Source organism: Cryobacterium sinapicolor (assembly GCF_004403465.1).
GTDB classification, from domain to species: Bacteria; Actinomycetota; Actinomycetes; order Actinomycetales; family Microbacteriaceae; genus Cryobacterium; species Cryobacterium sinapicolor.
The window spans coordinates 57,418-115,088 of sequence record NZ_SOGQ01000077.1 but is presented as its reverse complement, the minus strand read 5'-3'; the positions used below and the strand labels follow the sequence as shown (position 1 = coordinate 115,088).

The following is a 57,671-nucleotide window of genomic DNA, read 5'->3' as shown; positions in this document are numbered from 1 at the left end:
CGCGACGACTACCAGGACCAGCTCCGGGAACTGCTCGAGGCGAAGCTCGCCGCGGGCGACGCCGTCGACACCGATCTCACGTTCGGGCGGGAACCCGGAACGGACGTGGAGGGGGAGGGAGAGGTCCTCGACCTGATGGAGGCACTCCGGCGCAGCGTGGAACGCGGCCGCAGCCGCAGCCAGACGGAGCAGGACGCACCGGAGAGGCCCGACAAGCGCGCCGACAAGGCGCGAAAACGGGCATCGGGACAGTGATGGAGCCGCAATCCGGTTCGCCCGCCGCGTCGGTAGACTCGGGGATTGTGACAGGGGCAGAGGGAAGCGGCGTCAGCTCGAAAGTGATCACCCTGCCCAATCTGCTCAGCATGCTGCGCCTGGCGCTGGTGCCGGTCTTCCTGGTCCTGCTGGTTCGGGGAGAGGATGCCTGGGCGCTCCTGGTCCTGGCGGTCGCCAGCCTCACCGACTTCCTCGACGGCTACCTGGCCCGTCGGTTCCGCCAGATCACCCGTCTCGGCCAGCTCCTCGACCCGGCCGCCGACCGGCTGTACATTTTCGCGGCCCTGGTGGGACTGGCCTGGCGTGACCTGGTGCCCTGGTGGATCGTCCTGGTCATCGTGGGGCGGGACGTGTTCCTGCTCGGTCTCGGGGTCATCCTCGCGAACTTCGGATTCGGGCCGCTGCCCGTGCATCAGCTCGGCAAGGTCGCCACTTTCTGCCTGTTCTACGCCCTGCCGATGATCATGCTGGGGGAAGCCTTCCCCGCGGTGTCCTGGTGGTCGCTCCCGGTGGGCTGGGCCTTCGGCATCTGGGGAGCGTTTCTTTACTGGTGGGCGGGCATAATCTACGCCGTCGAGACAGCCAGGGTGATTCGCATTCCGCGGGCAATTCGACCCATTCCATCCGATACGCTGGAGAGGTAGGAGGTGCACGGTGATTGATTCCAAAAAGACGAATGAACCCCAGCGCAAAGCAGCGCCCGATAACTATTCCAACACCGACACGACGATGACGTTCGGGCAGGAATTCGCTGCCCAGCTGGCGTCGCTCGACGGCGATGTCACGGCCGAGGAGCAGGAAGCCATCGCGGCTCTCCCGTCCGGATCGGCTCTGCTCATTGTTCGGCGGGGCCCGAACTCCGGCGCCCGGTTCCTGTTGGACGCGGACGTCACGACGGTGGGTCGTCATCCCCATGCGGACATCTTCCTCGATGACGTCACGGTCTCCCGTCGGCACGCTGAGTTCCTGCGCCGCGGAACCAAGTTCGACGTGAAAGACCTGGTGTCCCTCAACGGAACCTATTTCGACGGGGTCCGTATCGATACCGCCATGCTTCACGACGGCGCCGAAGTCCAGGTCGGCAAGTTCCGGCTGACGTTCTACGCCTCGCGGCACGACCTCAAGCTTCTGGCGAGCGAGTAGTGCCCGCGTCCGCCGCCCAAGCCAGAGCGCCGGGCGCGACGTCACTGCTCAGCATCGGACAGGTGCTTGCCCGGCTCACGCCGGAGTTCCCGGACCTCACCCCCTCGAAGCTCCGGTTTCTGGAGGAACAGCGACTGGTGGCCCCGGCGCGCACGGAATCCGGCTACCGCAAGTTCTGCGCCGGCGACCTGGACCGGCTTCGCCTGGTTCTGTCCATGCAGCGCGATCACTACCTTCCACTGAAGGTCATCCGGGGCTACCTGGACGACCTCGACGCGGGCCTCTCGCCGACTCTGCCGGGCGGAGTGACGCCCGGACCGTCGATGCTGACGAACGCCCGCCGGCTGGACCGCGACGAGCTGCTGCGTGAAGCCGGTGCATCCGCGATGCTGCTGCACGACGCCGTCTCCGCGTCGATCATCCTGCCGGCCGATTTCTACGGCGACGATGCCCTCAGCGTGCTGCGGGCCCTGGTCGAGCTGCAGCGCAGCGGCATCGAGCCGCGCCACCTGCGCGGCTTCCGCGGCGCGGCCGAACGCGAGCTCGGCCTGATCGAGAGCGCCTTGGTGCCGCTCTCGCGTCGCAAAGACGCCTCGAGCCGGGCGAAGGCGGCCGAGATGGCGGTCGAGATCGCCGGCCAGCTCGAAGTGATCCGCGGCAGCCTGATCCGTTCGGCTCTGGGGCGCCTGACCAAGTAGACGTGTCCGACACGCCGATTTTCTCGACCGGATGTCGTTGATCAGAACGGTCCCCGTCGGTAGCGTAGACGGAGCGACCATCCGTATCGCAGATCCATCCCCCGAGAGGCCATCGTATGAGCGAGCTGAATCAGCGTGACGATGCCTCGCGCTACGGTCTCGGCCTTCTCTTCACCGACGGGATGCCCGAGCTCGACGACAACTCCGGCTACCGTGGCGCCGTGGCGGCCCGGGCCGCCGGGATCAGCTACCGTCAACTCGACTACTGGGCTCGCACCGAGCTGGTCCAGCCCACCGTTCGCGGCGCTGCCGGCTCCGGTTCCCAGCGTCTCTACGGTTTCCGAGACATCCTGGTTCTGAAACTGGTCAAGCGGCTCCTCGACACCGGCATCTCCCTGCAGCAGATCCGCACCGCCGTGAACCAGTTGCGTGAGTCGGGGGTCAGCGACCTTGCCCAGACCACTCTGATGAGCGACGGCGCCAGTGTCTACCTGTGCACCTCCGACGATGAGGTCATCGACCTCGTCAGCCGGGGTCAGGGAGTGTTCGGCATCGCCGTGGGCAAGGTGCTCCGCGAGGTGGAGACGAGCCTGGTCGAACTGGAAACCCTTCCGGTCGACCCGTCGGACGAGTTGTCCGTGCGCCGCGGAAACCGCAAGGTCTCCTAGGGGCTGCCGGCGTCCCGCCGTGAGCCGTCGTAGCTGTCAGCCGGCGCGCCTCTCGGCCGTCGGCTAGCGCTGTTCGGCGTACTCGCCGATGCGGGCCGTGCGAAGCACGCGTTCGAGAAGTTGGTCGAAATAGCGCGCCATCTCTTGGGCGCTGTCGCCGGGCCACGTGTGCAGGGGCTTCGCCGCGCCCTGCGCCTGCTGCAGGGAGGTGCGCTCCGGCAGCTGGGGGCTGAGGACGAGCGGCCCGAACATGTCGCGCAGCTCCTTGATCCGGAACTGGTGCTCGAGCGACGCCACTCGGGCACGGTTGACGATGATGCCGAGCGGCTGCAGCCGGGGGCTCAGTCCGCGGCGGATCTCCTCGATCGCCCGGAGCGCGCGGTCGGCCGCGGCGACGGAGAACAGGCCGGGTTCGGTGACCACGGCGACCCGGTCGCTGGCCGCCCACGCCGTGCGGGTGAGGGCGTTCAGGGACGGCGCGCAGTCGATCAGAACCAGGTCGTAGTCTTTTTCGACTGTCGAGAGCGCCTCTTCCAGCTTCCAGATGTCACGGATGCTGGGGTGCGGCCCGTCGAAATTGATGGCCGACGGGCTGCCGATCATCACGTCGATGGTGCCGGGGCGGCCGCGCGTCCAGCCGCTGGGAACGATGGCCGCGCGCACGACCTTCTCCTTGGGAGAGGCGAGCACATCGGCGATGTTGAGGTGGCCGGTGACCTCGATATCCATGCCGGTTGAAACATCCGACTGCGGATCAATGTCCACAACCAGGGTTCGCACGCCGCGGGCGAAGGCAGCAGACGCCAGACCCAGGGTCACTGTGGTCTTTCCTACTCCTCCCTTGAGGGAGCTAACGCTTAGTACGTGCACAAGTAGATACGTTACCTTCACTAGTCTTGGAGAACCTAACCGTCAGCTGCGCGCGGCGTCACGCTTGAAAGGTCTGCATGTTCAGGAAAATTCTTGTTGCCAACCGCGGGGAAATCGCGATTCGGGCTTTTCGGGCGGCCTATGAGCTGGGTGCCAAAACCGTGGCCGTGTTCCCCTTTGAGGACCGCAACTCCCTGCACCGCCTGAAGGCCGACGAGGCGTACCAGATCGGCGAGCCGGGACATCCGGTGCGTGCCTATCTCACCGTGAGCGAGATCATCCGGGTCGCCAAGGAGAGCGGGGCCGACGCCATCTACCCCGGTTACGGCTTCCTGTCGGAGAACCCTGAGCTGGCCCTGGCGGCCCGCCAGGCCGGCATCACCTTCATCGGCCCGGGCGAGCACGTGCTCGAAATGGCCGGCAACAAGGTCACCGCCAAGGAGCACGCCATCGCGGCGGGCGTTCCGGTGCTGGGGTCCAGCGCTCCGTCGCGCGACGTCGAGGAGCTGATCGCCGCGGCCGAAGGCATCGGGTTCCCGATCTTCGCCAAGGCCGTCGCCGGCGGCGGCGGACGCGGCATGCGCCGCGTGGCGCAGATGAGCGAATTGCGCGGCTCCCTCGAGGAAGCCATGCGCGAGGCAGACAGCGCCTTCGGCGACTCGACCATGTTCCTCGAGCAGGCCGTGCTGCGGCCCCGCCACATCGAGGTGCAGATCCTGGCCGACGCGTCCGGCGAGACCGTGCACCTGTTCGAGCGCGACTGCTCCGTGCAGCGCCGCCACCAGAAGGTGATCGAGATCGCCCCGGCGCCGAATCTCTCCGACGAGATCCGTCAGCGCCTCTACGCCGACGCCGTCGCGTTCGCGCGCTCGATTGGCTACGTCAACGCGGGCACGGTCGAGTTCCTACTCGACACGGTCGGCGAACGCGCCGGCCAGCACGTCTTCATCGAAATGAACCCGCGCATTCAGGTCGAGCACACCGTGACCGAAGAGGTGACGGATGTCGACCTCGTCCAGTCCCAGATCCGCATCGCCGCGGGTCAGACTCTCCGCGAGCTCGAACTCACGCAGGACAAGATCGTGTTGCGCGGGGCGGCCCTGCAGTGCCGGATCACCACCGAGGATCCGACCATGGGGTTCCGCCCGGACACCGGCAAGATCACCACCTACCGTTCGCCCGGCGGTGCCGGCATCCGGCTCGACGGCGGCACGATCAACCCCGGGGCCCAGATCAGCCCGCACTTCGACTCGATGCTCGCCAAGCTCACCTGCCGCGGTCGGGACTTCCCTGCCGCCGTGACCCGCTCCAAGCGCGCCCTGGCCGAGTTCCGTATTCGCGGCGTGTCCACGAACGTCTCGTTCCTGCAGGCCGTGCTGGACGACCCGGACTTCGTGTCCGGCAACCTGAGCACCTCCTTCATCGACGAGCGCCCGGAGCTGCTGCGCGGTCGGGCCTCGAAGGACCGTGGCACGAAGATCCTCAACTGGCTCGCCGATGTGACCGTCAACAAGCCCAACGGCGTGCCACTGACCCTGCTGAACCCGGCCGAGAAGCTGCCGAAGCTCGACCTGTCCGTGCCGGCCCCGGCCGGATCCCGCCAGCGGCTCCAACTGCTCGGCCCGGCCGGCTTCGCCGCCGACCTGCGCGCCCAGACCGCCCTGGCCGTGACGGACACCACTTTCCGCGACGCCCACCAGTCGCTGCTGGCGACCCGGGTGCGCACCCGCGACCTCGTCGCCGTGGCCCCATACGTGGCCCGGATGACCCCGGAGCTGCTCTCGATCGAGGCCTGGGGCGGCGCCACCTATGACGTGGCGCTGCGCTTCCTCGGCGAAGACCCGTGGGAGCGTCTGGCGTCGCTGCGGGAGGCCCTGCCGAACATCAACGTGCAGATGCTGCTCCGTGGCCGCAACACGGTCGGCTACACCCCGTACCCGACCGAGGTGACCGATGCGTTCGTGCGCGAGGCCGCCAAGACCGGCGTCGACATCTTCCGCATCTTCGACGCCCTCAACGACGTCTCGCAGATGCGACCGGCCATCGACGCCGTCCTGGCGACGGGGTCCTCCATCGCCGAGGTCGCACTCTGCTACACCGGTGACCTGCTCGATCCGGCCGAGGAGCTCTACACCCTCGACTATTACCTCCGGCTCGCCGAGCAGATCGTGGAATCCGGCGCGCACATCCTTGCGATCAAGGACATGGCCGGCCTACTGCGCCCCGCCGCGGCCGAGAAGCTCGTCACCGCCCTGCGGGAACGCTTCGACCTCCCGGTGCACGTGCACACGCACGACACCCCGGGCGGCCAGCTCGCGACGCTGCTGGCGGCCAGTCGGGCCGGTGCCGACGCGGTCGACGTGGCCAGTGCCCCGATGGCCGGCACCACCAGCCAGCCGTCAGCGTCGTCCCTCGTCGCCGCGCTCGCCCACACCGACCGCGACACGGGCATCTCCCTGCAGGCTGTCTGCGACCTCGAGCCCTACTGGGAAGACGTGCGCCGGGTCTACCACCCCTTCGAATCCGGCCTGCGCGCGCCCACCGGTCGCGTCTACAAGCACGAGATCCCCGGCGGTCAGCTGTCCAACCTGCGTACGCAGGCGGTCGCCCTCGGCCTCGCCGACGACTTCGAACTGATCGAGGACATGTACGCCGCGGCCAACGACATCCTCGGCCGGGTGCCGAAGGTGACGCCGTCCTCCAAGGTGGTCGGCGATCTCGCCCTCTACCTCGCCGCTGTGCGGGCCGACCCGGCCGACTTCGCCGAGAACCCGGGCAATTACGATGTGCCCGACTCCGTGATCGGGTTCATGGCGGGGGAGCTGGGCGACCTGCCCGGCGGCTGGCCCGAGCCCTTCCGCAGCAAGGTGCTCGCCGGGCGCACCGTGCGCGTCGGGATCACCGAGCTCACGCAAGAGGAACGCGTGGCCCTGGGCGGCGACAGCCTCACCTGCCGAATGATGCTGAACCAGCTGCTCTTCCCGGCGCCCACGCGCCAGTTCGAGCAGATCCGGGAACTCTTCGGCGACCTGTCCGTGCTCGACACGGTGGACTACCTCAACGGTCTGCAGCAGGGCATCGAGCACGCCGTCGAGATCGACAAGGGCGTGCGCCTGTACGTCGGGCTCGAGGCCATCGGCGAGGCCGACGAGAAGGGCATGCGCACCGTCATGACGACGTTGAACGGCCAGCTCCGGCCCGTTTTCGTGCGCGACCGCAGCATCACGGTCAGCACCAAGGTCGCCGAGAAAGCGGATGCGAACCTGCCGGGCCAGATCGCCGCGCCGTTCTCCGGGGTGGTCACCCTCAAGGTCGAGGAGGGTGACGCGGTCGAGGCCGGGCAGGCCGTCGCCTCGATCGAGGCCATGAAGATGGAGGCCGCGATCACCTCGCCCATCACAGGACACGTCGAACGGGTGGCGGTGCCGCGGACCCAGCAGGTCGACGCCGGCGATCTGCTCGTGGTGGTGCGCCCACGCTAGGCTTGGTGCGATCTATCGACGAAGGGATTGATCTTTTTGTCAGATGAGCGCACAGGCACCGATGCGACCGATCCGGACGCCTCCTCGGAGCCCCGCACCCAGCCGGGGGACGAGTACCACAGCGAACTGCCGCCGCACACGATTGTGAACCTGGCGGCGGCCCTGCCGGAGAACCTGAACCGCCCCGCCACGCACACGATCGAGATCAGCACCCCGGCCGTCTCCCGTCCCGATCGGTCGTTCACAAGCGGAACGGGGGCGGTCCGGGCTCCGACCGGTCCGGCCGCGAGCGAGGCCTCCCTGCAGTCCCGCCGGGAGAGGCTGCGCCCGGCTGGCGGTTCGGCGCCGGAGTCTGCCGCGATGCTCACCCCCGACCGTCTACTGGCCGTGAACCGCCGCACCAAGCCCCCGCCCCGCGGAGCCTGGAACAGTTTTGTCTTCGCGGCGACCCTGCACCTGGTCAACCTCGGCGACTCGGCCCAGGTTCGCGCCCACAAACACCTCGACGAGCGCATCCGTCAAGAGTTCGAGGGTGGGACCCGCTTCGTGCCGATCCTCACCCGCAAGGGCGGGGTCGGCAAGACCACGGTCACCGCGCTGCTCGGAATGGCACTGGCCGACGCCCGCGACGACCGCATCATCGCCGTCGACGCGAACCCCGACCGTGGCACCCTCTCCGAGCGGGTCACGAAGCAGACCCGGTCCACCGTGCGCGACGTCGTCACGAAAGCCGCCTCGATCGGCGGCTACACCGATTTCTCCACGCTGGTCTCCCGCGACGCCACCCGGCTCGACATCCTCGCCTCCGACACCGACCCGCTCCTGTCCGAGGCGTTCGACGAGGACGACTACAACGTCGTCGCCGACCTGGCCGCACGGTACTACTCGATCATGCTCACGGACTGCGGCACCGGAATCGTGCACTCAGTCATGCGCGCCACCCTGCAGCGTGCCGATTCGATCGTCATCGTCTCCGGGGGCAGCATCGACGAGGCCCGGTTGGCATCCGAGACGCTGACCTGGCTCGAAGCCAACGGCTACGGTGACCTGGTCCGCAACGCGGTCGTCGCGCTCAACACCGCAACGCAGGGCACGAACCTGGTGAAGCTGGAGGAGATCGAATCGCACTTCCGCTCGCGGGTGCGTGAGATCGTGCGCATTCCCTGGGACCCGCAGCTCGCCGCGGGCAGCGTCATCTCCTTCGACGATCTGAAGCCCATCACCCGGCTGGCGGCACGCACCCTTGCGGCCGTCGTCGTCGAGGGTCTGCCGGCCGACCGCGGCATCTGACCCGATCAGACACCTCACACCACCGCATCCATGACTTGGAGTCACCCTTGCCCGAGCGCCAGATCCGTCTCTTCGGAGATCCCGTCCTCAAAACCGTCTCCGACCCGATCGGCACCATCGACGCCCGGGTGAGGGGCCTGGTCGATGACCTGGTCGACAGCGTGCGCCTACCCGGCCGGGCCGGCGTCGCGGCCTCCCAGATCGGCGTGAACCTGCGGGCCTTCAGCTACAACGTCGATGGTGAGATCGGGTACATCCTCAACCCGGTGCTCGTGGAGGTATCGGGGGAGCCCGAGCTTGTCGACGAGGGGTGCCTGTCGGTGCCGGGACTCTGGTATCCCACCAAGCGGTATCCGTTCGCCCGGGTGACCGGGGTCGACCTCGACGGTGCGGCGGTCGAACTATCCGGCACCGGGATCATGGCTCAGGCCCTACAGCACGAGACCGACCACCTGGACGGCCTGCTCTACCTGGACCGCCTCGACAAGGAGAACCGGCGGGCGGCCATGAAAGAGGTTCGCGAGTCAACCTGGTTCTGACCAGATCGACCTGTTTCCGACCAAGGGAAGTCCTGACGGCAGCGGGCGGTGAGTCCCGGGCGAATTCGACGGAGATTGTGTCCAAAACGGGCCCAAACCGGCCGAAAACCGGCTTTGAGGCCACAATCTCCGTCGAATTGGTTGGACGCCGTCCCGGAACACCACCGCGGAACGGCGCGCATGAGCCCCCGGCGTCGCGTGGAGGCCGGGGGCAGGGCTGGTTTTCGCCGCGCTCTAGCTGGTGACCGGGTTCGTCCCCGTCACCGGGGCGCCCGCGTACATCGCCTCGATCTGATCGGCGAAGTCCTGCAGGATGACATCCCGCTTGATGCTCAGCTTCGGGGTCAGGTACCCGGCAGCCTCGGTCAGCTCGGTTGTCAGCACCGTGAACTTGCGGATCGACTCCGCCCGGGACACATGGTCGTTGGCGTGGTCGATGGCACGCTGCACCTCGGCGAGCACCTTGGGGTTGACGGATGCCTCGGCCAGCGTCATGCCCGCATCCTCACCGTTGTTGTTCAACCAGACCGCGAGCATGTCGGGGTCGAGCGTGACCAGCGCGGCGATGAACGGCTTGCGATCGCCGACGACGACCACCTGGCCGATCAGCGGGTTGGATCGGATCGGGTCTTCCAGCGCGGCTGGGGCGACGTTCTTGCCGCCGGCGGTGACGATGATCTCCTTCTTGCGCCCGGTGATGGTGAGGAAGCCATCGCCGTCCATGGCGCCGATGTCACCGGTGCGGAGCCAGCCGTCGTGGAAGGTGGCCGCGGTGGCCTCGGGATTCTTCCAATACTCCTTGAAGACGTTGACGCCCTTGACCTCGATCTCGCCGTCGTCGAGGACGCGCACCGAGACGCCGGGAAGAGGCGGACCCACGGTGCCGATCTTGAACTTGGTGGCCAGGCCGACGGTCGTCGGCGCGGTGGTCTCGGTGAGGCCGTAGCCTTCCAGGATCTTGATTCCCAGGCTGTGGTAGAAGTGGCCCAGGTGCATGCCGAGGGGAGCGGAACCGGAGACGGCGTACTTCACGTTTCCGCCCATTGCGGCCCGCAACTTGCTGTAGACCAGACGGTCGAAGAGTGTGAACTTGAGCTTGAGCATCAGCGGGACACTCTTGCCCTGATCGATCAGCATCGAGTGGTCGACGGCAACCTGGGCGGCCGTTTCGAAGATCTTGCCTCGACCGGCGGTCAGCGCCTTCTGCTCGGCGGAGTTGTAGACCTTCTCGAACACCCGCGGCACCGCGAGCAGGAAGGTGGGCTTGAAGGTGCCGAGCGATTCCAGCAGTTTGCGGGTGTCGGGCTGGTGTCCGACGCGCACTCCGGCGTGCACGCAGAGCACCGAGATGAACCGGGCGAAGACGTGCGCGGTGGTGATGAACAGCAGCGTGGACGCGCCGTTCGCATCGGTGAGGACCTCTGTCAAGGCAACTGCCGAGTTACGGGATGTCTCGACGAAGTTGGAGTGGGTGAGCACACAGCCCTTGGGTCGGCCGGTGGAACCCGAGGTGTAGATCAGGGTGGCGATGTCCGAACCCACGGCGAGGGAGCGGCGGCGCTCGATTTCGGCATCCGTCACGTCGGTGCCGGCGGCCGCGAGCTTGTCGAGGTCACCCAGATCGATCTGCCAGACCTTCTGCACGGTGCCGAGCTCGGGGTGCACCTCGTCGAAGCGTGAGAAATGCTCGGCGGTTTCGACGATGACCGCCGCTGCGTCGGAATCACCCAGGATCCACTGGATCTGGGTGGGCGAGCTGGTCTCGTAGACGGGGACGAGTACGCCACCGGCGAACCAGGTGGCGAAGTCGATCAGCGTCCACTCGTACCGGGTCTTGCACATCAGGCCGATCTTGTCGCCGGGCTGGATTCCAGCTGCGACGAGTCCCTTGGCCAGGGCGATGACCTGGGCGTGGAACTCCGTCGTGGTGACGGGGGACCAGACTCCGTTTCTCGGCAGTGAGAACAGCACGGAGTCGGGCGTCGCCGTCAGGCGTCCGACCAGGAGATCGGTGACATTGGCTTGCGGGTCTGCGGGAACGATTGCGGGCAGATCGTACTGTTTCACGGTAACTCCTCTGGTACCGGGCGGGCGATTTGCCCCACTCTATCCACGTCGGTTCGTGGAAGCAGCCGTTTCGCCTGGCCGTGTCTTGATTCACTACACTCTAGGGGGACGCACGGGCTTCGTTGTTTCGCCTCGCAGAGCGCTCCGCTTCATCCATCGACGAAAGAAGTCCGCTGTGCACGCCATTGGTATCGACATCGGCGGCACAAAAATCGCCGCGGCCCTGGTCGACGAGTCTGGAACGATCATCCGCTCGGATCGACGCCCGACCACCGCGAGCGATCCGCGCGGGATCGAAGACGCCGTGGTCGACATGATCACGGAACTCTCCGAGGGTGAGGATGTCGTGGCGGCCGGGATCGCCGCCGCCGGCTTCATCGACGCCGCGCAGTCCACCGTGTACTACGGGCCCAACGTCAACTGGCGTCACGAACCGCTTCGGGCCACCCTCGAGGCCCGCCTCGACCTTCCGATCCTGATCGAGAACGACGCGAACGCCGCCGGCTGGGCGGAGTTCACCTTCGGTGCCGGCCGCGGCTACACCGACATGGTCACCCTCACCATCGGCACCGGCGTGGGCGGGGCGATCGTCGCCGACAACCACCTCTTCCGCGGCGGCTTCGGCTGCGCCGCCGAGCTCGGGCACCTGCGCGTGGTGCCGGGCGGTCGGCTCTGCGGCTGCGGTGCGCACGGCTGCATCGAGCAGTACGGCTCGGGCCGCGCACTCCTCCGGATTGCCACCGAGCTGGCGGATGCCGGCGGAATCGGCCTCGGCCTCGCCGCCGCCCGTGATCGCAAGGGCAAGCTGACCGGTAAGGATGTCGGTCGACTGATCCAGGAGGGCGACAACGGCGCCCTGGCCGCCCTGAGGCAGCTGGGCGGCTCGCTCGGTCAGGCCTGCTCGAGTCTCGCGGCCGTGCTCGACCCGCAAATCTTCGTTTTCGGCGGGGGAGTCGCCGCCGCCGGCGAGCTGCTGCTCGAACCGATCCGCGCCGCCTACCTCGAAAACCTGCCCGCCAGGGGCTTTCACCCCGAGGCCGAATTCGCGATCGCGCAGCTCGTCAACGACGCCGGTGTGGTCGGCGCGGCCGACCTGGCGCGGAAACACGTTTTCGCACAGTAGGCTTTCCGGGTTACCGAGGGAGCAACGATGTTCTACTGGCTCATGAAAAACATTGTCATCGGCCCTCTGCTGCTGGCTGTCTTCCGGCCCTGGGTGGTCGGGCTCGAGAACATCCCCAAAGAGGGTGGTGTGATCCTTGCGAGCAACCACTTGTCGTTCATCGATTCGGTGTTCCTGCCGTTGGTCGTGTCGCGGCGGGTCGTCTTCCTCGCCAAGAGCGAGTACTTCACGGGCAAGGGCCTCAAGGGGTGGGCGACACGCCAGTTCTTCAAGGCCACCGGGCAACTGCCGATCGACCGGTCGGGTGGTAAGGCGTCCGAGGATTCCCTCAACACCGGCCTGCGGGTGCTGGGTTCCGGCGGCGTGCTCGGCATCTACCCTGAGGGCACCCGCAGCCCCGACGCGAAGATGTACCGGGGCCGCACGGGTGTGGCGCGCATGCTGCTCGAGGCGGAGGTCCCGGTCATCCCCGTGGCCATGATCGACACGGAGAAGGCCATGCCGACGGGTACCCGCATCCCGAAGGTGCGCCGGATCGGCATCGTGATTGGCAAACCCCTCGACTTCAGCCGGTTCGATGGCATGGAGGGCGACCGGTTCGTGCTTCGATCGGTGACCGACGAGCTGATGTACGAGCTGCAGGCGCTGAGCCGGCAGGAGTACGTGGACGTCTACGCGACCAGTGTGAAAGAAAAGCGGGCTAGCCTGATCCGATAGAATCAGACGGTTGCCCAGGAGCCGTCAGGTTCCCACAGAAACAGCCCGGCTTGCGGTGTTTTCCGCGCCGGACCAGAGAAAAAAGGAATAGTCCCGTGGTAGACCCCACCGAACCCGTCGTCCTCGCAGATCGATCTGTGGTTGCCGGCCTGGACTATTGGCGCACCCTTCCGATCAAGCAGCAGCCGACCTGGCCCGACGCGGATGCGGTGGCCGCCGCATCCGCCGAATTGTCGACGCAGCCTCCGCTCGTCTTCGCCGGTGAGGTCGATATTCTGCGGAACCGGCTCGCCGAGGCTGCCGGCGGCCACGCCTTCCTGCTGCAGGGCGGCGACTGCGCCGAAACCTTCAGCGGTGCCACCGCGGAGCAAATCCGGAACCGGGTCAAGACCGTGCTGCAGATGGCCGTCGTGCTGACCTACGGCGCGTCGATGCCCGTGATCAAGATGGGCCGGATGGCCGGCCAGTTCGCCAAGCCGCGCTCCAGCGACTTCGAGACCCGGGGCGGCGTCACCCTGCCGGCCTACCGCGGCGACATCGTCAACGGGTACGACTTCACCCCCGAATCGCGGGAGGCCGACCCGGCCCGCCTGGTCAAGGGATACCACACGGCAGCCTCCACCCTCAATCTCATCCGCGCCTTCACGCAGGGCGGCTTCGCCGACCTGCGTCAGGTGCACAGCTGGAACCAGGGCTTCGCGGCGAACCCGGCCAACCAGCGGTACGAGAAGGTGGCCAAGGAGATCGACCGCGCGATCAAGTTCATGATCGCCTGCGGGGCCGACTTCGAGGCCATGCGCCGCACGGAGTTCTACACCAGCCACGAGGGTCTGCTGATGGACTACGAGCGACCGATGACCCGGATCGACTCCCGCACGGGCACGCCGTACAACACGTCCGCGCACTTCATCTGGATCGGGGAGCGCACTCGCGACCTCGACGGCGCTCACGTCGACTTCCTCTCCCGGGTGCGCAACCCGATCGGGGTCAAGCTGGGCCCGACCACGTCCACCGATGACATGTTGCGCCTGGTCGACAAGCTCGACCCGAACCGCGAGCCGGGTCGGCTCACCTTCATCACCCGGATGGGTGCCGGCAAGGTGCGCGACGCCCTGCCCCCGCTGCTCGAGGTCATCAAGGCCAGCGAGGCCAAGCCGCTGTGGGTCACCGACCCGATGCACGGCAACGGCGTGACCACCCCCACCGGCTACAAGACTCGTCGTTTCGACGACGTCGTCGACGAGGTGCGCGGTTTCTTCGAGGCGCACCGCAGCGTCGGCACGCACCCGGGCGGCGTCCACGTCGAACTCACCGGTGACGACGTCACCGAGTGCCTGGGTGGATCGGAGCACATCGACGAGGCCGCACTGGCGACCCGGTACGAGTCGCTCTGTGACCCGCGCCTCAACCACATGCAGTCGCTCGAGCTGGCATTCCTGGTCGCCGAAGAACTCGCCGCCCGCTAGCCCGATCCGCAACACTGGCCGAACCCCAGACCCCGAACGCCGAACGCCTGACGTCTGACGCCTGAACCAAGACTCAGGTGCCCGTTGCGGTCGAGAGTGCCCGCTAAACCGGTCACTCTCGACCGGAACGGGCACTTTCGTGTGCCCGCACGCGGTTCGGCGCGGGGCCGCGGTGTTCCGGGCCCCTCCCGGTGGCGACCGACTAGCCGAACGGGTTGGTCGGCTTGAGGGTGACGGTGCTGTTCTTGGGCGCGTCGGTGCCGGCCGCGGGGGCCGTCGACGCGACGCTCAGGAGCGGCGCGATGGCATCCGCGCCGAGATTGTAGCTCAGCTTGAAGCCCAGGTCGGTGAGCACCTGCTTACCCTCGTTCCAGGGCAGGCCGACGATGTTCGGAACCGTGACCGGCTTCGGGCCGAGGGAGGTCGTGAGGGCATAGGTGTCGCCGGCCCGCACGGGCCCCTCGTTCACCGCCGCCGCGCTCACGACGTCTCCCTCCGCGATCGAGTCGCTGAAGACCTCGTCGCCGGTCGTGACGAGCAGCCCCCGGTCGCCCAGGATCGCCGTTGCGTCGTCGACGGATTCGCCGGACACGTCCGGCACGGAGCCGAGGGAGAGCACCAGGTTGACGTTCATGCCCTCGAAGTAGTCCCCGCCCTGGGAGACGTCTGCGCCGTCGAGTTCACGGGTGGCCGAGATGACCAGGCCGGATTCCACGGTGTCGTCGAAGATGGAATCGGTCGCGCCGATGCCGGCCTTCAGCTCGGTCACGGTGGCAGTCGCCGCGTCGGCCGTCAGCCCGGCCAGCGCGGGCAGGACGATGGGCTGCGGACCCTGGGAAACCCGGAGCGTGACCGTGCTGCCCTTCGCAACTCGGATGCCCGGATCCGGGTTGGTGCTGGACACGAGCCCGGCCGGTATGGTGCCGCTGAACTCGGTGCTGAGCGCCGCCTCCAAGCCGAGCTCGGTGAGCTGGGCGGTGGCGTCTTCGGGTGAGGCCGAGATGAGGGTGGGGATCGGGACGTCGGATCCGGGGCCGGTGCCGAAGAACCATCCGGTTCCGCCGGCGAGGGCCGCGAGCAGGAGCACCAACGCGAACAGGAAGTATCCGCGGTTCTTGCGCTTGCGGGACTTGTCGGTCAGGAGCGCGGCGGGGGTCGCGACCGCGGTTCCCACACCGGCAACTGCCGGGACGAGTGGGGCTCCGCCGAGGATCTGGGTGTCGGCGTCGGCGACCGCTGCGGCCACGCCGCCGGGCATCACCATGGTGGCGGATTGCCCGGTCGCCGGGGGAGCCGGGCGCACGAGCCTGTCGAGGTCGAGCAGTTGGTCGAGCATGACCCGGGCGTCCCGGGGGCGCTGCTCCGGATCGCGGGCGGTGGCCCAGAGCACCAGTTCGTCGAGCTCGTGCGGAATCGTGGGTATCCGCACGCTCGGCATGGGCACGGTGTCGTTCGCGTGCTGGTAGGCGATCTGCATGGGTGCCTCGCCCACATAGGGCTGTTCGCCGGTGAGCATCTCGTAGGTCATGATTCCGAGTGCATAGATGTCGCTGCGGGCATCCGCGATGCCCCGCGTGACGAGTTCGGGGGAGAGGTAGGCGATCGTGCCGAGCAAAGCCTGACCGGTGGCCGTGTTGTTGTTCACGGCGCGGGCCAGACCGAAGTCGCCGATCTTGATGCGCCCGTCGTCGGCCAGCAAAACGTTCTCCGGCTTGAGGTCCCGGTGCACGATTCCCGCCTTGTGCGCGGCGGCGAGACCGGCGAGCACCGCCTCAAGGATGTCCATCGTCTGCTCGCTGGTGAGACGGCCGTAGTCCTTGAGCAGATCGCGCAGGGTGATGCCGGGCAGGTACTCCATGACCAGGTAGGCCATGTCGGCGTCCTGGCCCTGGTCATAGACGTTCACGACGTTGGGGTGCGCGAGGCGGGCGGCCGAGCGGGCCTCCTGCACGAAGCGGGCCTTGAACGTGTTGTCGTCGGCGAGGTGCCCGTGCATGATTTTGATCGCGACCCGGCGCTCGAGTCGCAGGTCGGTCGCCAGATACACGGTGGCCATGCCACCGCGGGCGATCCGGGAGCGCACCTGATAGCGGCCGTCTATCAAACGGCCGACCATGGGATCGCTAGGGGTATCGCTCACTAGTCGAGTCTAGGGATTGTCACGCCGTTCCTCGCGCTGGAACACTCGCAAGTCAGAGTTTTCAGGGCTGACCGGATGCGAGCGGCAGGTCAGCCGAGTTCGGCCAACCACGCCCGGGCCGATGTCTCCCACTTGGCGTAGTGGTTCGGGTGGGCCGAGATCTGCACGGTCTGCGCGGCCTCGGTCACGGTCATCGCCTCCCACCCAGGGACGTCGAGCAGCCCGCGCGTGATGCCGGGGTTGGGGTTCACGGGGCCGCCGAAGAAGGCGAGGCTGGCTCGCACCGGGTCGAGGACCTGCTCGGGGGTTCCCCAGCCGGAGCTGGGCCGCTGCTGGAAGAGGCCGAGGGAATCGCGGTCGCCGTGTGTCACATTGCGCAGGCCGGATTCCTGGGCGGCGGCGGCCAACGCGATCACGATGCCGGCGTCGCCGGCGCCTGCCAGACGCCCGCTCTCGATGATGGTGGCCGCGTGCCGGCGCATGTCCTCGCTGAGGGGCGTAACCACATCGTGCGCCGCTGACGGCGCGGGGACGGCGGCCTCGATCAGGATCGCGGGTTCCATCGAAGGCACGGCGGGGGCCGACTCGGACGGGATGGCCAGGACCTGCCCGGGGTAGATGATGCTGGACCAGCCGAGGCCGTTGGCTTCGAGCACGGACTGCACCGAGACGCCCGCCGCGGACGCCACAGCGCCGATGGTCTCACCGGTGACGATCGTGTGCGTGCCAGGAGTGTTCTGGGGAGCGGAGGCCGTGTCGGTGGCCGCGGTCGGTTCGCTCGGGAGAGGGGACGCGCCGCCCCCCGGCGGCAGGACGACGGCCTGCCCGGGGAAGATGATGCTGCTCGCGTCGAGTCCGTTCGCACGGAGCAAGGCGTCGAGGGCGAGCCCGTGCGCCGCGGCGATGCCGGACAGGGTGTCCCCGCTCTGGATCAGGTAGCGCGTGATCTCCGCGGCGACGGGCGCGGGCGCCGGCGCAGACGGTTGCGCCTGGCCGGCCAGGGTCAGCATCTGGCCCGGGAAGATTATCGCGGACCAGCCGAGCCCATTGAGGGCGAGCACGGATGCGGTGGAGAGGCCGAAACGTCCGGCCACGCTGCTGACGGTGTCGCCTTCGACGACCTGGTACTGGGTCGGCGCCGTGGCGGTGGCGGCGCTCTGCCGGCCCAGATCCGAGGGCACGGCGGACGGCAGAATGCTCTTGCTCTTGAGCGGCTTCTTCGCGATGGCGGCGGCGTCCGCGGGCGACGCCAGGTTCAGGCTGATCGCGATCGTGCTGATCAGCACGAGCGGTACGGTGATCAAGATACCCAGACCCCGGCGCTCGGTTGACTGCCGGTGGCGGCCCTCACCCTGCGACGATGCGTTCCCGTTGGTGCTGTTGCTGGCTGGACTGTTCCTGCTGGCTGGTGCCGACATTCCGCTCCCGTCGATTGCGTGCGGCAGCGGTGCTGACACAGTTTCTCGACCAGTCAATCAGGCTGGCCCCCGTTCTGGGCGTCAACACGCGCTATCGCGTCAGGAGAGTTTGTCCACCTTGGCGAATCATGGGAGGCTGGATCCGTGACCGAAACGTTCTCAGATCAAGAGTGGCTGTCCATCCCCGACCTCGTCCGGGTGCTCGGCGTCAGCCAGAGCCGCGTGCGTCAGTTGGTCGACGACAAGCAGCTCCTCGCTGTTCGCCGTGACAACGGCCCCCTGCAAGTTCCCGCAGCGTTCATCAAGGACGGCGCCCCGCTCCCGGAGCTGCGCGGCACGTTGATCGTGCTCTCCGACGACGGCTTCACCGACGAGCAGGCGATGCGCTGGCTGCTCGAGGTCGACGACAGTCTCGGCGTTCCCCCCGTGCAGGCGCTGCTCGCCGGCCGTAAGGCCGAAGTGCGCCGCGTCGCCCAGGCGCTCGCCTGACCCTAGAACACGCGGCGGGTCACCGTCTCGGCCAGCTCCGTCAACCGCGTCGTGACGGCGCCGCTGATCGGCGATCCCTCGAGTGCGGCCAGGGCCTCGGCGACGTTCGAGGCGATCAGGGCCTCGATCCGCTCGACGGCGCCGCTATCGACGATGGTGCGTTGCAATACCCCGATCTGGTCTTCCGTCAGCAGCGGGTCGCCGAGACGGGCGTCCAGCTCCGATCGGGCCGGCTCCGACAGGCTCTCGCGCGCCAGGGCGATCAGAACGGTGCGCTTGCCCTCGCGCAGGTCGTCGCCGCTGGGCTTGCCGGTGACGGCGGTGTCGCCGAACACTCCGAGCAGGTCGTCCCGGAGCTGGAAGGCTATGCCGAGTGGCAGCCCGAAAGCACGCAGGGCGTGGAGGTGGTCCGGATCGGCGCCGGCCAGAGCCGCGCCGATCACGAGCGGCGCCTGGACGCTGTACTTGGCCGACTTGAAGACGATGACCCGCAGGGCCCGACCGAAGAGTTCCGATTCGGGTTGGATGAGCCAGGCACGTTCCTCGAGGATGTCGAGGTATTGGCCCACCGTGACCTCGGTGCGCATCCGGTTGAATTCGCTCCGCGCCCTGTCGGCAGCCGATGCGTCGGGGGCCGCGGCGAGACCCTCGTCGAGTAACTCGTCACTCCAGCCCAGGAGGAGGTCGCCGAGGAGAATTCCGGCCGCCCGGCCGAAGTCGACCTGGCTTCCCGCCCAGCCGCTCCGGCCGTGTATGCCCTCGAAGAGTTTGTGGGCGGAGGCCGCACCGCGGCGGGTGTCCGAGTTGTCGATGATGTCGTCGTGGACCAGCGCTGCCGCGTGGAAGATCTCTAGGGCCGCCGCCGCGGAGACGATCGGCGCCAGATCGGTCGGGGAGCGGTCGAAATCCCGGCCCGCACCAGCAGATTCACTTGTGGCGACGCTTTGCCAGCCCCAGTAGCAGAACAGGGCCCGGAAGCGCTTTCCACCGCTGAGAAACTGCCGTGAGAACTCCACCAGTGGCGTGAGATCGGGGCTGATGGTAGTCACAATTGGTTGACGGGTTTCGAGGAATTCGTCGATGCGAGAATGAACCAGATCGATCAGTTGATTGCTTTGCTCCACCTGCCTAGCCTAGCCATCACGGCGGGGTTAGAATCGGTGAAGCACAGCGCGATCCCAAACAGGAGGAATGAGATGCCGCTTTCGGAACAAGAGCAGCGACTCCTCGAAGAGATGGAGCGCGGCCTGTACCACAATGACGCCGACTTCGTTGCGACTGTCGGCGGCAGCAGCCTCCGACCCAACTACCGCTCGATCTCCATCGGGGTTCTGGCCGCGGTTGCCGGCATCGGTGGCCTCATTGCCGGCGTGGCGATCCAGCAGCTCTGGCTCGGTGTCCTCGGCTTCATGATCATGTTCGGCGGTGTCCTGATCGCCACCACGCCGAGCAAGTCCGCCCGACGGATGTCCGCATCCGCGCCGCGCTCGCGTCCGAACCAGCAGCAGTCCTCTTCCCAGCGCGGTTTCATGGATCGCATGAACGAACGCTGGGATCGTCGGCAGGACGGTCAGCAATAACTCTCCACCTTCCACCACCGCACCACGCAGACAGGGCCGATCATCCGATCGGCCCTTTTTTTGTGCCCGGAAACGGGACTGAACTGCCACGGTCGTGAAATTTCCCTCCACTCCGCTGTTCCCTGTAATCACGGGTCCCACTGTGGAGAAATTCACCTAAATACCCTCGTATTCCCAGTTTGGTGGATCAAAGTGGAGTAAAGTGGATCATGGTCGGATGAGAGGGGGATGAATGTTCTTAGGCACGTATGCCCCCAAGCTCGACGAAAAAGGACGCCTCATCCTTCCCGCGAAATTCCGGGACGAGCTGTCTCCCGGGATCGTCATGACCCGAGGCCAGGAGAACTGCCTCTACGTGTTCACCACCCGGGAGTTCGAGGCGTACTGCGCGAAGATCAACCAGGCGCCGCTCACGGCCCAGAGCGGGCGATCCTTCAGCCGCATGATGTTCTCCGGCGCGAGCGCCGAGCAGCCTGACAAACAGAACCGGGTGACCATCCCCGCCAACCTGCGCGCCTGGGCCGGGCTTGACCGGGACCTCACCGTGATCGGCGCCGGCAACCGGGTAGAGATCTGGGACACCGCCGCGTGGGACGCGTACCTCTCCGAACAGGAAGAACCATTCGCCAACATCACGGAGGAGGTGATTCCGGGACTCATCTAGCTCCTGACGCCTGACTCCCAGCCGTTCTGCCTGACACACTTCCCCGGTGCCAGAGACGAATGGATGGGGATCAGGAATCAGGAACCACCCGGGACTATGGCCATCAACGACATCCACACCCCAGTTCTGCTCGACCGGTGCGTCGACCTGCTCGCGCCGGCGTTGGAACGACCCGGCGCCGTCCTCGTCGACGCCACGCTCGGCATGGCCGGGCACGCCGAGGCGTTCCTGCAGCGGTTCCCCGGGCTCATCCTGGTCGGACTCGACCGAGACCTCGACGCCCTCGCGATCGCCGAGGAGCGGCTGAAACCGTTCCGCGACCGGGTGCACCTCGTGCACACCGTCTATGACGGCATCCAGGACGCCTTGGCCGGACTCGGCATCCCCGAGGTGTCCGGCGTGCTCTTCGACCTCGGTGTGTCCTCGCTGCAGCTGGACCGGGTCGAGCGCGGCTTCTCCTATTCCAAGGATGCGCCGCTGGACATGCGCATGGACAACACCAGCGACCTGACGGCCGAGCACATCCTGGCGACCTACAGCGAGCAGGAACTGCGCCGGATCTTCCACGAGTACGGCGAGGAGAAGCTGGCGGCACGCTACGCCAAGGCCATCGTCGAAGCCCGTGAGACCACCCCGTTCGTGCGGTCGGCCCAGCTGGTCGCGGTGATCACCGCCGTCACGCCCGTCGTCGTGCAGCGCGCCGGACACCCCGCCAAGCGGGTCTTCCAGGCGCTGCGCATCGAGGTCAACCAGGAACTCGCCGTGCTCGAGCGTGCCATCCCGGCGGCACTCGACTCGGTCGCCGTCGGCGGGCGCATCGTCGTCATGGCCTACCAGTCCCTCGAGGACCGGATCGTGAAGAAGATCCTGGCCAAGGCGTCCGGCTCCACAGCCCCGGCCGGACTGCCGATCGAACTTCCCGAACACAAACCACTGTTCAAACTCCTGATCCGAGGCGCCGAACTGGCCTCGGATGAGGAAAAGGCGAGAAACCCGCGCGCAACGCCGGTTCGCCTTCGCGCCGCCGAGCGACTGAGGAGAGCCGCATGAGTGACAATCTCGCACGCGTCCTACGACCCGACTGGGAGAGCACCCCCGACGCCGATCCGGTATCGGAGCCGCGCCACATCCAGATCGTGTCGCCGCGCAGCCAGCGACACGCGCGGCCGAAGATCGTCTACGCCCTGTCGGCCGTCACCGGCGTGGCGGTCATCGTGATCGCCCAGTTGCTGCTGAGCGTCGGGATCTCCCAGTCCGCCTACGAGGTGTCCCGACTGCAGGCCAGCCAGGTCGAACTCGGGCGCACGGCGGAGAGCGTGACCGAGGACCTCGTGCGGGTGTCCTCCCCGCAGAGCCTGGCCGCGAACGCGGAAGCGCTCGGCATGGTCACCAACTCCAATCCGTTGTTCCTGCAGCTCTCCGACGGCGCCGTGCTCGGCGCCCCGGCCTCCGCCAGCGGAAGCCAGGCCGGGACGGCGAGTCTGGTGCCGAACTCACTCCTGGCCGGCGTACCTTTGATCACGGAACTGCCGCAGAACACCGGTCAGGGAGCCAGCCTCGGCGGTTCACCGGCCGAGGCTCCCGCGGCGGTTGCCCCGGCTGCCCCGGCAGCCGAGTCCAACGGCCTGCCGACACCGACGACCCGCTAACCTACCCCTGAGCAGGTGCCCGCTCCCTGCGGCGCACCGCCCATCCTCCCGTTAGTCCGTTCGCACGACTTGCCCAACCCGCGGCCCCAGGCCGCAGTAAGGATTCGTAGGTGGCGAGCAGCACCCGGCCCAGCACCCGGTCCAGCAGGCGCCGCAGCGCCGCCACGGTTCTGTTCCTGTTCATCTTCGTGGCCGTGTTCGTGGTCAGGCTCGTCGACATCCAGGTCGTGCGCGCCGAGGCCCTGAGTGCCGATTCGCTGGGCAACCGGTCGGTCGAGCAGCCCGTCTACGGATCGCGCGGGGACATCGTCGACGGGAACGGGGTCGTCCTGGCCGGCACCGTCATGCGCTACAACATCACCCTGTCGCCGCGGAACGCCAAGGAATTCGACCGCACCACCGAGGCCGGGGACGTGACCGTGACGGTCGCGCAGGCGGCCGCGGAGGTAGGTGCCCTGACCGGGCAGACCGGCGACGAAATCCTTCAGATCATCTCCGGTTCCCTGGCCGCGAACAAGAACTCCGACTACGCGGTCGTCGTGCGGGCCGTCGACGTGTCGGTGTTTCGGGCCATCGATGCGCTCGACATTCCCTGGATGTACGCGGAGAAGAACCCGGGCCGGGTCTACCCGGACGGTGCCGTGGCCGGCAACCTGGTCGGTTTCGTCTCTTCCGGGGGAGAGGCCCAGGCCGGCATCGAACTCGGACAGGACGCCTGCCTGGCGAGCACCAACGGAACCGAGACCTATGAGAAAGGCGCGGACGGCGTGCGCCTGCCCGAGAGCACCGTCACCACCGCAAAGGCCAAGGACGGCGGAGACGTCGTCACGACCATCGACTCCGATCTGCAGTGGTTCGTGCAGCAGGTGCTGGCCGAACAGGCCGTCGCCACGGGCGCGGCCTGGGGCAACGTGGTGGTGCAGGAAGTGAAGACCGGAAAGCTCGTGGCGGTTGCCGACTACCCCTCGGTCGACCCCAACAACGTCAACGGCACCTCCGACGCCGCGGACCGCGGCTCCCGAGCCTTCACCGCCCCCTTCGAGCCAGGATCGACGTACAAAGCCCTGACCACGGCATCCGTTCTCGACGCCGGGGCGGCCACCCCGCTGAGCCGGGTCGTCGCTCCGTACCGGTATCTGCCGCCCAACGGCGCCAACGTGAACGACAGCTCCAATCACGCCGACCTGAACCTCACCCTCACGGGCGTGATGATCGAGTCCTCGAACACGGGCATGTCGAAGTTCGGCGAGCTGATCAGCGACCAGCAGCGCTACGACTACATGAAGAAGTTCGGCGTGGGCTCGGCGTCGGAGTCGGGCTTCCTCGCCGAGGAATCCGGCACCCTGCGCCCCTATGAGGACTGGGACAACCAGACCAAGTACGCGACCATGTTCGGCCAAGGGCTCACCACCACGGCCATCCAGGTCTCGAGCATCTACCAGACCCTGGCCAACAACGGCGTGCGGATGCCCGTGCAACTGGTCGCAGGGTGCCGTCACGCCGACGGCACCATGACCGACGTGCCCGAAGCGGTCGGCACCCCGGTCGTGTCTGCCGCCGCCGCGCGCGAGACCGCCGACATCCTCGAGATGGTCTACCAGAAGGCGTGGCTGGCCAAGACCTGGGAAATCCCGGGCTATCGGGTGGGCGCGAAGACCGGTACGGCGCAGATGCCCGACGGCCAGGGTGGATACACCAAGGGGTATCTGGTGTCGGTCTCCGGCTTCGCTCCGGCCGACGATCCCCAGTACGTCGTTTCGGTCAGCCTCGCTGATCCTGTTAAACTGAACTCTTCCGCCGCATCTGCTCCGATCTTCCAGGAGGTCATGAGTCAGGTGCTGAAGAAGTACCGGGCGGTCCCATCGGGCGCCACCGCGCCTGCCCTTCCCGGTACCTGGTAAGAAAGCGAGCCCCGTGACCGAATTGGCACCCTCGGCTCTCCGTCCTCAGCATCCGGTCCCCAGATCGTTGTCGGGACTGGTCGATGAATTCGAACTGTATGTGCATGGCGACGTCGATGGCCTCGAGGTCACCGGCGTGAGCCTGAGCTCCCGAACCGTTCAGCCCGGAGACCTCTATGTCGGCGTTCCCGGACGGGCCAGTCATGGCGCGTCCTACGCTGCCGGCGCCCGTGACTCCGGCGCGGTCGCGATCCTGACCGATGAGGCCGGCGCGTTACTGGCCGCCGAGAGCGGCCTCCCGGTCCTCGTGACCCCGGACGCGCGCGCGGCGCTCGGAGCCGTCGCCGCCTGGATCTACCGCACCGACGCGAACCCGGCCACGCTCTTCGGCGTGACGGGAACCAACGGCAAGACCAGCGTGGTGTACCTCCTCTTCGCCCTCCTCAACCAGCTGGGCGTCGTGTCCGGCCTCACTTCGACAGCCGAGCGCCGCATCGGCGACCTCGCCGTGGTGAGCTCGCTGACGACGCCGGAGGCCACCGAGCTGCACGCCCTCCTCTCGCGTATGCGGGAGGCCGAGGTGCGCGCCGTCGCCATCGAGGTGTCGGCCCAGGCGCTGACCCGTCACCGCGTGGACGGGCTCGTCTTCGACGTCGCCGGTTTCACCAATCTGAGCCACGACCACCTCGACGACTACGCGGGCCTCGACGAGTACTTCCAGGCCAAGCTCGAGCTGTTCCAGCCCGACCGGTCCAAGCGCGGGGTCATCACGGTCGACTCCGACTGGGGCCGCCGGATCGTCGACGAGTGCCGCATCCCGGTCACGACCCTGAGCAGCAAGCCCGACGTTGCCGCCGACTGGCACATGTCCATCGTCTCCGAGAGCGCGCTGTACACAGAGTTCTTGCTCGAGGGGCCGGAGGGACGCCGCCTGCAGACCCGGGTTCCCCTGGTGGGCTGGTTCATGGCGGCCAATGCGGCCCTGGCCATCCTGATGCTGGTCGAATCCGGCTACGACCTCGAGGCCATCGCCCACTCCCTCGACCGGGACGGCGGAATCGACGTCTATATCCCCGGGCGCGCCGAGCGCATCTCCGGTGACACGGGCCCGCTGGTCTACATCGACTACGGGCACAGCCCGGACGCGTTCCTGAACACCCTCGCCGCCATTCGCAAATTCACCCCCGGCCGCCTGATCATGGTCTTCGGCGCCGACGGCGACCGCGACACCACGAAACGGGCCGACATGGGAGCGATCGCGGCCCGCGGAGCGGATGTCGTCGTCGTGACCGACTTCCACCCTCGTTTCGAGGACCCCGCTGCCATCCGTGCCACTCTGCTCACCGCCGCCAGGGAGGCCGTGCCCGGCGGCGAGTTCCATGAGGTGCCTGACCCCCGGACGGCGTTCCGAACGGCGCTCTCCCTAGCGAAAGAAGGCGACGCGATCTTGTATGCGGGACCAGGCCATGAAAATTACCATGAGGTCGCCGGAGTGAAGATTCCCTATTCCGCCCGGGACGACTCCCGCCAGGCGCTGCGCGATGCGGGGTGGCTGTAGATGATCGCCCTGACCCTCGGCCAGATCGCCCTGGCTGTCGACGGTACGCTCCAGCTGAGCGGGACCACCTTGAACATCGATTCCGTCACCGACGGAATGGTGCACACCGACTCGCGCGACACCGTTCCCGGCTCCGTCTTCGTGGCCAAGCCCGGTGAGGTGACCGACGGTCACCTCTACGCGCCGGTCGCCGTCGAACGCGGCGCCACCCTGCTGATCGTCGAACGACTGCTCGACCTCCCCGTGGCCCAGATCGTCGTGCCGGACGTGGTGCTCGCCCTCGGCGCCCTCGCCACCTACGTCGTGGCCCGCGTGCGGGAGGCCGGCAACCTCAAGATCGTCGCCGTCACCGGTTCCAACGGCAAGACCACGACGAAGAACCTGCTCCGGGCCGTACTCGAACGCGTCGGCCCGACCGTCGCGGCCCGCGCCTCCTTCAACAACGAGGTCGGCGCGCCGCTGACCATGCTCGAACTGACCCACGACACCCGATTCCTGGTAGCAGAGATGGGCGCGAGCGCCGTCGGCGAAATCGCCCGTCTGGTCCGGATGGCCCGTCCCGACATCGGAATCGTGCTCAAGGTCGGTCTGGCCCACGCCGGTGAATTCGGCGGCATCGAGGCGACCGTCCGCGCGAAGACCGAGATGGTCACCGACCTGCTCGCGACGGATGTCGCCGTGTTGAACGCCGACGACCCGCGCGTCGCCGGCATGGCCGCGTCGACCGCAGCTCAGGTCGTCTGGTTCGGCCAGGACGGCGACGAGGGCGTGCGCGCCACCGCGGTGCACGCCTCCGGGTCCGGAACCACCTTCACGCTGCACCTGGCGTCGGGCCAGTCCCGGCCGGTGGCCTTCCAGGTGCTCGGGGAGCACCACGTGATGAACGCCCTTGCCGCTGCCGCCGCCGCCGAGATCCTCGGGGTCCCGATCGACGACATCGTCTCCGCCCTCGAGTCCGTGCAGACCGCCGAGCGCTGGCGCATGCAGGTCATGGGCGGGCGTGACGGCGTAACCGTCATCAACGACGCCTACAACGCCAGCCCGGACTCCATGACGGCGGCGCTCAAGACCCTCGCCCAGATCACGGTTCCCGGCCAGCGCACCTTCGCCGTGCTCGGCGAGATGAGCGAACTGGGAGAACTGGCCGGTGAAGAGCACGACCGCGTCGGGCTGCTCGCTGTGCGCCTCAACATCTCCCAGCTCGTCGTCGTCGGGCGCGGCGCCCGGCGCATGCACATCAGCACCATCAACGAGGGATCCTGGGACGGGGAGTCGGTGTTCGTCGAGAATTCCGACGAGGCCTTCGACCTGCTCTGCGCCACCGTGCAACCGGGGGACACCGTGCTCGTGAAATCATCCAATTCCGCCGGTCTGCGATTTCTAGGCGACCGTCTGGGAGAGTGGTTCTCGTGAGAGCCCTCCTGATGGCGGGAGCCTTCTCCCTCGTTTTCACCCTGACGCTGACGCCGCTGTTCATCCGGCTGTTCCACAAGCTGGGCTGGGGGCAGTTCATCCGCGACGACGGGCCGCAGAGCCACCACGCCAAACGCGGAACCGCCACCATGGGCGGCATCATCCTCATCGTCGGAACCGTGGTCAGCTATTTCTCGGCCATGTGGATCACCGGCACGCACATTCCGATTTCGCCGCTCCTGGTCCTGTTCATGATGGTCGGGCTCGGCCTGGTCGGTTTCATCGACGACTTCCTGAAGACCCGCAACCAGCGCAGTCTGGGGCTCGGCGGGTGGGCGAAGATCACCGGCCAGGTCCTCGTGGCCGGCACGTTCGCCGTCCTGGCCATCCAATTCCCGAACGCCAACGGCGTCACTCCGGCGTCCACCCAGATCTCCTTCCTGCGTGACCTTCCGCTGGACTTCATGGCGCTGGGCAGCATCATCGGTATCTCCCTCTTCGTGCTCTGGATCTGCCTGATCGTGACGGCCACCTCCAACGGCGTCAACGTCACCGACGGCCTCGACGGACTCGCCACCGGGTCCTCGATCCTCTCGATCGGCGCCTTCATCGTGATCGGCTTCTGGCAGTCCAACCAGGCCCGTTTCGGCGGAGCCGACGTGGCGGACCTCTACCGGGCCTACGACGTGCGCGACCCGCTCGATCTGGCCATCGTGTCCGCGGCCATCGTCGGCGGCCTGATCGGCTTCCTGTGGTGGAACACCTCCCCGGCGAAGATCTTCCTCGGCGACACCGGTTCGCTGGCCATCGGCGGCGCCCTCGCGGCGCTGGCCATCCTCAGCCGCACCGAACTGCTGCTCGTGCTGATCGGCGGCCTGTTCGTGATCGAGGCCGGATCCGTCATCGTGCAGCGGGCCTACTTCAAGGTGACGCGCGGCAAGCGCATCTTCCTGATGAGCCCCATCCACCACCACTTCGAGCTCAAGGGCTGGGCCGAGGTCACCGTGGTGGTGCGCTTCTGGATCATCGGCGGGCTGCTCGTGTCCGCCGGCGTCGGCACCTTCTACCTCGAATGGCTGACCGCCAAGTGACCGGTCGACACTCGGACGACGCCGAGCCCACTGCAGCGGATGCCGCACGCCTTGACGCCCTGACGAGCTGGCACGCCGACTGGTCCGGCCTGCGCGTGGCCGTGCTCGGTCTGGGCATCACGGGCTTCGCGGCCGCCGACACCCTCGTTGAACTGGGCGCCAATGTGCTTGTCGTGGCCGGGGACGCCCCCGCCACCACCGTCCGCCTGCTCGACGTGATCGGGGCCGGCCTGGTGCAGGCCGCACCGGGAGTCGTTCCGGACGAACTGACCCGGCACCGGCCGGAGGTTCTGATCGCCTCGCCCGGTTACCACCCCGACCACGCTCTGCTGCTTTGGGCAGCGCAGGCGGGGGTTCCGGTCTGGGGCGACATCGAACTGGCCTGGCGCCTGCGCGACAAGGTCGGCCCTGCGGCCGAGTGGATCCTCATCACCGGCACCAACGGCAAGACCACGACCGTGCAGCTGACGGCCACCATGCTCGCCGCCGCCGGCCTGCGCGTCGCCCCCTGCGGCAACATCGGTGTGCCCGTGCTCGATGCCGTGCGCGACCCGCAGGGCTGGGACGTTCTCGTGGTCGAGCTCTCCAGCTACCAGCTGCACCACCTGCCCCGCACCGGTCCCGGCGCCCTCGTGCCGTTTTCCAGCGTCTGCCTCAACATCGCCGACGACCACCTCGACTGGCACGGTTCGGCTGAGGCGTACCGCGACGCGAAAGCCACGGTCTACGCCAACACCAAGGTGGCCTGCGTCTACAACAAGGCGGATGCCGCGACCATGCGCATGGTCGAGGAAGCCGATGTGCAGGAGGGTTCCCGGGCGATCGGCTTCGGCCTCGGCGTGCCCGGCCCCAGCGACTTCGGCATTGTCGAGGGCATCCTCTGCGATCGCGCGTTCCACGAGGACCGGTTCGAGACCGCGATCGAGATCACGACCGCGCCGGAACTCCGGGCACGTGGTCTCAGCGCCCCTCACCTGCTGGCCGACATCCTCGCCGCCAGCGCCCTCGCCCGGTCGTTCGGAGTCGAGCCCGGCGTCATCCACGACGCCCTCGAGGGTTTCCGCCTCGACGCGCATCGCATCGAGATCGTGGCCGAGTCCGCCGGCATCCGCTGGATCGACGACTCGAAGGCCACCAACCCGCACGCGGCGGACGCCTCGCTCACCGCGTTCGAGACCGTCGTCTGGCTGGTCGGCGGTCTACTCAAGGGCGTGGACGTCGACCAGCTGGTGGAGCGGCACGTCGGCCACCTGCGCGGGGCCGTGATCATCGGCGTCGACCGCTCCGTGCTGCGGGACGCATTCGCGCGACACGCGCCGGAGCTTCCGGTGTTCGAGATCGACGCCGACGACACTGGACTGGTGATGCCCGGCGCGGTCCGGCTCGCAGCCGGGCTCGCCGAAACCGGTGACGTCGTGCTGTTGGCCCCGGCCGCAGCATCCATGGACCAGTTCACCGACTACGCCCAGCGGGGCCGGTTGTTTGCAGAAGCCGTACGGGATCATCTGGGAGGTGAGGAGGATGAAGACTCCGCCCCGGCCCCCGGCGCCTAGGCAGGTCGCGCCCACCGCCTCCGCATCCGTCCAGCCCGCCCAGCACAGTCCCACCCGAGCCGATGCCGCGGCCCAGGTCGCGTCCGCCCGGATCCACTTCGGCCGGGTGTTCAAGGCCGAGTCCGCGAGCTACTTCCTACTCCTCGGCACCACCCTGTTCCTCGTCGTGTTCGGTCTCGTCATGGTGCTGTCGTCCTCTTCGGTCGACTCCTACCTGGAGAACACGGGCTTCTTCGGCACCGTGCTGCGCCAGGGCGGCTTCGCGCTGATCGGCGTTCCCGTGATGCTCATGATCAGTCACCTGCCGCTGAAGTTCTGGCGGAGGGTGGCCTGGCCGATGCTCATCGTCGCCTGCCTCCTGCAGTGCCTGGTCGTGTTCACCCCCCTCGGCGTCGAGGTGGCCGACAACACCAACTGGCTGTCGATCGGCGGGATCCAGTTCCAGCCCTCCGAGGGGATCAAACTCTCCCTCGTCGTCTGGCTGGGGATGATCCTGTCGCAGAAGGAGAACCGGCTCGACGACTGGCGCCACGTGTACATCCCGGTCTTCGGCGTGGGCGGCGGCGCCGTGATGCTCGTGCTCATCGGCGGCGACCTCGGAACCGTTCTGATCATGGCCGGGATCCTGTTCGGAGCCCTGTTCTTCGCCGGGGTGCGACTGCGTCTCCTGGCGGTTCCCCTCGCCGCCGGGCTCGTGCTGGCCGCGCTGATGGCGTTGACGAGCTCGAACCGGATGACGCGCATCCTGAGCTTCATGGGAGCGGGCTGCGAGGAGGTCGACGGTCCCATCTCGGCTCCCTGCTGGCAGCCGCTACACGGCACCTGGGCCCTCGCCAACGGCGGCGTCTTCGGCGTCGGGCTCGGCAATTCCAAGGCCAAGTGGTCTTGGCTGCCCGCGGCCGACAACGACTACATCTTCGCCATTGTCGGCGAGGAACTCGGACTGATCGGGGCGGTCGTCGTCCTGTTCATGTTCATCCTGCTGGCCTTCGCGTTCCTGCGGATCATGCGCACCAGCACGAGTCTTCAAGCCCGTGTGTCGACGGCCGCCGTGCTGGTCTGGCTGATCGGTCAGGCTTTCGTCAACATCGGCGTGGTCCTGGGCGTATTCCCGGTGCTGGGCGTCCCCCTCCCGCTGGTGTCCGCGGGCGGTACCGCCCTGCTCACGACCCTCGGCGCGATCGGCATCGTGCTCTCATTCACCCGGGGCGACCATGCGGACCAACCGCGGCGCGCCGACACGTCAGGAGTCCCACAGTGACCACCTATCTGCTCGCCGGCGGCGGAACCGCCGGCCATGTGAACCCGCTCCTCGCCGTCGCCGACACCATCACCAGCCGGGAACCGGATGCGACGGTCATCGTTCTCGGAACCCGGGAGGGTCTCGAGGCCCGCCTGGTGCCGGATCGCGGCTACGAGCTGGTCTTCGTTCCCCGCCTGCCGTTCCCACGCCGTGCGAACCGGCAGGCACTGTCGTTCCTGCCGCGGTTGAACCGGGCCGTGGGCGACCTGGCGCTTCTGATCCGGTCCCGTCACGTCGACGTCGTCGTCGGGTTCGGCGGCTACGTCTCGACCCCGGCCTACTTCGCGGCGCGCCGGGCCGGCGTGCCCATCGTCATCCACGAGGCCAATTTTCGGGCCGGGTTGGCCAACCGGCTCGGGGCCTGGTTCACCCGCCACGTCGGGGTGGCCTTCCCCGGCACACGGATCCGCCACCCGCACGTCGTCGGGATGCCGCTGCGCCCCGAGATCGCCGGACTCGACCGGGAAAAGGCGCGCCCGGAGGCCCTGACCTTCTTCGGCCTCGACGCCGACCGCCCCACCCTGCTGGTGACCGGCGGATCGCTGGGCGCGCGGCGCCTGAACAACACCATCGTGTCCGCTGCCGCCGGCCTGATCGCGGCCGGCTGGCAGGTGCTGCACATCACCGGTGAGAAGTCTGACGTGACCGACCCGGGGCTGGACCACTACCGCCTGATCTCCTACTGCGACCGGATGGACCTGGCGCTGTCCGCCGCGGACTTCGCGGTGTCCCGGGCCGGCGCCGGAACCGTGTGCGAACTGAGCGCCCTCGGCATCCCTGCCGTCTACGTGCCGTACCCCGTCGGCAACGGGGAGCAGCGCTTCAATGCGGCCGACGTGGTGCGCGCCGGGGGCGGGATCCTCGTCGATGACGCGGACTTCCTGCCGGCCTGGGTGCAGCACGAGCTCGTTCCGGTGCTCGCCGACCGCGAGCGCGTGCGCCGGATGGGCGTCGCGGCGGCATCCGCCGGGGGACTCGACGGCTCGGCGCGCATGACCGACTTCATCCACGCGGCCCTCGCGTAGCCACACCGGCTAACGTTGTTCCAGCACCGGAACACCAGCACCCCAGCATTCGTCTCCAACTGAGAAGAGCCAGCAACCGTGATCAAGCCCGACCTGAACCTCACCATTCCCCGTGACCTCGGCACGGTGCATTTCGTGGGCATCGGCGGCTCCGGGATGAGCGGGATCGCACGGTTGTTCCTCGCCGCCGGGCACACCGTCACCGGCTCGGACGTGCGCGAGTCCGACAATGTGCTCGCCCTGCGCGCGCTGGGAGCCCGCATCTCGATCGGCCACGCCGCCGAGAACGTCGGTGACGCCGACAGCCTCGTCGTCACGGGCGCGCTCTGGCAGGACAACCCGGAATACGTGCTGGCGAACGAGCGCGGCCTCCCCGTGCTGCACCGCTCCCAGGCCCTCGCCTGGCTGATCGAGAAGCACCGCCTCGTCGCCGTCGCGGGTGCCCACGGCAAGACCACCTCGACCGGCATGATCGTGACCGGCCTCCTCGGCCTCGGCACGCATCCCAGCTTCGTCAACGGCGGCGTGATCGAATCGCTCGGCGTGTCGGCGGCCGCGGGAACCGACGACCTCTTCGTCGTCGAGGCCGACGAATCGGACGGCTCGTTCCTGCTCTACAACACGGCGGTCGCCCTGGTCACCAACGTCGACCCCGACCACCTCGACCACTACGGGTCGCTGGAGGCGTTCGAGGCCGCGTTCGTCGAGTTCGCCCAGAATGCGGGCGAGTTCGTGGTCATCTCCTCCGACGATCCCGGCGCGGTCAGCGTGACCGGCAAGCTCACCGGCAAGCGGGTCATCACCTTCGGCGAGGATGCCGCGGCCGACGTGCGCGTGCACTCGGTCGTCACCGACGGACCGGTTCGCTTCTCCGTGGCCTGGGCCGGGCACGACTACGTCGCCGCCCTCCGGATCCCGGGCCGGCACAACGCGATCAACGCGGCCGGCGCCTTCGCGGTGCTCGTCGGGCTCGGCTTCGACCCGGAGGCATCCCTGGCCGCCATCTCGGAGTTCGGCGGCACCGAGCGCCGGTTCGAACTGCACGGCACCGTGGGCGGTGTCAGCGTCTACGACGACTACGCCCACCACCCCACCGAGGTCGCCGCCGCGCTGTCCGCCGCCCGTACCGTGGTCGGCACCGGCCGGATCATCGCCGTGCACCAGCCGCACCTGTACAGCCGCACCCGGCTGTTCGCCCAGGAATTCGCCCAAACCCTGGAGGAGAAGGCGGACCAGACCGTCGTCCTCGCCGTTTACGGCGCCCGAGAGGACCCCGAGCCCGGCGTGACCGGGGCCCTCGTCTCCGACAAGTTCACAGATGCCGCCAAGGTCGTCTACGTGCCGGACTGGCAGGAGGCAGCCGACTACGTCGCCTCGATCGCAAAGGACGGCGACTTTGTCGTCACCCTCGGCTGCGGCGACGTCTACCGGATCGTTCCCCAACTGCTCGCCTCGCTCACGCAGGCGCGCGGATGACCCGCAACCGAGCATGAAGAGGCCCGAGGGCTACGACCGCCCGGCGGCAGCCGACGAGCGGGCCGCCGGTACGAAGGGCACCCTGACGAAGAGCACCCTGACGAAGGGCACCCTGACGAAGAGCACCGCGGGGAAGGGCGCCGCGCCGAAGACCACCGCTGACAGCAGCGCCGGCACCCAGAGCACGGCAGCGAAGCAGACGGCGGCAAGGGCAGGCCGTTCCAGATCCACCGGTCACGGCGATCACACGAGCACGGAGCCGATCACGCTTCCGGCCGCCGACCCGATCGCGACAGTGTCCCGGCTACGGGCGGCGACCGGGTCCGCACCGTCTGCCTCCCCATCGTCCGCTCCGGCGCCCCGGGAACCCCACGACACTCCGCTGACTCCGGCCGGCGCCAGGCGCAAGCTCCGGGCTGCCCGACGTGCCCGCAAGCTCTACGAGCGCGAGGAGGTGCGTCGCTTCACCTGGCGGTCCCGTCGGCGGCGGAACATCTGGTTGACCGCGCTCGGCATCCTGGGCGCCCTCGTCGCCTTCGTTCTCGTCGGCACCTTCTCGCCTCTGATGGCGCTCCGCACCATCGAGGTCGTCGGGGCGAACCGCGTGCCGGCCGAGCAGATCCAGTCCGCCCTCGACGGCCAGCTGGGTACGCCGCTGCCGCTCGTGGACTTCGCCGAGGTGAAACAGGAGCTGTCGGCCTTCACCCTGATCCAGAGCTATGTCACCGAAAGCCGTCCACCGAACACCCTCGTCGTGCGCATCGTGGAGCGGGAGCCCGTCGGCACACTCGTGACCGAGTCCGGATTCGACCTGGTCGACGCGGCCGGCGTGGTCATCCAGAGCAGCGTGGAGCGACCCGCCGGGTACGCCACCATCGACGCGCGCGCCGGGGTCGGCAGCGCCGGGTTCCGGGCGGCAGCCGCCGTCATCGCGGCCCTCCCGGCCGACATCCGTGCCACCCTCGACACCGTGACCGCCGCCACCACCGACGATGTCACCCTCACGCTCGCGGGCGGCACGCGCGTGGTGTGGGGGAGCGCGGAGAAGTCGGATTTCAAGGCGGTCGTGCTCGCGGCCCTGATCGTGAGCCATCCGGTCGGCACCGTCGGCGAATACGACGTGTCGTCGCCGGACAGCGCTGTGCTTCGCTGAGATATTGGTTGGATCTTCGCGACACGCGGGCGCGCCTCCCCGACCCTGATCGGCTGGCGCATAACTTTCTAACAGGAATTGCATACTCAGCATAACTTTAAACTTCGACAAGAGGTTTAGGGTTCCACCGGAGGCCGGACGTGTCAACAACAAATCAGAATTACCTCGCAGTCATCAAGGTTGTTGGAATCGGTGGCGGCGGTGTCAACGCCGTCAACCGCATGATCGAGCTCGGCCTCCGCGGAGTCGAGTTCATCGCCATCAACACGGATGCCCAGGCGCTCCTGATGAGCGACGCCGACGTCAAACTCGACGTGGGCCGCGATCTCACCCGCGGTCTCGGCGCCGGCGCCGACCCTGAGGTCGGCCGCCGCGCCGCCGAGGACCATGCCGAAGAAATCGAAGAGGCCCTGGCCGGCGCGGACATGGTCTTCGTCACGGCCGGCGAGGGTGGTGGAACGGGCACCGGCGGTGCACCGGTCGTCGCCCGCATCGCCAAGTCCATCGGCGCGCTCACCATCGGTGTCGTCACCAAACCCTTCGGTTTCGAGGGCAAGCGCCGTCAAGCTCAGGCCGAGGCCGGTGTCGCGTCCCTGAAGAACGAGGTCGACACCCTCATCGTCGTGCCGAACGACCGCCTGCTCGAAATCAGCGACCGTGGGATCAGCATGCTCGAGGCCTTCGCCACGGCAGACCAGGTGCTCCTCGCCGGCGTGCAGGGCATCACCGACCTGATCACCACCCCTGGCCTGATCAACCTCGACTTCGCCGACGTCAAGTCGGTCATGCAGGGTGCCGGCTCCGCGCTGATGGGCATCGGCTCGTCCCGCGGCGCCGACCGCGCCATCAAGGCAGCCGAACTGGCCGTGGCGTCTCCGCTGCTCGAGGCATCGATCGACGGCGCCCACGGCGTGCTCCTGTCCATCCAGGGTGGCTCCAACCTCGGAATCTTCGAGATCAACGACGCCGCGCGCCTCGTGCAGGAAGCCGTGCACCCGGAAGCCAACATCATCTTCGGCGCCGTCATCGACGACACCCTGGGCGACGAGGTGCGGGTCACCGTCATCGCCGCCGGATTCGATGGCGGAGAGCCCGGCGCCAAGGCGGTCGAGGTTCGCCGCGCCGACCTGGTCGCCGCCGGTGTCGCCGCCGGTGCCGGTGTCGGTACCGGTGCGAGCACGGCGGGCGCTGCGGCGACCGGCGCGAACGATTCGGCTCCCTACTCGGATTCCGCGGCATCGTCGGTCTGGTCCGGCGTCGAGCCCGGTGCGGCCGTGGCCGATCCGGCCTTCGAGGAAGACCCGGACGACCTGGATATCCCGGACTTCCTCAAGTAGTGCCGTTCGCACCGACAGTCCCCGGGGTGGCGAGATGAGTGATTCGGGCAGGCCCCGGCCCGGCGGCCTCGCGGATCGGTTGGCCGCCGTTCAGAGGGGGATCACCGCCGCGGTCGCCGCCGCAGGGCGCGACCCGGAGGAGGTCACGACGATCGTCGTGACCAAGTTCCAACCCGTCTCGCTGCTCGAGGAGCTCGCCGCCCTCGGCGTGCGGGACTTCGGGGAGAGCCGTCACCAGGAGGCGCAGGGTAAGGCTGCCGCCCTGCAGGACCCGGGTCTGACCTGGCATTTCGTGGGTCAGGTTCAGGGCAAGAAGGCACGGCAGGTGCGGGCCTACGCCGACGTCATCCACTCCGTCGATCGCACCTCGCTGGTGGATGCGCTGGGCTCGGACGAATCCGTGGTCGACTGCTTCGTGCAGGTGAACCTGACGGATGACCCTGCTCGCGGCGGTGTCGCTCCGGGGGAGCTGCACGGGCTTGTCGAGCATGTGCTCGACACGGCCGGGGTGCGGCTGCTCGGGCTGATGGCGGTGGCTCCGATCGGTGCCGAACCCCGGCGAGCCTTCGCCCGGGTGCGCGAATTGGGCGAGACGGTTCAGCAGCTCGCACCGCACGCCAGATACCTGTCGATGGGCATGTCCGCGGACTACGCGGAGGCGATCAGCGAAGGGGCGACACACCTTCGAATTGGCACAGCAATCACCGGGAATCGCCCGGTATCCGGTTAATCTGGATAAGAAGAATCACCAACACGGAGGTCGAGATGTCCAACCCGCTCAAGAAGACCATGGTTTACCTGGGTCTGGCAGACGAGGAACTCGAGTACGAGGCGCCCGCTGCTGCGCCTGCGTCGACGGCCCCTCACTCGACGGCGTCGACTGCTGCGGCATCGAAGGCCGCTGCTCCCCACTCCGCCCCGAACTCCTCTCACGCCGCGTCGAACGCGTCGTCGCACTCCGCCGGCGCATCCGCTTCGGCCGGTCGCGCACCGGTGACCCCGCTGCGCAAGACCTCCGCTCCCAAGAATGTGGCTGCCTCAGACATGAATGAAATCCTCACCGTCCACCCGCGCCAGTACAAGGACGCCCAGGTGATCGCCGAATCCTTCCGCGACGGAATCCCGGTCATCATCAACCTGTCCCAGATGAGTGACGCCGATGCGCGCCGACTGATCGACTTCGCCAGCGGCCTGTCCCAGGGCCTGTACGGCAAGATCGAGCGCGTCACGGCCAAGGTCTTCCTGCTCTCCCCGTCCCACGTTGTCGTGTCAGGCGACAATGCCGCGGAGGACTCCGAAGCCGAGGCGTCCTTCTTCGCGCAGTCGTAGTAACCGCCGTGGTCAGCATCGTCGGAATCATCGGGAGTATCGCGTACTTCGTCCTCCTGCTCTACTTCTTCGTGATGTGGGGTCGGTTCATCATCGACCTCGTGCGCAGCGTCAACCGGTCCTGGCGACCGCAGGGCTTCCTGCTGGTCGTGATTGAGCTGGCCTACTCCCTGACGGACCCGCCGATCAAGTTCTTTCGGCGGCTCCTGCCGCCGCTGCGGATCGGTCCGATCGCGTTCGACTTCGGCTGGAGCATCACCATGCTCTGTGTCATCGTCGCCATGTCGATCACTGGGCTCATGCGCTGACCGATACCTCCCGCCTCGGACTTGGCATGTATTCTTGTGCGACGGCGTGCTGGGCTGACGCGGTCCGACTACACCTCGGACCTTGGTAGCGTTGGTTGAACGCAAACAGAATGTTCGCAACTCTAGTTTTAAGGGTGGAAAGCCATGGCGCTAACTCCGGAAGATGTAGTCAACAAGCGGTTCCAGTCGACGAAGTTTCGCGAAGGATACGATCAGGACGAGGTCGATGACTTCCTCGACGAGGTCGTCGTTGAACTTCGCCGACTTACCGCAGAGAACGAAGAGCTCAAGGCCCGCGCCGGCTCCGGCGTGCCAGCCGAGCCTGCCGCCGCAGTCGAGGTCGCACCGGCGCCCGAGGTTGTCGCGGAGCCCGTCGCGGCTCCCGTCGCTGTGGCTGCACCGGTCGTGGCCGAGCCCATCGATGAGACCGCCGGCACGACCAACCTTCTGCAGCTGGCACGCCGCCTGCACGAGGAGCACGTCAAGGAGGGTGCCGAGAAGCGCGATGCACTCATCGCCGAAGGCCACGCCACCGCCGCTCGCCTTGTTGCCGAGGCCGAGGCCAAGCAGCGCGCTCAGCTCACCATTCTCGATCAGGAGCGTTCCGTCCTCGAGACCAAGATCGATGACCTGCGCACCTTCGAGCGCGAGTACCGCCAGAAGCTGAAGAGCTACATTGAGACCCAGCTGCACGACCTCGACGCCACGTCGCCGGTCGAGTCGGGAAATGCCTCGAAGTCCAGCTTCCAGAGCTTTGGCGCCTAAGGTTCGAACGAAGAAGCGCCCCGGTGCGTTGATCCTCCTGGCCGTCGTGGCCCTGGGGATCTTCGCACTGGATCAGATCAGCAAGTACCTCGTCGTCAGCAGGCTGACCGAGGGTGACATCGTCCGGGTTCTGGGAGACGTGCTGCAAATGCACTTCGTCCGGAACCCGGGCGCTGCCTTTTCCATGGCGGCCGGGATGACCTGGATCTTCTCCATCATCGCTGTGGCCGTGGTGGTGCTCATCGTCTGGTTCGCCGGGCGCATCCGTTCACTGGCCTGGTCCGTCGTCTTCGGACTCCTGCTCGGCGGCGTGCTCGGCAATCTGACCGACCGGTTGCTGCGGGAGCCGTCCTTCGGCCTCGGGCACGTGATCGACTTCATCTCCACGCCTTGGCTGATCCCCGCCATCTACAACGTGGCCGACATGGCGATCGTGTCGAGCATGATCATCTTCATGTACCTGACCATTCGCGGCATCGGCCTCGACGGACGCCGCACCGACGGCTCGGACTCGTCCGAGTCCACTCCCACCCAGATAGCACCCTGATTCTCGCCATGGAAACACGCTCCCTTCCCCTTCCGGACGGACTCGCCGGAGTCCGCGTCGACGCCGGCATCGCCAAGCTCCTCGGCTTCTCCCGCAGTTTCGCGGCGGAGGTGTGCGAGGCCGGCGGGGTCACGCTGGACGGGGTCGTGGCCGGCAAGTCCGACCGTCTGCACAATGGAGCGTGGCTGGAGGTGTCCTGGCAGCCCAAGGAGGCCCTGGCGATTGTGCCCATCCCGGTGCCGGATCTCACGATCGTGCACGACGACGAGAGCATCGTGGTCATCAACAAGCCGTCCGGGGTCGCCGCGCATCCGAGTGTGGGCTGGACCGGTCCCACCGTGGTCGGGGCGCTCTCCGCGGCCGGCTATCGCATCGCGACCTCCGGGGCCAGCGAGCGGGCCGGGATCGTGCACCGCCTCGACGTGGGCACCAGTGGACTGATGGTCGTCGCGAAGTCGGAGACCGCGTACACGGCTCTCAAACGGGCCTTCCACGACCGTGAGGTCGAGAAGATCTACCATTCCGTCGTGCAGGGCCACCCCGACCCCAGCACCGGCACCATCGACGCGCCGATCGGGCGCCACCCGCGGTCGGACTGGAAGTTCGCGGTCATCGCGGGCGGCAAGGATTCCGTCACCCACTACGAGACGCTCGAGGCCTTCCCCTCGGCGTCGCTGGTGGAGGTGCACCTGGAAACGGGGCGCACCCACCAGATCCGGGTGCACATGGCCGCCCAGCGGCATCCGTGTGTCGGTGACGCCATGTACGGCGCCGATCCCTCGATCACGGCGCGACTCGGCCTGACCCGGCAGTGGCTGCACGCGAAGCAACTGGCGTTCCACCACCCGGACACCCGGGAGTGGGTCACCTTCACCACCGACTACCCGGCCGACCTCGCGCACGCCCTCGGCGTGCTCCGCGACGTCTGACCTGTAGCGACCAATACCAATACCTCGGAGCCGCTTTGTCCTCTCAGAATCAGTCGGGTGGATCGAAGGATTCCTTCGTGCACCTGCATGTGCACAGCGAGTACTCGATGCTCGACGGCGCGGCGCGGGTCAAGCCGCTGATCAATGCGGCCATCGAGCAGGGGATGCCCGCGGTCGCCATCACCGACCACGGCAACGTCTTCGGTGCGTTCGACTTCTGGCGCACGGCTACCGAGGCCGGCATCAAGCCGATCATCGGCACCGAGGCGTACATCACGCCGGGAACCAACCGGCGCGACAAGACCCGCGTGCGCTGGGGGACCAGCGGCCAGAACCGCGACGACGTCGGCGGCGCCGGTTCGTACACGCATATGACGCTGCTCTCGGAGACCACGGCCGGCATGCACAACCTGTTCCGGTTGTCGTCCAAGGCCAGCCTGGAGGGGTACTACTTCAAGCCCCGGATGGACCGGGAACTGCTGGCCGAATTCTCCGGCGGGCTGATCGGCACGACCGGGTGCGTGGGTGGCGAGGTGCAGACCCGCCTGCGCCTGGGCCAGTACGACGAGGCGAAGAAGGCCGCCGGCGAATTCCAGGACATCTTCGGCAAGGAGAACTTCTTCTGCGAGATCATGGACCACGGAATCGACATCGAGCGGCGCACCATGACCGACCTGCTCAAACTCGCCGGTGAGCTGAAGCTCCCGCTGGTGGCCAGCAACGACCTGCATTACACCCACGCCCACGACGCGACCGCCCACGCGGCCCTGCTCTGCGTGCAGTCGGCGTCGACCCTCGACGACCCGAACCGCTTCAAGTTCGATTCGAACGAGTTCTACCTGAAGACCGCCGCGCAGATGCGCCACCTCTTCCGGGACCACCCGGAATCCTGTGACAACACGCTGCTGATCGCCGAACGCTGCCAGGTGGAGTTCAACACCAAGGCCAACTACATGCCCCGATTCCCCTGCCCGGAGGGGGAGAACGAGGAGAGCTGGTTCGTCAAGGAGAACGAGATCGGGCTGGCCAAGCGCTACCCGAACGGCATCCCGGACGAGGTGCGGAAGCGAGCCGACTACGAGATCGGCATCATCATCCAGATGGGCTTCCCTGGCTACTTCCTGGTGGTGGCCGACTTCATCATGTGGGCCCGGCAGCAGGGCATTCGGGTGGGTCCCGGCCGCGGCTCGGGCGCCGGCTCAATGGTCGCCTACGCCATGGGGATCACCGACCTCGACCCCCTCGTGCACGGGCTGATCTTCGAACGGTTCCTGAACCCCGACCGCGTCTCCATGCCCGACTTCGACGTCGACTTCGACGAGCGCCGCCGCGGCGAGGTCATCCACTACGTGACCGAGAAGTACGGCGAGGAACGCGTCGCCCAGATCGTCACCTACGGCACGATCAAGGCCAAGCAGGCCCTCAAGGACGCGTCTCGCGTGCTCGGGTTCCCCTTCGGGATGGGCGACAAGCTCACCAAGGCCATGCCGCCGGCCATCATGGGCAAGGACGTGCCACTGACCGGTATGTTCGACAAGGACCATGCGCGCTACCGCGAGGCCGCCGACTTCCGGGCCGTGATCGAATCCGACCCCGAGGCCCGCACGGTCTTCGACACAGCCCTCGGCCTGGAGAACCTCAAGCGCCAGTGGGGCGTGCACGCGGCCGGCGTGATCATGAGTTCCGACCCGTTGATCGACATCATCCCGATTATGAAGCGCGAAGCGGATGGCCAAGTCGTCACGCAGTTCGATTACCCGGCCTCCGAGGCCCTCGGCCTGATCAAGATGGACTTCCTGGGGCTGCGCAACCTCACCATCATCGACGACACCCTCGACAACATCGCCGTGAACCGCGGACACCGGCCCGTGCTCGAAGAAATGGGCCTGGAAGACCCGGCCGCCTACGAGTTGCTCGCCCGCGGTGACACGCTCGGGGTGTTCCAGCTCGACGGCGGGCCCATGCGGTCGCTGCTACGCCTGATGAAGCCCGACAACTTCGAAGACATCTCGGCCGTCATCGCCCTGTACCGGCCCGGCCCCATGGGTGCCAACTCGCACACCAACTATGCGCTGCGGAAGACCGGCCAGCAGGAGATCATCCCGATCCACCCGGAGCTCGAGGAGGCGCTGGCGGACGTCATCGGCACCACCTACGGCCTGATCGTGTACCAGGAGCAGGTCATGTCGATCGCGCAGAAGCTGGCCGGGTTCTCCCTGGGCCAGGCCGACCTGCTGCGCCGTGCAATGGGCAAGAAGAAGAAGTCGGAGCTGGACAAGCAGTTCGAGGGCTTCTCCGGCGGCATGGTCGCCAACGGCTACTCCATGGAGGCGGTGAAGACCGTCTGGGACATCCTGCTCCCGTTTTCCGACTACGCCTTCAACAAGGCGCACTCGGCCGCCTACGGGGTGCTCTCGTATTGGACCGCGTACCTCAAGGCCAAGTACCCGGCCGAGTACATGGCCGCGCTGTTGACCAGCGTCGGCGACTCCCGCGACAAGCTCGCGCTGTACCTGAACGAGTGCCGACGGATGGGCATCCAGGTGCTGCCGCCGGACGTGAACGAGTCGATCGGATACTTCGCGGCCGTGGGCACGGACATCCGTTTCGGGCTGGGCGCGGTGCGGAACGTTGGCTTCAACGTGGTCGACGCGATCCGCGCGGCCCGGAAGGAGAAGGGCGCGTTCGAGTCGTTCCACGACTTCCTGCGCAAGGTGCCGATCCCGGTGGCCAACAAGCGCACGGTCGAGTCCCTGATCAAGGCCGGCGCCTTCGACTCGCTCGGAGCGACCCGTCGGGCCATGTTCGAGATCCACGAGGCCGCCGTCGAATCCGCCGTCAAGATCAAGCGGGACGAGCAGCACGGCATGGTCGGCTTCGACTTCGACAGCCTGTTCGACGACCCGCAGGAGACCGAGCAGGTCCCGGACCGTCCCGAGTGGAGCAAGAAGGAGAAGCTCGCGCTGGAACGCGACATGCTCGGGCTCTACGTCTCCGACCATCCGCTGGCCGGGCTCGAGATCCCGTTGGCCAAGCACGCCAGCACGACCATCGTGGACCTGGTCGGGTCGGAACAGACCCAGGATGCCGACACCGTCACCATCGCCGGCCTGATCACCAGCGTGCAGCACCGGATCGCAAAGAAGTCCGGCAACCAGTACGGCATCATCCAGGTCGAGGACTTCGGCGGAGAGATCGCCGTGATGTTCATGGGCAAGGCGTACCAGGAGTTCTCGCCCGACCTGATCAGCGACTCGGTCGTGGTCGTGCGGGGCCGGGTGAGCATGCGCGACGACGGCATGAACCTGCACGCGTACAGCATCTTCGCGCCGGAACTCGGGCAGGCCTCCGACACCGGGACGCTGACCGTGACGCTGGCGGAATCCCGGGCCACGACCGACACGGTGACGGCGTTGGGTGAGGTCATCACCCGCCATATCGGCAGCTCGGAGGTGCGGCTCAAGCTGGTGAAGGGCCACACGGCCCGGGTGTTCGAGCTGCCCCACCACGTGAAGATCAGCGCCGACCTGTTCGGGGAGCTCAAGAGCCTGCTCGGGCCGAACTGCCTGACCTAGCCGGTTGGGTCCCAGTCGAACAGTCGTCTCGAACGAATTCGACGGAGATTTTGTCGAAAAACAGCCTTTTGGCCGCGTTTCAGGGCGATACAGCGAAAATCTCCGTCGAATTGGTTCGGGTGTGACGTGCCGGGGTCAGGGGTGGCCGACGTAGGCCGCGAGGTGCTGGCCGGTGAGGGTGGAGCGGGCGGCGATGAGGTCGGCCGGCGAGCCCTCGAAGACGATCCGGCCGCCGTCGTGGCCGGCACCGGGGCCAAGGTCGATGATCCAGTCGGCATGAGCCATCACCGCCTGGTGGTGCTCGACGACGATGACTGACTTGCCGGAGTCCACGAGCCGGTCGAGCAGGCCGAGGAGCTGCTCGACGTCGGCGAGGTGGAGTCCGGTGGTCGGCTCGTCGAGCACGTAGACGCCACCCTTCTCGGCCAGGTGGGTGGCGAGCTTGAGACGCTGGCGCTCGCCTCCGGAGAGCGTCGTGAGCGGCTGACCGAGGCTGAGGTAGCCGAGCCCGACGTCGGCGAGCCCCACCAGGATGGCGTGGGCGGCCGGCGATCGGGCCTCGCCGGTGCCGAAGAATTCCCCGGCCTCGATTACCGACATCGCGAGGACCTCGCTGATATCGCGGCCGCCGAGGCGGTATTCCAGCACGGATGCCTCGAACCGCTTGCCCTCGCACACCTCGCAGGTGGTTGCGACGCCCGCCATCATCGCCAAGTCGGTGTAGACGACGCCGGCGCCGTTGCAGTTGGGGCAGGCGCCCTCGGAGTTGGAGCTGAACAGCGCCGGCTTGACGCCGTTAGCTTTCGCAAAGGCCTTGCGGATCGGTTCGAGCATTCCGGTGTAGGTCGCCGGGTTGCTTCGTCGGGAACCGCGGATGCCGGCCTGATCGATCGACACCACGCCTGCGCCGGCGGGGATCGAGCCGTGTACGAGCGAGCTCTTGCCGGATCCCGCGACGCCGGTCAGCACCACCAGCACTCCCAGCGGGATGTCCACGTCCACCTCTTGGAGGTTGTTCTTGGTCGCGCCGCGAATCATGAGCGTTCCCGTGGGCGTGCGCACCGAGGGCTTGAGCGCTGCGCGATAGTCGAAGTGGCGGCCGGTGAGGGTGCCGCTGGTGCGTAACGCTTCGACGGTGCCCTCGAAGCAGACCGTGCCGCCCGCCGTGCCGGCTCCGGGGCCGAGGTCCACGACGTGGTCGGCGATCACGATCGCCTCCGGTTTGTGCTCCACGACGAGCACGGTGTTGCCCTTGTCTCGCAATTGCAGCAACAGCGTGTTCATCCGCTCGATGTCATGGGGATGCAGTCCGATGGTGGGCTCGTCGAAAACATAGGTCACGTCGGTGAGGGAGGATCCCAGGTGCCGGATCATCTTGGTGCGCTGGGCCTCGCCGCCGGACAGGGTGCCGGCCGGCCGGTCGAGCGAGAGGTAACCGAGCCCGATCTCCACGAACGAGTCGAGGATCTGGCGGAGCGCCCGCGTCAGCGGGGCCACCGACGGTTCGTCGAGCCCGCGAACCCACGCCGCCAGATCACTGATCTGCTGGGAGCAGGCGTCGGCGATGCTGACCCCCGAGATCTTCGACGAGCGCGCGGCTTCGCTGAGGCGGGTGCCTTCGCACTCGGGACAGGGTGCGAAGGCGACCGCGCGCTCCACGAAGGCGCGGATGTGCGGCTGCAGGGCGGCGACATCCTTCGACAGGAACGACTTCTGAATTTGCGGGATGAGGCCGAGGTAGGTCAGGTTGATTCCCTCGACCTTGATCTTGGTCGGCTCCTTGTAGAGCAGGTCGTCGAGTTCCTGCTTGCTGTACCGGCCGATGGGCTTGTCCGGGTCGAACCAGCCGCAGCCGCGGAAGATGCGGCCGTACCAGCCCTCCATCGTGTACCCGGGGATGGTGAGGGCACCCTCGTTGAGCGACTTGGAGTCGTCGTAGAGCGCGGAGCGGTCGATATCGTTGACGGTGCCCATGCCCTCGCAGCGCGGACACATGCCCCCGGTGATGCTGAAGCTGCGCCGTTCCTTAACGGTCTTCCCGGCCCGCTCGAGCGTGACCGCCCCGGCGCCGCTGATCGAGGCCACGTTGAACGAAAACGCCTGGGGCGATCCGATGTGCGGCTGCCCGAGCCGGCTGAAGAGGATGCGCAGCAGCGCGTTGGCGTCGGTGGCGGTGCCGACCGTGGAACGGGAGTTGGCGCCCATCCGCTCCTGGTCGACGATGATGGCTGTGGTCAGCCCGTCCAACACGTCGACCTCGGGCCGCGCGAGCGTGGGCATGAAACCCTGCACGAAGGCGCTGTAGGTCTCGTTGATCAGTCGCTGGGATTCCGCGGCGATCGTGCCGAAGACCAGTGAACTCTTGCCTGAGCCGGAGACCCCGGTGAACACGGTCAGCCGCCGCTTGGGGATATCGAGGCTGACATCTTTGAGATTGTTAACCCGCGCACCCTGCACCCGGATCCGATCGTGGCTGTCGGCAAAGTGCTGCGCGGGCGTGCCCGCGCCGGTTGCCCTGCTCAGGTCAGTGCTCATGGTGTCTCCCTCTGGCGGCCGAGGTTTTCACGTGCTCTCCCGGATCATCGCCTGGTACGAGTAAACCAGCTTCGAGGGCACCCAGGGCAAGCGGCTCGGCCGGCGACCAGGTCGTGCCTGTATGCAGTGTCAGTTCAGTCCCGTCAGGGCGCAAGCGCGCTCGGCCGACCAAAATTACATTCGAATTTTTAGACTTCAATACCTGACAGACCCCCGCTTTCACGTTCTATTTAGGCCATACTCGTCATATGACCAGCCTCCCGGAAACACCCGCAGCGGATGCCGCGCCCGGCCCGTCCGCGGCGGCGTGCGCGGTCGCGGAGCTGCGGGCCCTCGCGGCGGGGCTCGGGGAATCACTGCGGTATTCGGCCGTGCGCCGCTTCGACGACGGTCTGCTGCGGGTGGCCACGGCGGTGGAGGTTCTCGGCCGGCAGGTCGACGCGTTGCGGGTGGCTACGGCGGCGGAGGTCGCCGACCGGTCCCGGCCCGAGCTCGGCACCGGCCGCCTCTCCGCGAAGCGCGGCGGCCGCACTCCGGGGGAGCTTTTGGAGCGGGTCACCCTGGTGTCTGGGCCGACCGCGAACCGGCGGATGCGGCTGGGCCGGCAGCTGCGCACCGGGCGGTCCCTGGCCGGCGAACCTCTGCCGCCCACGTTCCCGGCCACGGCGATCGCTCTGGCCACCGGGGCGTCGACACGGCCGATGCGATCCTGTCCGCTTTGACGCCGACGCCGACGCCGACGCCGACGCTGCGGTGCACTGACCTGGCTCGCCGTGATCCTCGACGTCCCCTCCCGCGCGGGCGAATCCCCGACCATCGGCGGCGCCCCCGCCACGGTCCTCGTCAGCGTCCGAGAACAAGACCTGAACGCGAACTTCGGTCAGGGCCACGGCGTCGGCTGGATCGACGGAGTCGAAGCAACGATCACGATCAACGCCGTCACGGACCTGATCAGCACCGGCGGCCAACAAAAAATCGTCATCAACGACGAGGGACGCATCATCGCCCTCGGCTCACCCGAACGCTGCTTCACCCCCGCGCAACGCCGAGCGACCCGACTCCGCGACGGCACCTGCATCATCCCCGGCTGCACAATCCCGGCCGGAATGAGCGAGATCCACCACGTCATCCCACACGCAGAGGGCGGACCGACCCACACCCACAACGGCGTCTGCCTCTGCTGGTTCCACCACCGCATGCTCGCCGCCTCCGGCTGGGCCATCCGCATGATCCGCGGCGCCGTGCAGATCAAGGCACCACCCTGGCTGGAAACCGGGGCGCGCAAGTGGCGCAACGTGACGAAGTCCCGCACCCGCATGACCGACGCCGTCGAACGCAAGAACGTCACCCGGCACGACTGATAGGAGTCGGGTCTCTGGTCTCGACCAGGCTCGACAGGCTCGACCAATGTCGCCGCGAACCCCCACGCAGGTCGTAGCCTTGAAACATGAGCACAGGCACCCGGGAACCTCTGTACACCACGGCGATTCTGGCCGGGCGGGCCGTGTTCGGCCTGCTGCGCCTGAAGCCATCCGTGACCGGCCTGAAGAACCTGCCGGACACCGGGGGAGCGGTGCTGGCGATCACCCACTTCGGCTACATGGACTTCGCCCTGGTCGAGTGGATGCTGTGGCACAAGAACCGCCGTCACATCCGTTTCATGGCCAAGAAGGGCGCGTTCGACCAGAAGCTCGTGGGCGTGCTCCTGCGGGGCATGCGACACATCTCGGTCGATATGAAGGCCGGGGCGGAGGCGTACGGCCAGGCCGTGACGGCGCTGCGTGCGGGCGAACTTCTCGGCGTGTTCCCTGAGGGCGGCGTGAACGCGTCCTTCACCGTGCGCGAGTTGAAATCGGGGGCCATCCGGATGGCGGCCGAGGCGGGCGTCCCCGTGATCCCGATCGCGGTCTGGGGCGGGCATCGGGTGCTCACCAAGAACCACAAGCCGGCCCTGCGGGAGGTGTTCGGCGTGCCCATCCGCTTCGCCGTTGGCCTGCCGTTCGCGGTCTCCGCGGGGGAGGATGCGCAGTCGATGACGCTGGCTCTCCACGAGACCCTGCAGGGTCTCGTCGACGGGTTGCAGAAGGCCTACCCGGTGGACGGCGCCGGCCAGTGGTGGCAGCCGCGGCATCTCGGCGGCACCGCGCCCACGCCGGAGGAGGCCGCCGTGGCCGAGGCAGAGCGGCGCCGCCTCCGCGACGCCGCCGCCGCCGGCGACGCCGCCGGCCGGACCCCGACGCGGAAGTAGCCCGAGCCCGAGCCCGAGGCTAGGCCTCGGCCCCGGGAACGCGGTAGGTGCGCTCGTAGTAGACCAGGGCCTCGTCGTTCTCGCCCATGCCGCCCTCCTCGATCTTCACGACCACCACGGCGCTGTTGTGCACCAGTGCGCGCTCGATGATGCGCCCCACCATCCAGGAGGTGACGCCCCTCAGCACGGGCAGACCGTGGGGCCCGGGCTGCCAGTGATCGCCGACGAAGCGCTGGTCGGCGGGACCCGACATCACCTCGGCGACGGCACGATTGTGCGCGCCCAGGATGTGGATGACGACTCGTTCGCTCTCGGCGATGGCGGGCCACGTGCTGGCCGACCGGGCCATGTTGAAGGTGGCCAGCGGCGGAACCGACGACAGCGACGCCAGCGAGGTGGCCGTGAATCCCACCGGGATGCCGTCCGGGCGCAACGCGGTGATCACCGCGACGCCGGCGGCGTGACGCCGGAAGGAATGCTTGAAGGCGGCCAGATCCAGCGGTGCATTGGGATCTTCGGCCAAGGGTACGGTGCCGGGCTGGGGTATGTCGGTGTCGCTCATGTGACTGAATCAATCTCCTCGGCAGTCAGCCTATTCCCGGTGGACGGGAGTTGATCGCTAGGCTGGAACCCGATGATCCAGACTATTGACCTCCGAGGGACCCGGCCCACTCCGGCGGAATTGCTCGCGGCCGTGCCGCGTGCGCTCACCGACGTGACCGCGGCCAGCGACGTCGCAGCCGAGTTGATCGACGATGTACGGGCCCGAGGCGAGGACGCCCTGCTCGACCAGGCGGAGCGCCTCGACCGGGTGCGTCCGGCCCATCTGCGGGTGCCCGCGTCCCACGTCACCGAGGCGCTGGCCGGGCTCGACCCGACCGTGCGCACGGCCATCGAGGAGACCATCCGCCGGGTGCGCATCGCCAGCGCGGCGCAGGTGCCGCCGCAGGTGACCACCACGATCGCCGACGGCGCCACCATCACGCAACGCTGGCAGCCGATTAACCGGGTCGGCCTGTATGTGCCCGGCGGCAAGGCCGTCTACCCATCCAGCGTCGTGATGAACGTCGTTCCGGCCCAGATCGCGGGCGTGTCCTCGATCGCGCTGGCGTCGCCGCCGCAGAGCGACTTCGACGGCCGCGTGCACCCCACCATCCTCGCGGTGTCGGGCCTGCTCGGCATCGACGAGATCTACGCCATGGGCGGAGCCGGCGCGGTCGGTGCCTTCGCCTACGGCGTGCCCGGGCTGGGCCTGGACCCGGTGCAGCTCGTCACCGGCCCCGGCAACGTCTATGTGGCCGCCGCCAAGCGCCTGGTGCGCGGAGTGACCGGAATCGACTCCGAGGCCGGCCCGACCGACATCCTGGTGATCGCTGATGCCTCCGCCGATCCCCGTCTCGTCGCCGCCGACCTGGTCAGCCAGGCCGAGCATGACGAACTGGCCGCCGCCATGCTCGTGACCGATTCGGTGGAGCTCGCCGACGCGGTCTCCCTGCACCTGGTCGACCTGATGCAGAGCACGACCCACAGCATCCGTGTCACCGCGTCCCTGAACGGGCGCCAGTCGGGGATCGTCCTCGTGGACGACCTCGGCGCTGCGGCCGCGTTCAGCAATGCGTTCGGTCCCGAGCACCTCGAGATCCAGACCAGCGACCCGGATGCCGTGCTCGCGCTGATCGAGAACGCCGGCGCCATCTTCCTCGGCCCGCATTCGCCCGTGAGCCTCGGCGACTACGTGGCCGGCTCGAACCACGTGCTGCCGACGGGAGGTCAGGCCCGGTTCTCTTCCGGCCTCGGCGCGTACACGTTCCTGCGCCCCCAGCAGGTCGTCACGTACAGCCGTGACGCGCTGCGCGAGGTCGCCGACCACATTGCGGCGCTGTCCACGGCCGAGGCGCTTCCCGCGCACGGCGACGCCGTCACCGCCCGTTTCACGGCCGCGCGGTAGGCTGGCCGCACGATGTTCTGCCCGTTCTGCCGCCACCCGGACTCCCGAGTCATCGACTCGCGCACGAGCGACGACGGACTTTCCATCCGCCGGCGCCGCCAGTGCCCCGAGTGCGGCCGGAGGTTCAGCACGACCGAGACCGCCAGCCTGAACATCGTCAAGCGCAGCGGAGTCGTCGAACCGTTCAGCCGCGACAAGATCGTGGCCGGCGTGCGCAAGGCCTGCCAGGGTCGACCAGTGACGGACTCCGATCTGGCCATGCTCGCCCAGCGGGTCGAGGAGACCATTCGGCAGACCGGCGCGTCGCAGGTGAAGGCGAACGAGGTCGGTCTTGCGATCCTGCCGCCGCTACGTGAACTGGACGAGGTTGCCTACCTGCGCTTCGCGAGTGTCTACCAGGCGTTCGACTCGCTCGAGGATTTCGAGGCCGCGATTGCCCGACTGCGCATCGAGCACGGTTCGCGCACCGAGCGCACCGAGCGCACCGAGGGCGACAGTGGTGCGGGCGTCACCCGCCCCGCTGAGTCGTAGGGTCCTCGTGTATCCGCTGATCTTCTCGCTGTTCCTGACCCGCCTCGACCCCGAAAGAGCCCACCACCTGGCCTTCACTGTGATCCGGGCGCTGCCCACGCTCGGGGTCGGCGGGGTCGTGCACCGCTTCACCCGCCCGCGCACGGACCTCGGTGTTGAGACTCTGGGTCTCCGATTCGAGTCCCCGTTCGGCGTGGCCGCCGGTTTCGATAAAGACGGCGAAGCCGTGATCGGGCTCGGTCAGCTCGGGTTCGGGCACGTGGAGGTCGGCACCATCACCGCCGTCCCGCAGCCGGGCAACCCGAAGCCTCGCCTCTTCCGCCTGATCCCCGACCGTGCAATCGTCAACCGGATGGGTTTCAACAATTCCGGTGCCCGCGCCGCGCGGGTGCGCCTCGCGCACGTCCGGTCCGTCGCTGGCCGCCCGGTCCTGGGCATCAACATCGGAAAGAGCCGGGTCACCGCGGTCGAGGACGCCACCGCCGACTACCTCGTCAGCGCCGCCCTGCTCGCGCCCCTCGCCGACTACCTCGTCGTCAATGTCAGTTCGCCGAACACCCCCGGGCTGCGCGGACTGCAGGAGCTCGACCAGCTCGCCCCGCTGTTGCGGGCGGTCAAGGTCGAGGCCGGCGCCACGCCTCTGCTGGTGAAAATCGCCCCCGACCTCGAGGATGAGGCGGTGACCCGTATTGCCGAACTCGTCGTGGCGTTGGGGCTTGACGGCATCATCGCCACGAACACCACGATTTCCCGCGCCGGCCTCGCCACGGATGCCGCGACCGTCGAGGCCGCCGGCGCCGGTGGTCTCTCCGGAGCCCCGCTCCGGGCCCGTTCCCTGGCCGTGCTGCGCGTGATCCGGGCCGCGGTGCCCCGAGACCTGTGCGTGATCTCGGTGGGCGGCGTGGAGACCGCTGAACACGTGGCCGAGCGTCTCGCGGCCGGCGCGACGCTCGTGCAGGGCTACACCGGGTTCCTCTACCGCGGTCCGCTGTGGGCGCGCCAGATCAACCGTGGGCTCGACCGCATCCTCGCCCCGCGGCCGTAGCTCCCGGATCAGGCCGTCGCGCCTAAATCAGGCCGTGGTCCGCGAGCTGCCGGGCCAGGGCCGAGCCGTCCGGTCCGTACACCCAGCGTGGATCACGGGGTACGGTGGCGGTATCCTTGAGCGGGCGCCCGGCCAGCACGGCCTGACTGGGGGACAGCTGGCGGATAGCCACCGCGTCCACGCTGCCCGGGAAGTCCCGCTGGAACTCGCTGTAGATGGCCTCATCGTGCTGGCCGTCGTCGCCGATCAGGATCCAGCGGATGTCCGGGAACTCCAGTGCGAGACGGCGCAGGTTGGCCCTCTTGTGGTCCTGACCGCTACGGAACCAGCGGTCGTGGGTGGGACCCCAATCGGTGAGCAGGAGAGCTCCCGACGGGTACAGGTTGCGGTTCAGGAACCGGGTCAGGGTCGGGGCGACGTTCCAGGCCCCGGTCGACAGGTAGATCATCGGGGAACCCTCGTTGACCGCGGCGAGTCGGTCCAGGAGGACCGCCATGCCCGGCGTGGGAACCCGGGCGTGCTCGTCGAGCACGAAGGTGTTCCAGGCGGCGAGCAGCGGACGGGGGAGAGTGGTGACCATGACCGTGTCATCGACGTCGGAGAGTATCCCGCGGCGCACCGACGGGGCCACGATGAAAAGCGGTGCCTCGACCGGCGCGGCCGTGTCGTCGGTGTGCAGCCGGGCCGTGTGCCAGCCGGGCGTCAGCGTGACCGGTATGACGGTGTCGACCACACCGCCGCGGTCGGCTTGCACCCGATGGATGAAGCCGTTGATCTCGATGGTCACCGTGACGTCGTTGACCGGGACACTCGTGAAGCTGCGCCAGCCGCGGATCCCGACCTCGCGGCGGTCGGCACGCCAGTGACGGCGGGCCAGCTTGGAGCCGGGTTTCGCCGGCTTGGCCAGGAGCACCCGGCACAGGAGGCGCACCCACTCGGTCGAGCCGTAACCGGCGTAAGGAATGACCGTGGGCAGGTAGCCGCGCTTGCGGGCTGAGTGTTCACGCTTGAAGTGCAGCCAGTCCTCGATGCGGGCGGCGCGATGCATCAACTTCGCTGGCGTGCCCGTGGGCGGGATTCGAGGATATGTCGGCACACCTCTAGTCTGGCATGCGCCGGCCTCAACTCCGCAGCGGAGTGGCGTCGCCCGGGGCATCCGACGTCCATTCCTGCCCAGTCTGACAAGACACGCCGTTACGGAAGGATGATGAGCCGATTGCCACCTAGTATTAGTGAATTACTCTCAAGGAGGACAAGTGTCACTCAGTGACCTTTTCGGTGGGGATCCTTTTGTGCCGGCCCAGCAGGCACGCATCGAGCCGATCCAACAGCGCAGCACAGCACGACTGTCGGGTCTGCTCGACGCCGCCGCCATCGTCGTGGACGAGGTCGGTTTCGACCGCATCACGACCGCGATGGTGGCCGAACGTGCCGGCGCGTCGATCGGAACCGTGTACCGGTACTACCCCGATCGCGTCGCGGTGCTGCAGGCGCTGCGTGAGCGCGCCGTGCTGCGCTTCCGCAGCCGGGTGGCGGAGCAGCTCACGACGAGTGCTCCCCAGGGCTGGTGGCAGGCCGTGGACGTGGCCATCACGGCCTTCGTCGACCTGTACCGCTCCGAGCCGGGGTTTCGCATCATGCATTTCGACGACCGGCAGGGTGCTTCCGTCGTCGAAGACTCCGACACGGGCTACTTCGCCCGCCGGGTGGCCGGCATGCTGGTCGAGGAGTTCGGCCTCGAGGGTGGTGCCGAACTGATCTTCCGGCTCGAGGTCGCCGTGGAGATGGGTGATTCCATCCTGTCGCGGGCATTCCGCTCCGACCCGCAGGGTGATCCGCGGTTCATCACGGAGTGTCGCGTCGTCACCCACGACTACCTGGCCGGATACTACGGGCCGAGCGTTCGCTAGGAATTCCGCGTTCCGGTTGGCTCGTGGCGCCGAGTGATGGTTGGGTGGGGTACCTGCCGCCCGCGTTCTGTCGACTCGGGCGAGAAATGAGCCCTCTCCATGATCGAGTTCCGCTCGGTGAGCAAGCAGTTCCCGGACGGCACCCGTGCCGTCGACGATTTCAGCCTGACCCTTCCGTCGCATCGGACGACGGTGCTCGTCGGCTCCTCCGGCTCCGGTAAGACCACCCTGTTGCGCATGATCAACCGGATGGTCGACCCGAGCGGCGGCACCATCGAGATCGACGGGGCCGACATCGCCCAGCTCGAGCCGGTGCAGCTGCGACGCAGTATCGGCTATGTGATGCAGAACTCCGGCCTGCTCCCGCACCGAACGGTGATCGACAATGTCGCGACGGTTCCGCTGCTGCGCGGGGTGCCGAGGAAGAAGGCCCGTGCCGATGCCCTCGCCCTGCTCGACACGGTGGGCCTGGACCAGACCCTGGCGGCCCGGTACCCGAGCCAGCTCTCCGGCGGGCAGCAGCAGCGGGTAGGGGTGGCCCGCGGGCTTGCGGTGAACCCGAACATTCTGCTGATGGACGAGCCGTTCGGCGCCGTCGACCCGATCGTGCGGGCCGAGCTGCAGCAGGAACTGATCCGGCTGCAGAGCGAGCTCGGCAAAACGGTGGTGTTCGTCACCCACGACATCGAAGAGGCATTCCTCCTCGGCGACCAGGTCGTCATCCTGCGCGACGGCGGACGGATCGCCCAGGTCGGGGCGCCGGCCGACATCCTGGCGGACCCGGCCGACGACTTCGTGGCCAGCTTCATCGGAGCGGATCGCGGCAAGCGAGCCCTGCACCTGGAGCGCCGTGGCGACTCCGACCTGCTGCTCGACAGCGAGGGCCGCCTGGCCGGCGTGCTCGTCATGCCCGGGACGTCCGCGCCCTCGCCGGATTCACCGGCTCCGCGGTGACCTGGATCTGGGCGAATCTCGACCTGCTCTGGGATCGCACCCTCGACCACCTGGTGCTCAGCGTGCCGCCCATCATGCTCAGCTTCCTGATCGCCGTGCCGCTCGGTTGGCTCGCGAACCGGTACCGGGCCGGGCGCGGCGTGATCCTCACAGCCAGTGGGCTGCTCTACGCCATCCCGTCCCTGCCGCTGTTCTTCGTGATCCCGGCCGTCGTGGGCACCAGCCTCCGCTCACCGCTCAACCTGGTCATCGCCCTGACGCTCTACGGCGTCGCGCTGATGGTGCGTGTGGTGGCCGACGGGCTGGCATCCGTGGACGAGGACGTGCGTCAGTCCGCTGTCGCCGTGGGGTATTCCGGCTGGAGCACCTTCTGGCAGGTGGAGCTGCCGCTGGCCGGACCGGTGCTTCTGGCCGGCCTCCGGGTCGTGGCCGTCAGCACGGTCAGCCTGGCCACGGTCGGGGCCGTGATCGGCGCGCAGAGCCTCGGGAGCCTGTTCACGGATGGCTTCCAGCGCGGCATCCAGGCCGAGATCATCGCCGGAATCGTGCTGACCGTGGCGCTGGCGTTGCTGCTGGACGGCGCCCTCGTGCTGCTCGGGCGCCTGCTGCTGCCGTGGACCCGCCTAGCGGCCACCAGCCGGCGGGCACTGCGGGTCTCCCGGAGCGCGGAGGGTTCCGGATGAACCTGTTCCAGGACGCCCTGAACTGGATCCTCGACCCAGCCAATTACGCCGGGCCGGGCGGCATCCCGGTGCGTCTGGTTGAGCACCTGGTATTCACGGTCGCGGCGGTCCTGATGGCCTGCGCGATCGCGATTCCGGTCGGCTTCCTGATCGGGCACACGGGCCGGGGGCGCAGCCTGGCCGTGGCCACGTCCGGCGGGCTGCGAGCCATTCCGACCCTGGGCCTGCTCACCTTGGTCGCGCTGTGGGTCGGAATCGGGCTCGGGGCTCCGTCCGTGGCGCTCACGGTCCTGGCGATCCCGCCCATCCTCGCGGGCGCATACGCCGGATTCGAGGCCATCGACCGGTCCGTGATCGACTCCGCCCGCTCGGTCGGGATGTCGGAGAGCCAGATCGTGCGAACCGTCGAGATCCCGCTGGGGATGCCGCTGCTCATCGCGGGCATCCGTTCGGCCACCCTGCAGGTCATCGCCACGGCCACCCTGGCGGCCTACGTGGCGGACATCGGCCTCGGGCGATTCCTGTTCGCCGGGTTGAAAACTCGCGACTACGCGGAGATGCTGGGCGGGTCGCTGCTCGTGATCCTGCTCGCCCTCACGCTCGAGGGAATATTCACCGTCATGCAGCGACTTGTCGTTCCCAGAGGCGTCGCGTCCGGACGCACCCCAGTCGACCGCGCCAGGTCAGCCCGACCTGTGCCGGGGATGGATCCCGCCATCACGAAAGGAACCCACTAATGTTCACAGCTAAAAGAGGCCGGCTCGCGGCGGTTGCCGCGGTCGCGGTTGGGGCCGTCGTAGCCCTTGCAGGGTGTGCGTCCGGTGATCCGCTGGACAGCGGAAATAGCGCCGACGAGGCATCCGCGACCCTGGTCATCGGTTCGCAGGACTACTACTCGAACGAGATCATCGCCGAGATCTATGCGCAGGCGTTGGAGTCGAACGGCTTCACGGTCGACCGGCAATTCAAGATCGGCCAGCGCGAGGTGTACCTGCCCGAGATCGAATCCGGCACCATCGACGTCTTCCCGGAGTACACGGGCAGCCTGTTGCAGGTCCTCAAGGAGAATGCCGCCGGCGGCACCGCCGACGAGACCTACGCGCAGTTGCAGGACGAGCTGCCCGAGGGGCTGAGCGTGCTGGACATGGCCTCGGCTACGGACCAGAACTCCTGGACCGTGACGCAGGCCTTCGCCGACAAGTACAGCCTGACCGACATCGCGTCACTCGCCGACGTCACCGAGCCGATCACCGTCGGCGGCCCGTCTGAACTGCAGACCCGCCCGTACGGACCGACGACCCTGACGGAGAAGTACGGCATCCCGATCGCCGGCTTCACACCGATCGAGGATGGCGGTGGCCCGCTCACGATCAAGGCTCTCGTCGACAACGACATCCAGATCACGAACGTCTACACGGCCAGCCCGAACATCAAGTCGGACAGCCTCGTCGCCCTCGACGACCCCGACGGCCTGTTCTTCGCGGACAACGTCGTTCCTCTCGTCTCCGACAAGGTCGACGAGAAGGCCGCCGACGTACTCAACGCCGTCAGTGCCGCTCTGACCGCCGAAGACCTGGTCAGCCTCAACTCCGAGAGCGTGAACGACGAGCTCTCGGCCGAGAAGATTGCGGCAGCCTGGCTCGAGCAGGCGAACCTCTTCTAGAGCGCCAGCTGATTCCGGCAGTGCCGGACTCAAACATCGCCTGACGAATTCGACGGAGATTTTGCGCCTGCGGGCCGGTTGCAGGGCAAAACAGGCCCTGGGACCGAAAATCTCCGTCGAATTCGTTGGGGGCTGGGGGCTGGGCCTGGGCCGGGGTCAGGTCAGGCCGGGTCAGGTCAGGTCAGGCCGGGTCAGGCCGGGTCAGGTCAGGTCAGGCCGGGTCAGGCCGGGTCAGGCCAGGTCAGGCCGGGTCAGGTCAGGAACAGGAGCAGCGTCGGCAGCAGCAGAAGCGCGGCTGCTGCCGCCGAGGCGATAGGCGCGGCGGAGCGCGGCAGGGGCGCCTGCGGGGTGATCAGCCTGCGAACGCGGGGTGTCACGAGGTCGAACGGATGGTCCGGGCCGTCGGCGAGTTCGACATCCGTTCCCAGCAGGTCCACCTGGTGGGCCGACCCGACCAGCGCGATCGCGGTGGCCAGCGTGCGGTCGTCGATAACGCGCCGGGCCTGGTCGTCGGCCAGCATCTCGATCAGGAGGGCCACCGCGTTCTCGGCGCGATTGGCGATCGGGAACCACGGCAGCGCGCTGTGCCAGGACTTGAAGGCGAGCAGCACG

General features: G+C 67.8%; 52 protein-coding genes and 1 pseudogene (2 of these 53 only partly in view). 44 read left to right on the top strand and 9 right to left on the bottom strand.

Annotation, left to right across the window (positions count from 1 at the left end; all coding sequences use genetic code 11):
- From ku to E3T28_RS13820, 5 genes are all read left to right on the top strand, one after another.
- Positions 1-255 carry the end of a non-homologous end joining protein Ku gene (gene ku / locus E3T28_RS13840; protein ID WP_134432351.1) on the top strand. Its footprint begins 615 nt before the window's first position, so only the last 255 of its 870 coding nucleotides appear in the window; its start codon lies off the left edge, out of view; it ends in the stop codon at positions 253-255.
- 47 nt (positions 256-302) lie between these two features.
- A complete protein-coding gene (locus E3T28_RS13835; RefSeq protein WP_255575485.1) occupies positions 303-920 on the top strand; it encodes a CDP-alcohol phosphatidyltransferase family protein in 618 nt (205 codons plus the stop codon).
- An 85-nt stretch (positions 921-1,005) separates the two neighbouring features.
- Complete coding sequence (locus E3T28_RS13830; RefSeq protein ID WP_134432441.1) at positions 1,006-1,419, top strand: FHA domain-containing protein; 414 nt, start codon at positions 1,006-1,008, stop codon at positions 1,417-1,419.
- Positions 1,419-2,117 carry a transcriptional regulator FtsR gene (ftsR, locus tag E3T28_RS13825; protein WP_134432347.1) on the top strand — a complete coding sequence of 233 codons (699 nt, stop codon included), beginning with the start codon at positions 1,419-1,421 and terminating at the stop codon, positions 2,115-2,117. Before E3T28_RS13830 ends, ftsR begins: the two co-directional genes overlap by 1 nt.
- A 116-nt stretch (positions 2,118-2,233) precedes the next feature.
- Positions 2,234-2,785: a MerR family transcriptional regulator gene (locus tag E3T28_RS13820; RefSeq protein ID WP_134432345.1), complete on the top strand. Its 552-nt coding sequence runs from the start codon at positions 2,234-2,236 to the stop codon at positions 2,783-2,785.
- A gap of 63 nt (positions 2,786-2,848) precedes the next feature.
- Here E3T28_RS13820 and E3T28_RS13815 read toward each other — a convergent pair whose 3' ends face one another.
- Entirely contained in the window at positions 2,849-3,655 is an 807-nt protein-coding gene (locus tag E3T28_RS13815) for a ParA family protein (protein ID WP_134364122.1), read from the bottom strand.
- 77 nt (positions 3,656-3,732) lie between these two features.
- Here E3T28_RS13815 and E3T28_RS13810 point away from each other — a divergent pair, with 77 nt between their 5' ends.
- The 3 genes from E3T28_RS13810 to E3T28_RS13800 are packed head-to-tail and all read left to right on the top strand — an operon-like array spanning position 3,733 to position 8,966.
- Positions 3,733-7,137 (top strand): pyruvate carboxylase, encoded by a 3,405-nt coding sequence (locus E3T28_RS13810; protein ID WP_134432343.1) that lies wholly within the window; start codon positions 3,733-3,735, stop codon positions 7,135-7,137.
- 36 nt (positions 7,138-7,173) lie between these two features.
- Entirely contained in the window at positions 7,174-8,427 is a 1,254-nt protein-coding gene (locus E3T28_RS13805; RefSeq protein WP_241979352.1) for a MinD/ParA family ATP-binding protein, read from the top strand.
- A 47-nt stretch (positions 8,428-8,474) separates the two neighbouring features.
- Positions 8,475-8,966: a peptide deformylase gene (locus E3T28_RS13800; RefSeq protein WP_134432341.1), complete on the top strand. Its 492-nt coding sequence runs from the start codon at positions 8,475-8,477 to the stop codon at positions 8,964-8,966.
- Positions 8,967-9,200: 234 nt separating this feature from the next.
- On the opposite strand, the gene E3T28_RS13795 is transcribed toward E3T28_RS13800, so the two are convergent.
- Positions 9,201-11,033 (bottom strand): AMP-dependent synthetase/ligase, encoded by a 1,833-nt coding sequence (locus E3T28_RS13795; protein ID WP_134432339.1) that lies wholly within the window; start codon positions 11,031-11,033, stop codon positions 9,201-9,203.
- 175 nt (positions 11,034-11,208) lie between these two features.
- Between E3T28_RS13795 and E3T28_RS13790 the strand changes: the two genes are divergently transcribed.
- The 3 genes from E3T28_RS13790 to E3T28_RS13780 all read left to right on the top strand — a co-directional run bounded on the left by E3T28_RS13790 (position 11,209) and on the right by E3T28_RS13780 (position 14,339).
- The gene (locus tag E3T28_RS13790) at positions 11,209-12,156 is read left to right on the top strand and encodes an ROK family glucokinase (protein ID WP_134432337.1); all 948 of its coding nucleotides are present in this window, start codon (positions 11,209-11,211) and stop codon (positions 12,154-12,156) included.
- Between the two features lie 27 nt (positions 12,157-12,183).
- Entirely contained in the window at positions 12,184-12,873 is a 690-nt protein-coding gene (locus tag E3T28_RS13785) for a lysophospholipid acyltransferase family protein (RefSeq protein ID WP_134432335.1), read from the top strand.
- 95 nt (positions 12,874-12,968) lie between these two features.
- Positions 12,969-14,339 (top strand): class II 3-deoxy-7-phosphoheptulonate synthase, encoded by a 1,371-nt coding sequence (locus E3T28_RS13780; protein WP_370259983.1) that lies wholly within the window; start codon positions 12,969-12,971, stop codon positions 14,337-14,339.
- Between the two features lie 202 nt (positions 14,340-14,541).
- Here E3T28_RS13780 and pknB read toward each other — a convergent pair whose 3' ends face one another.
- Together pknB and E3T28_RS13770 are read right to left on the bottom strand one after the other, a co-directional pair.
- Positions 14,542-16,479, bottom strand: a complete 1,938-nt coding sequence (pknB, locus tag E3T28_RS13775) for a Stk1 family PASTA domain-containing Ser/Thr kinase (RefSeq protein ID WP_134432333.1) — start codon at positions 16,477-16,479, stop codon at positions 14,542-14,544.
- 89 nt (positions 16,480-16,568) lie between these two features.
- Positions 16,569-17,897: a LysM peptidoglycan-binding domain-containing protein gene (locus tag E3T28_RS13770; RefSeq protein WP_134432331.1), complete on the bottom strand. Its 1,329-nt coding sequence runs from the start codon at positions 17,895-17,897 to the stop codon at positions 16,569-16,571.
- A 144-nt stretch (positions 17,898-18,041) separates the two neighbouring features.
- Between E3T28_RS13770 and E3T28_RS13765 the strand changes: the two genes are divergently transcribed.
- A complete protein-coding gene (locus E3T28_RS13765; RefSeq protein ID WP_134432329.1) occupies positions 18,042-18,386 on the top strand; it encodes an Rv2175c family DNA-binding protein in 345 nt (114 codons plus the stop codon).
- Between the two features lie 2 nt (positions 18,387-18,388).
- Here the strand turns inward: E3T28_RS13765 and E3T28_RS13760 are convergent, their stop codons facing one another.
- The gene (locus tag E3T28_RS13760; RefSeq protein WP_134432327.1) at positions 18,389-19,510 is read right to left on the bottom strand and encodes a polyprenyl synthetase family protein; all 1,122 of its coding nucleotides are present in this window, start codon (positions 19,508-19,510) and stop codon (positions 18,389-18,391) included.
- Between E3T28_RS13760 and E3T28_RS13755 the strand changes: the two genes are divergently transcribed.
- From E3T28_RS13755 to dnaE, 21 genes are all read left to right on the top strand, one after another.
- Positions 19,442-19,966, top strand: coding sequence for a DUF3040 domain-containing protein (locus tag E3T28_RS13755; protein WP_338145404.1), 525 nt, complete (start codon positions 19,442-19,444; stop codon positions 19,964-19,966). The genes E3T28_RS13760 and E3T28_RS13755 overlap by 69 nt on opposite strands.
- A 232-nt stretch (positions 19,967-20,198) precedes the next feature.
- Positions 20,199-20,630 (top strand): division/cell wall cluster transcriptional repressor MraZ, encoded by a 432-nt coding sequence (gene mraZ, locus E3T28_RS13750; protein ID WP_134432325.1) that lies wholly within the window; start codon positions 20,199-20,201, stop codon positions 20,628-20,630.
- A 96-nt stretch (positions 20,631-20,726) separates the two neighbouring features.
- Entirely contained in the window at positions 20,727-21,680 is a 954-nt protein-coding gene (rsmH, locus tag E3T28_RS13745) for a 16S rRNA (cytosine(1402)-N(4))-methyltransferase RsmH (RefSeq protein ID WP_134432323.1), read from the top strand.
- Positions 21,677-22,279: a cell division protein FtsL gene (gene ftsL / locus E3T28_RS13740; RefSeq protein ID WP_134432321.1), complete on the top strand. Its 603-nt coding sequence runs from the start codon at positions 21,677-21,679 to the stop codon at positions 22,277-22,279. Before rsmH ends, ftsL begins: the two co-directional genes overlap by 4 nt.
- A 110-nt stretch (positions 22,280-22,389) precedes the next feature.
- The gene (locus tag E3T28_RS13735; protein ID WP_241979349.1) at positions 22,390-24,180 is read left to right on the top strand and encodes a peptidoglycan D,D-transpeptidase FtsI family protein; all 1,791 of its coding nucleotides are present in this window, start codon (positions 22,390-22,392) and stop codon (positions 24,178-24,180) included.
- Between the two features lie 13 nt (positions 24,181-24,193).
- The gene (locus tag E3T28_RS13730; protein ID WP_134432319.1) at positions 24,194-25,738 is read left to right on the top strand and encodes a Mur ligase family protein; all 1,545 of its coding nucleotides are present in this window, start codon (positions 24,194-24,196) and stop codon (positions 25,736-25,738) included.
- Entirely contained in the window at positions 25,739-27,151 is a 1,413-nt protein-coding gene (locus E3T28_RS13725) for a UDP-N-acetylmuramoyl-tripeptide--D-alanyl-D-alanine ligase (protein WP_134432317.1), read from the top strand.
- Positions 27,148-28,242: a phospho-N-acetylmuramoyl-pentapeptide-transferase gene (gene mraY / locus E3T28_RS13720; protein WP_134432315.1), complete on the top strand. Its 1,095-nt coding sequence runs from the start codon at positions 27,148-27,150 to the stop codon at positions 28,240-28,242. The genes E3T28_RS13725 and mraY overlap by 4 nt, the downstream gene beginning before the upstream one ends.
- Positions 28,239-29,795 (top strand): UDP-N-acetylmuramoyl-L-alanine--D-glutamate ligase, encoded by a 1,557-nt coding sequence (gene murD / locus E3T28_RS13715; protein ID WP_241979348.1) that lies wholly within the window; start codon positions 28,239-28,241, stop codon positions 29,793-29,795. The genes mraY and murD overlap by 4 nt, the downstream gene beginning before the upstream one ends.
- The gene (ftsW, locus tag E3T28_RS13710; RefSeq protein ID WP_134432311.1) at positions 29,764-31,056 is read left to right on the top strand and encodes a putative lipid II flippase FtsW; all 1,293 of its coding nucleotides are present in this window, start codon (positions 29,764-29,766) and stop codon (positions 31,054-31,056) included. The genes murD and ftsW overlap by 32 nt, the downstream gene beginning before the upstream one ends.
- A complete protein-coding gene (locus tag E3T28_RS13705) occupies positions 31,053-32,123 on the top strand; it encodes a UDP-N-acetylglucosamine--N-acetylmuramyl-(pentapeptide) pyrophosphoryl-undecaprenol N-acetylglucosamine transferase (RefSeq protein WP_134432309.1) in 1,071 nt (356 codons plus the stop codon). Before ftsW ends, E3T28_RS13705 begins: the two co-directional genes overlap by 4 nt.
- Before the next feature lie 78 nt (positions 32,124-32,201).
- Entirely contained in the window at positions 32,202-33,599 is a 1,398-nt protein-coding gene (murC, locus tag E3T28_RS13700) for a UDP-N-acetylmuramate--L-alanine ligase (protein ID WP_134432307.1), read from the top strand.
- A gap of 13 nt (positions 33,600-33,612) precedes the next feature.
- Positions 33,613-34,752: a cell division protein FtsQ/DivIB gene (locus E3T28_RS13695; protein WP_134432305.1), complete on the top strand. Its 1,140-nt coding sequence runs from the start codon at positions 33,613-33,615 to the stop codon at positions 34,750-34,752.
- A 140-nt stretch (positions 34,753-34,892) separates the two neighbouring features.
- Positions 34,893-36,089 (top strand): cell division protein FtsZ, encoded by a 1,197-nt coding sequence (gene ftsZ / locus E3T28_RS13690; protein ID WP_134432303.1) that lies wholly within the window; start codon positions 34,893-34,895, stop codon positions 36,087-36,089.
- 34 nt (positions 36,090-36,123) lie between these two features.
- Positions 36,124-36,819, top strand: coding sequence for a YggS family pyridoxal phosphate-dependent enzyme (locus tag E3T28_RS13685; protein WP_134432301.1), 696 nt, complete (start codon positions 36,124-36,126; stop codon positions 36,817-36,819).
- A 35-nt stretch (positions 36,820-36,854) separates the two neighbouring features.
- A complete protein-coding gene (locus tag E3T28_RS13680; RefSeq protein ID WP_134432300.1) occupies positions 36,855-37,418 on the top strand; it encodes a cell division protein SepF in 564 nt (187 codons plus the stop codon).
- 8 nt (positions 37,419-37,426) lie between these two features.
- Positions 37,427-37,726, top strand: coding sequence for a YggT family protein (locus tag E3T28_RS13675; RefSeq protein WP_241979347.1), 300 nt, complete (start codon positions 37,427-37,429; stop codon positions 37,724-37,726).
- Positions 37,727-37,870: 144 nt separating this feature from the next.
- Complete coding sequence (locus tag E3T28_RS13670) at positions 37,871-38,491, top strand: DivIVA domain-containing protein (protein ID WP_134432298.1); 621 nt, start codon at positions 37,871-37,873, stop codon at positions 38,489-38,491.
- On the top strand, positions 38,481-39,038 hold the full coding sequence (lspA, locus tag E3T28_RS13665; RefSeq protein WP_241979346.1) for a signal peptidase II: 558 nt from the start codon (positions 38,481-38,483) through the stop codon (positions 39,036-39,038). The genes E3T28_RS13670 and lspA overlap by 11 nt, the downstream gene beginning before the upstream one ends.
- Before the next feature lie 8 nt (positions 39,039-39,046).
- Positions 39,047-39,967, top strand: coding sequence for an RluA family pseudouridine synthase (locus tag E3T28_RS13660; RefSeq protein WP_134432294.1), 921 nt, complete (start codon positions 39,047-39,049; stop codon positions 39,965-39,967).
- Positions 39,968-40,074: 107 nt separating this feature from the next.
- On the top strand, positions 40,075-43,542 hold the full coding sequence (dnaE, locus tag E3T28_RS13655) for a DNA polymerase III subunit alpha (protein WP_134432429.1): 3,468 nt from the start codon (positions 40,075-40,077) through the stop codon (positions 43,540-43,542).
- Between the two features lie 135 nt (positions 43,543-43,677).
- Here the strand turns inward: dnaE and E3T28_RS13650 are convergent, their stop codons facing one another.
- On the bottom strand, positions 43,678-46,077 hold the full coding sequence (locus tag E3T28_RS13650; RefSeq protein ID WP_174776834.1) for an ATP-binding cassette domain-containing protein: 2,400 nt from the start codon (positions 46,075-46,077) through the stop codon (positions 43,678-43,680).
- A 248-nt stretch (positions 46,078-46,325) separates the two neighbouring features.
- On the opposite strand from E3T28_RS13650, the gene E3T28_RS13645 reads away from it, so the two are divergent.
- From E3T28_RS13645 to E3T28_RS13635, 3 genes and pseudogenes are all read left to right on the top strand, one after another.
- On the top strand, positions 46,326-46,799 hold the full coding sequence (locus E3T28_RS13645) for a hypothetical protein (protein WP_134432292.1): 474 nt from the start codon (positions 46,326-46,328) through the stop codon (positions 46,797-46,799).
- 18 nt (positions 46,800-46,817) lie between these two features.
- Positions 46,818-47,438 (top strand): annotated as a pseudogene (locus E3T28_RS13640) (HNH endonuclease signature motif containing protein); the annotation flags it as partial.
- 86 nt (positions 47,439-47,524) lie between these two features.
- On the top strand, positions 47,525-48,325 hold the full coding sequence (locus E3T28_RS13635) for a lysophospholipid acyltransferase family protein (protein ID WP_134432288.1): 801 nt from the start codon (positions 47,525-47,527) through the stop codon (positions 48,323-48,325).
- Positions 48,326-48,344: 19 nt separating this feature from the next.
- On the opposite strand, the gene E3T28_RS13630 is transcribed toward E3T28_RS13635, so the two are convergent.
- Positions 48,345-48,887 carry a flavin reductase family protein gene (locus E3T28_RS13630; protein WP_134432286.1) on the bottom strand — a complete coding sequence of 181 codons (543 nt, stop codon included), beginning with the start codon at positions 48,885-48,887 and terminating at the stop codon, positions 48,345-48,347.
- Between the two features lie 72 nt (positions 48,888-48,959).
- Between E3T28_RS13630 and hisD the strand changes: the two genes are divergently transcribed.
- From hisD to E3T28_RS13615, 3 genes are read left to right on the top strand one after another with little or no spacing between them, the layout of a single operon-like run.
- Positions 48,960-50,273 (top strand): histidinol dehydrogenase, encoded by a 1,314-nt coding sequence (hisD, locus tag E3T28_RS13625; RefSeq protein ID WP_134432284.1) that lies wholly within the window; start codon positions 48,960-48,962, stop codon positions 50,271-50,273.
- 12 nt (positions 50,274-50,285) lie between these two features.
- Entirely contained in the window at positions 50,286-50,804 is a 519-nt protein-coding gene (nrdR, locus tag E3T28_RS13620) for a transcriptional regulator NrdR (RefSeq protein ID WP_134432282.1), read from the top strand.
- Positions 50,805-50,811: 7 nt separating this feature from the next.
- Positions 50,812-51,849 carry a quinone-dependent dihydroorotate dehydrogenase gene (locus tag E3T28_RS13615; protein ID WP_134432280.1) on the top strand — a complete coding sequence of 346 codons (1,038 nt, stop codon included), beginning with the start codon at positions 50,812-50,814 and terminating at the stop codon, positions 51,847-51,849.
- Between the two features lie 22 nt (positions 51,850-51,871).
- Here E3T28_RS13615 and E3T28_RS13610 read toward each other — a convergent pair whose 3' ends face one another.
- Complete coding sequence (locus tag E3T28_RS13610) at positions 51,872-52,945, bottom strand: App1 family protein (RefSeq protein WP_420898273.1); 1,074 nt, start codon at positions 52,943-52,945, stop codon at positions 51,872-51,874.
- A 160-nt stretch (positions 52,946-53,105) separates the two neighbouring features.
- Here E3T28_RS13610 and E3T28_RS13605 point away from each other — a divergent pair, with 160 nt between their 5' ends.
- The 5 genes from E3T28_RS13605 (at position 53,106) to E3T28_RS13585 (ending at position 57,059) form a co-directional block, all read left to right on the top strand.
- Complete coding sequence (locus E3T28_RS13605; protein WP_134432278.1) at positions 53,106-53,759, top strand: TetR/AcrR family transcriptional regulator; 654 nt, start codon at positions 53,106-53,108, stop codon at positions 53,757-53,759.
- Between the two features lie 99 nt (positions 53,760-53,858).
- Positions 53,859-54,713, top strand: coding sequence for an ABC transporter ATP-binding protein (locus E3T28_RS13600; RefSeq protein ID WP_134432276.1), 855 nt, complete (start codon positions 53,859-53,861; stop codon positions 54,711-54,713).
- A complete protein-coding gene (locus tag E3T28_RS13595; protein WP_174776781.1) occupies positions 54,710-55,396 on the top strand; it encodes an ABC transporter permease in 687 nt (228 codons plus the stop codon). The genes E3T28_RS13600 and E3T28_RS13595 overlap by 4 nt, the downstream gene beginning before the upstream one ends.
- Positions 55,393-56,133 (top strand): ABC transporter permease, encoded by a 741-nt coding sequence (locus E3T28_RS13590; protein ID WP_134432274.1) that lies wholly within the window; start codon positions 55,393-55,395, stop codon positions 56,131-56,133. The genes E3T28_RS13595 and E3T28_RS13590 overlap by 4 nt, the downstream gene beginning before the upstream one ends.
- Positions 56,133-57,059 carry an ABC transporter substrate-binding protein gene (locus tag E3T28_RS13585; protein ID WP_134432272.1) on the top strand — a complete coding sequence of 309 codons (927 nt, stop codon included), beginning with the start codon at positions 56,133-56,135 and terminating at the stop codon, positions 57,057-57,059. The genes E3T28_RS13590 and E3T28_RS13585 overlap by 1 nt, the downstream gene beginning before the upstream one ends.
- A 251-nt stretch (positions 57,060-57,310) precedes the next feature.
- On the opposite strand, the gene E3T28_RS13580 is transcribed toward E3T28_RS13585, so the two are convergent.
- Positions 57,311-57,671, bottom strand: the end of a protein-coding gene (locus tag E3T28_RS13580) for a M56 family metallopeptidase (protein WP_134432270.1). Its footprint extends 578 nt past the window's final position; the window shows 361 of its 939 coding nt (coding positions 579-939); its start codon lies off the right edge, out of view; the stop codon is at positions 57,311-57,313.

Coding starts and splice junctions, on each gene's coding strand:
- E3T28_RS13830 (WP_134432441.1), top strand. CDS start 1,006: ATGACGTTCGGGCAGGAATTCGCTGCCCAGCTGGCGTCGCTCGACGGC.
- E3T28_RS13820 (WP_134432345.1), top strand. CDS start 2,234: ATGAGCGAGCTGAATCAGCGTGACGATGCCTCGCGCTACGGTCTCGGC.
- E3T28_RS13810 (WP_134432343.1), top strand. CDS start 3,733: ATGTTCAGGAAAATTCTTGTTGCCAACCGCGGGGAAATCGCGATTCGG.
- E3T28_RS13785 (WP_134432335.1), top strand. CDS start 12,184: ATGTTCTACTGGCTCATGAAAAACATTGTCATCGGCCCTCTGCTGCTG.
- E3T28_RS13770 (WP_134432331.1), bottom strand. CDS start 17,897: ATGTCGGCACCAGCCAGCAGGAACAGTCCAGCCAGCAACAGCACCAAC.
- mraZ (WP_134432325.1), top strand. CDS start 20,199: ATGTTCTTAGGCACGTATGCCCCCAAGCTCGACGAAAAAGGACGCCTC.
- rsmH (WP_134432323.1), top strand. CDS start 20,727: ATGGCCATCAACGACATCCACACCCCAGTTCTGCTCGACCGGTGCGTC.
- ftsL (WP_134432321.1), top strand. CDS start 21,677: ATGAGTGACAATCTCGCACGCGTCCTACGACCCGACTGGGAGAGCACC.
- E3T28_RS13725 (WP_134432317.1), top strand. CDS start 25,739: ATGATCGCCCTGACCCTCGGCCAGATCGCCCTGGCTGTCGACGGTACG.
- ftsW (WP_134432311.1), top strand. CDS start 29,764: ATGAAGACTCCGCCCCGGCCCCCGGCGCCTAGGCAGGTCGCGCCCACC.
- E3T28_RS13695 (WP_134432305.1), top strand. CDS start 33,613: ATGAAGAGGCCCGAGGGCTACGACCGCCCGGCGGCAGCCGACGAGCGG.
- E3T28_RS13685 (WP_134432301.1), top strand. CDS start 36,124: ATGAGTGATTCGGGCAGGCCCCGGCCCGGCGGCCTCGCGGATCGGTTG.
- E3T28_RS13680 (WP_134432300.1), top strand. CDS start 36,855: ATGTCCAACCCGCTCAAGAAGACCATGGTTTACCTGGGTCTGGCAGAC.
- E3T28_RS13670 (WP_134432298.1), top strand. CDS start 37,871: ATGGCGCTAACTCCGGAAGATGTAGTCAACAAGCGGTTCCAGTCGACG.
- E3T28_RS13660 (WP_134432294.1), top strand. CDS start 39,047: ATGGAAACACGCTCCCTTCCCCTTCCGGACGGACTCGCCGGAGTCCGC.
- dnaE (WP_134432429.1), top strand. CDS start 40,075: ATGCTCGACGGCGCGGCGCGGGTCAAGCCGCTGATCAATGCGGCCATC.
- E3T28_RS13650 (WP_174776834.1), bottom strand. CDS start 46,077: ATGAGCACTGACCTGAGCAGGGCAACCGGCGCGGGCACGCCCGCGCAG.
- E3T28_RS13645 (WP_134432292.1), top strand. CDS start 46,326: ATGACCAGCCTCCCGGAAACACCCGCAGCGGATGCCGCGCCCGGCCCG.
- E3T28_RS13635 (WP_134432288.1), top strand. CDS start 47,525: ATGAGCACAGGCACCCGGGAACCTCTGTACACCACGGCGATTCTGGCC.
- E3T28_RS13630 (WP_134432286.1), bottom strand. CDS start 48,887: ATGAGCGACACCGACATACCCCAGCCCGGCACCGTACCCTTGGCCGAA.
- hisD (WP_134432284.1), top strand. CDS start 48,960: ATGATCCAGACTATTGACCTCCGAGGGACCCGGCCCACTCCGGCGGAA.
- nrdR (WP_134432282.1), top strand. CDS start 50,286: ATGTTCTGCCCGTTCTGCCGCCACCCGGACTCCCGAGTCATCGACTCG.
- E3T28_RS13600 (WP_134432276.1), top strand. CDS start 53,859: ATGATCGAGTTCCGCTCGGTGAGCAAGCAGTTCCCGGACGGCACCCGT.
- E3T28_RS13590 (WP_134432274.1), top strand. CDS start 55,393: ATGAACCTGTTCCAGGACGCCCTGAACTGGATCCTCGACCCAGCCAAT.
- E3T28_RS13585 (WP_134432272.1), top strand. CDS start 56,133: ATGTTCACAGCTAAAAGAGGCCGGCTCGCGGCGGTTGCCGCGGTCGCG.